Annotated in this window: 52 protein-coding genes (2 of these 52 running past the window's edge); 30 read left to right on the top strand and 22 right to left on the bottom strand. The window is 68.5% G+C overall.

What is annotated here, in order from left to right; translation table 11 throughout:
• A protein-coding gene (locus ACVCL9_RS00755) for a shikimate kinase (protein WP_447097052.1) crosses the window boundary here: on the bottom strand, positions 1-231 show its start. The gene continues 327 nt to the left of window position 1, outside the view; 231 of the gene's 558 nt are visible here — the first part of the coding sequence; the start codon lies at positions 229-231; the stop codon falls past the left edge of the window.
• A gap of 35 nt (positions 232-266) precedes the next feature.
• On the opposite strand from ACVCL9_RS00755, the gene ACVCL9_RS00760 reads away from it, so the two are divergent.
• The 3 genes from ACVCL9_RS00760 to ACVCL9_RS00770 all read left to right on the top strand — a co-directional run bounded on the left by ACVCL9_RS00760 (position 267) and on the right by ACVCL9_RS00770 (position 1,787).
• Complete coding sequence (locus ACVCL9_RS00760; RefSeq protein ID WP_447097051.1) at positions 267-1,100, top strand: NAD-dependent epimerase/dehydratase family protein; 834 nt, start codon at positions 267-269, stop codon at positions 1,098-1,100.
• 32 nt (positions 1,101-1,132) lie between these two features.
• A complete protein-coding gene (locus tag ACVCL9_RS00765; RefSeq protein WP_395116893.1) occupies positions 1,133-1,474 on the top strand; it encodes a YbjQ family protein in 342 nt (113 codons plus the stop codon).
• Between the two features lie 109 nt (positions 1,475-1,583).
• A complete protein-coding gene (locus ACVCL9_RS00770) occupies positions 1,584-1,787 on the top strand; it encodes a dodecin family protein (RefSeq protein ID WP_395116895.1) in 204 nt (67 codons plus the stop codon).
• 39 nt (positions 1,788-1,826) lie between these two features.
• On the opposite strand, the gene ACVCL9_RS00775 is transcribed toward ACVCL9_RS00770, so the two are convergent.
• Positions 1,827-2,657 carry a kinase gene (locus ACVCL9_RS00775; RefSeq protein WP_395116897.1) on the bottom strand — a complete coding sequence of 277 codons (831 nt, stop codon included), beginning with the start codon at positions 2,655-2,657 and terminating at the stop codon, positions 1,827-1,829.
• A 212-nt stretch (positions 2,658-2,869) separates the two neighbouring features.
• On the opposite strand from ACVCL9_RS00775, the gene pdxH reads away from it, so the two are divergent.
• Both pdxH and ACVCL9_RS00785 read left to right on the top strand, forming a co-directional pair.
• Positions 2,870-3,457 carry a pyridoxamine 5'-phosphate oxidase gene (gene pdxH / locus ACVCL9_RS00780; protein WP_395116899.1) on the top strand — a complete coding sequence of 196 codons (588 nt, stop codon included), beginning with the start codon at positions 2,870-2,872 and terminating at the stop codon, positions 3,455-3,457.
• Positions 3,454-3,897, top strand: a complete 444-nt coding sequence (locus ACVCL9_RS00785; RefSeq protein ID WP_447097050.1) for a secondary thiamine-phosphate synthase enzyme YjbQ — start codon at positions 3,454-3,456, stop codon at positions 3,895-3,897. The genes pdxH and ACVCL9_RS00785 overlap by 4 nt, the downstream gene beginning before the upstream one ends.
• A 6-nt stretch (positions 3,898-3,903) precedes the next feature.
• On the opposite strand, the gene ACVCL9_RS00790 is transcribed toward ACVCL9_RS00785, so the two are convergent.
• From ACVCL9_RS00790 to ACVCL9_RS00815, 6 genes are all read right to left on the bottom strand, one after another.
• Positions 3,904-6,171, bottom strand: coding sequence for a molybdopterin cofactor-binding domain-containing protein (locus ACVCL9_RS00790; RefSeq protein WP_447097049.1), 2,268 nt, complete (start codon positions 6,169-6,171; stop codon positions 3,904-3,906).
• Positions 6,168-6,698 carry a (2Fe-2S)-binding protein gene (locus tag ACVCL9_RS00795; protein WP_447097048.1) on the bottom strand — a complete coding sequence of 177 codons (531 nt, stop codon included), beginning with the start codon at positions 6,696-6,698 and terminating at the stop codon, positions 6,168-6,170. Before ACVCL9_RS00795 ends, ACVCL9_RS00790 begins: the two co-directional genes overlap by 4 nt.
• A gap of 113 nt (positions 6,699-6,811) precedes the next feature.
• Positions 6,812-8,140: an APC family permease gene (locus ACVCL9_RS00800; protein WP_447097047.1), complete on the bottom strand. Its 1,329-nt coding sequence runs from the start codon at positions 8,138-8,140 to the stop codon at positions 6,812-6,814.
• Positions 8,141-8,209: 69 nt separating this feature from the next.
• Positions 8,210-9,097 carry a PhzF family phenazine biosynthesis protein gene (locus ACVCL9_RS00805; RefSeq protein WP_447097046.1) on the bottom strand — a complete coding sequence of 296 codons (888 nt, stop codon included), beginning with the start codon at positions 9,095-9,097 and terminating at the stop codon, positions 8,210-8,212.
• Between the two features lie 102 nt (positions 9,098-9,199).
• A complete protein-coding gene (locus ACVCL9_RS00810) occupies positions 9,200-11,104 on the bottom strand; it encodes a S53 family peptidase (RefSeq protein WP_447097045.1) in 1,905 nt (634 codons plus the stop codon).
• 89 nt (positions 11,105-11,193) lie between these two features.
• Positions 11,194-11,424 carry a hypothetical protein gene (locus tag ACVCL9_RS00815; RefSeq protein WP_447097044.1) on the bottom strand — a complete coding sequence of 77 codons (231 nt, stop codon included), beginning with the start codon at positions 11,422-11,424 and terminating at the stop codon, positions 11,194-11,196.
• Between ACVCL9_RS00815 and ACVCL9_RS00820 the strand changes: the two genes are divergently transcribed.
• From ACVCL9_RS00820 to murD, 4 genes are all read left to right on the top strand, one after another.
• The gene (locus ACVCL9_RS00820) at positions 11,423-12,940 is read left to right on the top strand and encodes a fumarate hydratase (protein WP_447097043.1); all 1,518 of its coding nucleotides are present in this window, start codon (positions 11,423-11,425) and stop codon (positions 12,938-12,940) included. The two genes, ACVCL9_RS00815 and ACVCL9_RS00820, sit on opposite strands and share 2 nt — an antisense overlap.
• 283 nt (positions 12,941-13,223) lie before the next feature.
• Positions 13,224-15,839, top strand: coding sequence for a bifunctional aspartate kinase/diaminopimelate decarboxylase (locus ACVCL9_RS00825; protein WP_447097042.1), 2,616 nt, complete (start codon positions 13,224-13,226; stop codon positions 15,837-15,839).
• Between the two features lie 122 nt (positions 15,840-15,961).
• Positions 15,962-17,290: a UDP-N-acetyl-alpha-D-muramoyl-L-alanyl-L-glutamate epimerase gene (gene murL, locus ACVCL9_RS00830; RefSeq protein WP_447099482.1), complete on the top strand. Its 1,329-nt coding sequence runs from the start codon at positions 15,962-15,964 to the stop codon at positions 17,288-17,290.
• Positions 17,290-18,645: a UDP-N-acetylmuramoyl-L-alanine--D-glutamate ligase gene (gene murD, locus ACVCL9_RS00835; RefSeq protein WP_447097041.1), complete on the top strand. Its 1,356-nt coding sequence runs from the start codon at positions 17,290-17,292 to the stop codon at positions 18,643-18,645. Before murL ends, murD begins: the two co-directional genes overlap by 1 nt.
• A gap of 413 nt (positions 18,646-19,058) precedes the next feature.
• Here the strand turns inward: murD and ACVCL9_RS00840 are convergent, their stop codons facing one another.
• Positions 19,059-19,487, bottom strand: coding sequence for a type II toxin-antitoxin system death-on-curing family toxin (locus ACVCL9_RS00840; protein ID WP_447097040.1), 429 nt, complete (start codon positions 19,485-19,487; stop codon positions 19,059-19,061).
• Between the two features lie 9 nt (positions 19,488-19,496).
• Entirely contained in the window at positions 19,497-19,718 is a 222-nt protein-coding gene (locus tag ACVCL9_RS00845) for an AbrB/MazE/SpoVT family DNA-binding domain-containing protein (protein WP_447097039.1), read from the bottom strand.
• Between the two features lie 208 nt (positions 19,719-19,926).
• Here ACVCL9_RS00845 and ACVCL9_RS00850 point away from each other — a divergent pair, with 208 nt between their 5' ends.
• Together ACVCL9_RS00850 and hemP are read left to right on the top strand one after the other, a co-directional pair.
• Entirely contained in the window at positions 19,927-20,898 is a 972-nt protein-coding gene (locus tag ACVCL9_RS00850) for a potassium channel beta subunit family protein (RefSeq protein ID WP_447097038.1), read from the top strand.
• An 85-nt stretch (positions 20,899-20,983) separates the two neighbouring features.
• A complete protein-coding gene (gene hemP / locus ACVCL9_RS00855; protein ID WP_447097037.1) occupies positions 20,984-21,184 on the top strand; it encodes a hemin uptake protein HemP in 201 nt (66 codons plus the stop codon).
• Positions 21,185-21,263: 79 nt separating this feature from the next.
• On the opposite strand, the gene ACVCL9_RS00860 is transcribed toward hemP, so the two are convergent.
• Complete coding sequence (locus ACVCL9_RS00860) at positions 21,264-21,386, bottom strand: hypothetical protein (protein ID WP_447097036.1); 123 nt, start codon at positions 21,384-21,386, stop codon at positions 21,264-21,266.
• On the opposite strand from ACVCL9_RS00860, the gene ACVCL9_RS00865 reads away from it, so the two are divergent.
• The 15 genes from ACVCL9_RS00865 to ACVCL9_RS00935 all read left to right on the top strand — a co-directional run bounded on the left by ACVCL9_RS00865 (position 21,385) and on the right by ACVCL9_RS00935 (position 40,252).
• Positions 21,385-21,792 carry a hypothetical protein gene (locus ACVCL9_RS00865; protein ID WP_447097035.1) on the top strand — a complete coding sequence of 136 codons (408 nt, stop codon included), beginning with the start codon at positions 21,385-21,387 and terminating at the stop codon, positions 21,790-21,792. The genes ACVCL9_RS00860 and ACVCL9_RS00865 overlap by 2 nt on opposite strands.
• Before the next feature lie 182 nt (positions 21,793-21,974).
• Positions 21,975-23,246, top strand: a complete 1,272-nt coding sequence (locus ACVCL9_RS00870; RefSeq protein ID WP_447097034.1) for an efflux RND transporter periplasmic adaptor subunit — start codon at positions 21,975-21,977, stop codon at positions 23,244-23,246.
• 127 nt (positions 23,247-23,373) lie between these two features.
• Complete coding sequence (locus ACVCL9_RS00875; RefSeq protein WP_447097033.1) at positions 23,374-24,084, top strand: ABC transporter ATP-binding protein; 711 nt, start codon at positions 23,374-23,376, stop codon at positions 24,082-24,084.
• A gap of 71 nt (positions 24,085-24,155) precedes the next feature.
• On the top strand, positions 24,156-25,466 hold the full coding sequence (locus tag ACVCL9_RS00880; RefSeq protein ID WP_447097032.1) for an ABC transporter permease: 1,311 nt from the start codon (positions 24,156-24,158) through the stop codon (positions 25,464-25,466).
• Between the two features lie 10 nt (positions 25,467-25,476).
• Complete coding sequence (locus ACVCL9_RS00885) at positions 25,477-26,718, top strand: ABC transporter permease (RefSeq protein WP_447097031.1); 1,242 nt, start codon at positions 25,477-25,479, stop codon at positions 26,716-26,718.
• 49 nt (positions 26,719-26,767) lie between these two features.
• On the top strand, positions 26,768-28,084 hold the full coding sequence (locus ACVCL9_RS00890) for an ABC transporter permease (protein ID WP_447097030.1): 1,317 nt from the start codon (positions 26,768-26,770) through the stop codon (positions 28,082-28,084).
• Between the two features lie 90 nt (positions 28,085-28,174).
• On the top strand, positions 28,175-29,431 hold the full coding sequence (locus tag ACVCL9_RS00895) for an ABC transporter permease (RefSeq protein ID WP_447097029.1): 1,257 nt from the start codon (positions 28,175-28,177) through the stop codon (positions 29,429-29,431).
• Positions 29,432-29,547: 116 nt separating this feature from the next.
• Entirely contained in the window at positions 29,548-30,855 is a 1,308-nt protein-coding gene (locus ACVCL9_RS00900; protein WP_447097028.1) for an ABC transporter permease, read from the top strand.
• An 11-nt stretch (positions 30,856-30,866) separates the two neighbouring features.
• Positions 30,867-32,096 carry an ABC transporter permease gene (locus ACVCL9_RS00905; protein WP_447097027.1) on the top strand — a complete coding sequence of 410 codons (1,230 nt, stop codon included), beginning with the start codon at positions 30,867-30,869 and terminating at the stop codon, positions 32,094-32,096.
• 117 nt (positions 32,097-32,213) lie between these two features.
• Entirely contained in the window at positions 32,214-33,536 is a 1,323-nt protein-coding gene (locus ACVCL9_RS00910; protein ID WP_447097026.1) for an ABC transporter permease, read from the top strand.
• Between the two features lie 86 nt (positions 33,537-33,622).
• Entirely contained in the window at positions 33,623-34,834 is a 1,212-nt protein-coding gene (locus tag ACVCL9_RS00915) for an ABC transporter permease (protein WP_447097025.1), read from the top strand.
• 180 nt (positions 34,835-35,014) lie between these two features.
• Complete coding sequence (locus ACVCL9_RS00920) at positions 35,015-36,841, top strand: DUF885 domain-containing protein (RefSeq protein ID WP_447097024.1); 1,827 nt, start codon at positions 35,015-35,017, stop codon at positions 36,839-36,841.
• A gap of 184 nt (positions 36,842-37,025) precedes the next feature.
• The gene (locus ACVCL9_RS00925) at positions 37,026-38,369 is read left to right on the top strand and encodes a sigma-54-dependent transcriptional regulator (protein WP_395116947.1); all 1,344 of its coding nucleotides are present in this window, start codon (positions 37,026-37,028) and stop codon (positions 38,367-38,369) included.
• Positions 38,370-38,436: 67 nt separating this feature from the next.
• Positions 38,437-38,772, top strand: coding sequence for a hypothetical protein (locus ACVCL9_RS00930; protein ID WP_395116949.1), 336 nt, complete (start codon positions 38,437-38,439; stop codon positions 38,770-38,772).
• Positions 38,773-38,836: 64 nt separating this feature from the next.
• The gene (locus tag ACVCL9_RS00935) at positions 38,837-40,252 is read left to right on the top strand and encodes a sensor histidine kinase (protein WP_447097023.1); all 1,416 of its coding nucleotides are present in this window, start codon (positions 38,837-38,839) and stop codon (positions 40,250-40,252) included.
• On the opposite strand, the gene phoU is transcribed toward ACVCL9_RS00935, so the two are convergent.
• The 5 genes from phoU to pstS all read right to left on the bottom strand — a co-directional run bounded on the left by phoU (position 40,253) and on the right by pstS (position 44,984).
• Positions 40,253-40,999 (bottom strand): phosphate signaling complex protein PhoU, encoded by a 747-nt coding sequence (phoU, locus tag ACVCL9_RS00940; protein ID WP_447097022.1) that lies wholly within the window; start codon positions 40,997-40,999, stop codon positions 40,253-40,255.
• A 143-nt stretch (positions 41,000-41,142) separates the two neighbouring features.
• A complete protein-coding gene (pstB, locus tag ACVCL9_RS00945; RefSeq protein ID WP_395116955.1) occupies positions 41,143-41,937 on the bottom strand; it encodes a phosphate ABC transporter ATP-binding protein PstB in 795 nt (264 codons plus the stop codon).
• A complete protein-coding gene (gene pstA, locus ACVCL9_RS00950) occupies positions 41,930-42,796 on the bottom strand; it encodes a phosphate ABC transporter permease PstA (RefSeq protein ID WP_136256896.1) in 867 nt (288 codons plus the stop codon). The genes pstB and pstA overlap by 8 nt, the downstream gene beginning before the upstream one ends.
• Positions 42,796-43,803 (bottom strand): phosphate ABC transporter permease subunit PstC, encoded by a 1,008-nt coding sequence (gene pstC / locus ACVCL9_RS00955; protein ID WP_395116957.1) that lies wholly within the window; start codon positions 43,801-43,803, stop codon positions 42,796-42,798. The genes pstA and pstC overlap by 1 nt, the downstream gene beginning before the upstream one ends.
• Positions 43,804-43,949: 146 nt before the next feature.
• Positions 43,950-44,984, bottom strand: coding sequence for a phosphate ABC transporter substrate-binding protein PstS (gene pstS / locus ACVCL9_RS00960; protein WP_447097021.1), 1,035 nt, complete (start codon positions 44,982-44,984; stop codon positions 43,950-43,952).
• A 260-nt stretch (positions 44,985-45,244) separates the two neighbouring features.
• Here pstS and ACVCL9_RS00965 point away from each other — a divergent pair, with 260 nt between their 5' ends.
• Positions 45,245-46,498: a porin gene (locus ACVCL9_RS00965; RefSeq protein WP_395116961.1), complete on the top strand. Its 1,254-nt coding sequence runs from the start codon at positions 45,245-45,247 to the stop codon at positions 46,496-46,498.
• A gap of 159 nt (positions 46,499-46,657) precedes the next feature.
• On the opposite strand, the gene ppk1 is transcribed toward ACVCL9_RS00965, so the two are convergent.
• From ppk1 to phoB, 5 genes are all read right to left on the bottom strand, one after another.
• A complete protein-coding gene (ppk1, locus tag ACVCL9_RS00970) occupies positions 46,658-48,766 on the bottom strand; it encodes a polyphosphate kinase 1 (protein ID WP_447099436.1) in 2,109 nt (702 codons plus the stop codon).
• A 28-nt stretch (positions 48,767-48,794) separates the two neighbouring features.
• Entirely contained in the window at positions 48,795-49,358 is a 564-nt protein-coding gene (locus ACVCL9_RS00975) for a phosphatase PAP2 family protein (RefSeq protein ID WP_447099435.1), read from the bottom strand.
• A complete protein-coding gene (locus ACVCL9_RS00980) occupies positions 49,333-50,478 on the bottom strand; it encodes a glycosyltransferase family 4 protein (RefSeq protein ID WP_447099434.1) in 1,146 nt (381 codons plus the stop codon). Before ACVCL9_RS00980 ends, ACVCL9_RS00975 begins: the two co-directional genes overlap by 26 nt.
• 355 nt (positions 50,479-50,833) lie before the next feature.
• Positions 50,834-52,114 (bottom strand): phosphate regulon sensor histidine kinase PhoR, encoded by a 1,281-nt coding sequence (gene phoR, locus ACVCL9_RS00985; RefSeq protein WP_447099433.1) that lies wholly within the window; start codon positions 52,112-52,114, stop codon positions 50,834-50,836.
• A 17-nt stretch (positions 52,115-52,131) separates the two neighbouring features.
• A complete protein-coding gene (gene phoB / locus ACVCL9_RS00990) occupies positions 52,132-52,836 on the bottom strand; it encodes a phosphate regulon transcriptional regulator PhoB (protein ID WP_395116970.1) in 705 nt (234 codons plus the stop codon).
• A 173-nt stretch (positions 52,837-53,009) separates the two neighbouring features.
• Between phoB and ACVCL9_RS00995 the strand changes: the two genes are divergently transcribed.
• Genes ACVCL9_RS00995 through ACVCL9_RS01005 form a run of 3 tightly spaced genes read left to right on the top strand, consistent with a single transcriptional unit; the run spans position 53,010 to position 55,696 of the window.
• On the top strand, positions 53,010-53,963 hold the full coding sequence (locus tag ACVCL9_RS00995) for an SPFH domain-containing protein (RefSeq protein ID WP_210772072.1): 954 nt from the start codon (positions 53,010-53,012) through the stop codon (positions 53,961-53,963).
• Positions 53,964-53,978: 15 nt separating this feature from the next.
• Complete coding sequence (locus ACVCL9_RS01000; RefSeq protein WP_447099432.1) at positions 53,979-54,425, top strand: NfeD family protein; 447 nt, start codon at positions 53,979-53,981, stop codon at positions 54,423-54,425.
• Positions 54,422-55,696 carry a threonine/serine exporter family protein gene (locus ACVCL9_RS01005; protein WP_395116974.1) on the top strand — a complete coding sequence of 425 codons (1,275 nt, stop codon included), beginning with the start codon at positions 54,422-54,424 and terminating at the stop codon, positions 55,694-55,696. The genes ACVCL9_RS01000 and ACVCL9_RS01005 overlap by 4 nt, the downstream gene beginning before the upstream one ends.
• Positions 55,697-55,966: 270 nt before the next feature.
• Here ACVCL9_RS01005 and ACVCL9_RS01010 read toward each other — a convergent pair whose 3' ends face one another.
• Positions 55,967-56,250, bottom strand: the 3' portion of a protein-coding gene (locus ACVCL9_RS01010) for an H-NS histone family protein (RefSeq protein WP_395116976.1). It continues 37 nt past the right edge of the window; 284 of the gene's 321 nt are visible here — the last part of the coding sequence; the start codon falls outside the window, past its right edge; it ends in the stop codon at positions 55,967-55,969.

Genomic DNA, 56,250 nt, shown 5'->3' on the forward strand with positions numbered 1-56,250 from the left:
CAGCATGCCGCAGCGCCGGCTCAGCGCGTCCAGCTGCGCGCTCTCGCGCTGGCGGAAGCCGGCTTCGCCCTCGAGCTCGAACACCGTGCCCACGTCCACGCCGCAATGCTGCTCGACCTGCTGGTCGAGATCGACGAACGAGAGCCCATAATGCACGGCGAGCCGCCTGCCGACCGAGGTCTTGCCGGCACCGGTCGGACCGACGATGAACAGGTTGCACGACGGATTCATGGCGTGATGCTAACAGGCGCCGAAGGAGGGTTGCGGTGAGCGAGCGGGTACTGCTGGCCGGTTGCGGCGATCTCGGCCTGCGCGTGGCGCAGCAGCTGCGCGGGCGCGGTGACGAGGTATGGGCATTGCGCCGGCACCCGCCTGTGGCAGGGGGCCCGGACATCCGCTGGCTGCAGGCGGACCTCACCCGGCCGGACAGCCTCGCCGCCTTGCCGCGCGCATTCACGCAGCTGGTTTACCTGCCCACGCCGGACCACCGCGACGCGGCAGCCTATCGCGCGACTTTCGTCGACGGGCTGCGCCATCTGCTGGCCGCGCTCGACGATGGCAGGTTGCAGCGTGTGCTGCTGGTTTCCTCCAGCGCGGTGTACGGCGCGCACGACGGCGACTGGGTGGACGAGGACACGCCGCCCGCCCCACCCGGTTTCAACGGCGCCACCTTGCTCGAGGCGGAGCGCTGGCTGGCCGCGCAACCGGTGTGCTCGGTGGTGCTGCGCCTGGCCGGGCTGTACGGGCCGGGGCGAACCCAGCTGTTCGAGCGCCTGCGCGCCGGCACGGTGCAGGTGCCGCGGGCCGCGCCGCACTGGGCCAATCGCATCCATGTGGACGATGCGGCCGCGGCGATCGCGCACTTGCTGGCGCTGCCCGATCCGCAGGCGTGCTATCTCGGCGTGGACGACACGCCGCTGCCGCTCGACGTGCTACACGATCATCTGGCGCGACTGCTCGGCGTACCCCCGCCGGCCGCCGGCGCGCCGCCGCCGGGCATCGGCAGCAAGCGGCTGAGCAATGCGCGGCTGCGCGCCAGCGGCTTCGCGCCGCGCTGGCCGGATGCGCGCCTCGGCTACGCCGCGCTGCTCGACAGCTGATCTTCGTTCCACCCGCCATCCAGGAGAGCGCCATGACTGCATCCATCCCGCATCACCAGGTCAGCACCGGCAACGACATCCCCGGTTGCCGCATCGTGCGCTCGTTCGGCATCGTGCGCGGCATTACCGTGCGTTCGCGCAGCGTGGTCGGCAACCTCGGCGCCGCGCTGCAGACCATCGTCGGCGGCAATATCTCCATCTACACGGAACTGTGCGAGAAGGCGCGCGAGGAAGCCTTCGAACTGATGCTGCAGCATGCCGCCGCGATGGGCGCCAACGCCGTGGTGGCGATGCGCTACGACGCCAACGACGTGGCCCAGGGCGTCACCGAAGTGCTGGCCTATGGCACCGCCGTGCAGGTGCAGCCCGCCTGAACGCATGACGCGGTGCGGCTTGTGCCGCGTCGTGCGTGCGGGCCAGACTCGGGCTTCGGGACAGGGAGCGCCGCGTGCCGCTTGCACGCCCGGACGGGAGGTTCACGCCATGTCAGTAGCCAAGGTCATCGAGATCAACGCGTCGTCGAAGCAGGGCATCGAGGATGCCGTGCAGCACGGGTTGCGCAAGGCCGGGGAATCGGTGAAGAAGATCAAGGGAGCCTGGATCAACGAGATCAAGGTGGTCACCGCCGACGACGGCAGCGTCACCGAGTGGCGCGTCAACATGAAGGTCAACTTCGTCGTCGACTGAGGGCGCGCGGCGTCAGGGCGGCGCCTCGACGCTGCCCTGTCAGCCGTGCGTGAGTCCGGTCACGTGGCGGTCGTCGTCGTACTCCACCACCGTGTCGGCCAGCGCCGGCAGCGTCGCCAATGCGTGGCGGCTGAGGCGTTCGAAGTGCATCAGGAAGCGGCCCATGCTGGCCGCGTCCATCGCCAGCGGGGCGTGGCGTGCGACCAGTTCCTCCTCCTGCTCGCCGCGCCAGCGGCGCACGATGTCCCAGTTCGGTGCCTGCAGCACGATCAGCGCGTCGAACTTGCGCCATAGCGGCTGGTAGCCGCGCAACTGCTTGTTGACCCAGCGCCGCCAGGCGCCGTCCGGGTCCTCGTCGCGTTCCAGTGCATTGATCGGCCGGGCCAGCGCCGTCAGCGGCTGCGGCCGGATGCCCAGCGCCCAACCCTCCACGATCACCAGCGCGGGTCGCTTGGTGATCCGCGGCCAGCGCGAGGGCGGCAGGCGCGTGTCGCGGCCCTTGTCGAAGCGCGGATGGGTCACCGCCAGCCGGGCGGAGGCGTGCGGCACCGCCGCCAGCACCGACAGCAGCAGCTCGATCTCGTGGGTGCCCGGCACGCCGCGCGAACGCAGCAGCGGGTGCACGTCGCGCGCCAGCGCCTCGCGCTCGCTGCGGGCGTAGTAGAAATCGTCCAGCGAGAGCACCTCGGTGTCCCAGCCGCGCGCCTTGGCCTGCGCCTTCATGACTCGCGCCAGGGTGCTCTTGCCGCTGCCCTGCAGGCCCGACAGGCCCAGGATGTAGGGCCTGCGCGAGCGCGCAATGCGCCCGGCGTACTGGTCCAGAAGGTGTCCGGCCAGCGCCTCGTTCTGCTGCTGCGCCAGCGACATCATCGGCGGCGACTCCCGGCCTGGCCCGGGCCGGCACGACGGCAGGCTGGCGCATGGCCATTGCCGCCATTTTCACCTTGCGTGGAGAAGCATCGCGCCGTTGCCGCCGGGGGCGGGATGCGGGGTGCGGGGATCATTGCACTATCATCGGACAGTTTCATTCGCTCCATGATGGCGCGCTTTGGCCACGACGCAAAAGGGAAGTTTCACACATCATGCTCAAACCTGAAATCCTGGACACTTTCATCCGGCTGCTGGACGAGGCCAAGGCCAGCGGCGACCCCGAACCCACGGCGATGAACCTGGCCACCGCGGAAAGCGCCGGCCGGGTCGCCTCGCGCATCGTGCTCCTGAAGGGCGTCGACGAGCGCGGCTTTCGCTTTTTCAGCAACTACCAGAGCGACAAGGGCGGCCAATTGGAGGCGCACGCGCAGGTCGCGCTGTGCTTCCACTGGAAACACGTGCGCCAGGGCGTGCAGGTGCGCGTCGAGGGAGTCGCGCGGAAACTGCAGGAGGAGGAGTCCGACGCCTACTTCGCCAGCCGCCCGCGCGGCAGCCAGATCGGCGCCTGGGCCTCGCTGCAGTCGCAGACCCTGCCCGACCGCGAGACCTTCGAGCGGCGCGTGCAGCACTACGAGGAGGAGTTCGCCGGGCGCAACGTCAGCCGGCCGCCGCACTGGGGCGGTTACCTGGTGGAGCCGGACATGATCGAGTTCTGGTATGGCGCCGAGTTCCGCCTGCACGAGCGCGTGCGCTGGAGCCGCCACGGGCAGACCTGGACGTCCCGGATGCTGTACCCGTGAGCGCGTCGGCGGTGGTGGTGGCGCAGCGCGAGTTCGTGGTCGACACCCGCGGCCGCGGCTTCCACGACATCACCGCCGAAGTCGCCGATGCGGTCGCGGCCAGCGCGGTGCGCATCGGCACCGCGCTGGTGTTCACGCCGCACACCAGTTGCTCGCTGCTGCTCGGCGAGAATGCCGACCCCGCCGTGCGCGCCGACCTCGAGCGCTGGTTCGCCCGCGCGGTGCCGGACGGCGATCCGCTCTTCCGGCATGACGCCGAAGGCCCCGACGACATGCCCGCGCACGTGCGCTCGATCCTCACCGGGGTCAGCCTCGGCGTGCCGGTGCGCAACGCCGCGCCGACGCTCGGCACCTGGCAGGGCATCTACCTGTGGGAACACCGCCACGCCGCGCACCGGCGCCGGGTGGTGGTGACCGTGACGGGCATGCCGACGGACTGATCTCGCTCAGAGCAGCCGCATCAGTTCCTTCATCAGCGGCAACCGGCGCACGCGCACGGCGCTGGCGCGGAACACGGCATTGGCCAGCGCGGGCGCGACGCTGGGCATCGCCAGGAAGCTCGCGCCACTGGGGTCGCGGTCGCCGGGCACGGTGATCACTTCCACCTCGCGCGGCAGCTCGGTCATGGTGGCCAGCGGGTAATCCTTGTAGCCGTGCTGCTGGACCTGGCCATCCTTGAAGGTGATCGCCGGGTGCAGCGCGAGCGACAAGGCGTCCAGCGTGGCGCCGGCGATCTGTCCTTCCAGGCCCAGCGGATTCACCACGCGACCCACGTCGACGGCGCACGCCACACGGCGGACCACCAGCGTCTGGCCTTGCAGAGCGACCTCGATGGCATGCGCCACGTAGGCGCCGTCGACGTGCCAGCAGGCGAGGCCCAGGCCGTTGATGCTGTGCAGCCAGTTCTTCCACACGATGCGGTCGGCGACCAGTTGCAGCACGTTGCGAAGGCGGCCGACGTCGAGCACGGCGTCGCCGCCCAACGGCAGCTGGCGCGGTTCGCCGAGGATGCGCAGCCGCGTCTTCAGCGGATCTTCGCGCAGCTGGTGGGCGATCTCGTCGATGAAGCTTTCCACCGCGAACGCGTTGCTGAGATGCGGCATGCCGCGGAACGGTCCGCGCGGCATCGCGGAGGCCTGCGCGTACCAGTCGCTGCGGTAGTTCGGCACCAGGCCGGCGGGCAACTGGTCGGCGCGCAGCTCGGAGCGCCACAGTCGATCTTCCGGCACGCCGCGCAGGCTCGCCGCCGAGGCGCTGACCATGCGCTGGTTCCAGCCGATCAGCCGGCGCTTGCGGTCGACGACGGCGTTTAGCTGGTGCACGCAGCCGGAGCGGTAGAAGTCGTGGCTGAAATCCTCGTCGCGGGTCCACAGCAGGCGTATCGGCTTGCCGACCGCCTGCGCCAGGATCACCGCCTCGGCGACGAAATCGTGGTCCAGCCGGCGACCGTAACCGCCGCCCACGCGCGGCACGCGGATGTCGATCTGCGCCGGCTGCAGCCCGGTCAGGCGCTGCACCACCGCCCAGGCTTTCTGCGGCGCCTGGGTTGGCACCACCAGGCTGGCGCGATCCTTGTCCAGCCGCACCAGGCAGTTCATCGGCTCGGCGGTGGCGTGCGCCAGCCACGGCTGCACGTAGGTGGCCTGCAGGCGGCGCGCGGCTTTCTTGCCGGCGGCGTCGACGTCGCCGTCGTCGCGCACGCGCGTGGTCGGCGCATCGGTGCCGGCGAGCGTGGCCAGCGCCTGTTGCTCCAGCGCGCTGCTGCTCTCCCCGCCGCCTGCGCCGGGCTTCCATTCGAGCTTGAGCTTGGCGCGGCCCCGCAGCGCAGCCCAGGTGTCGGTGGCCAGCACGGCGACGGCCGGGGCGATCACCGTCATGCCGCGCGGCTGGCCCGGCTCGGGCTTGAGCTGGATCACCTTGACCACGCCGGGCTGCGCCAGCGCGTCGCCGGTGTCGATGCGCGCCAGCGTGCCGTCCGGCCACGGGCAGTGCACCAGCACGGCGACCAGTGCATCGCCGAGATGCTCGTCGATCGCGTAGCGCGCCTGGCCGGTGACGATGGCATGCGCGTCCACGTCGCCAGCGGGCCGGCCGATCAGCTGGTAGCTGCTGGCGGCCTTCACCGGCGGCGCCTGCGTGGGCAGCGCGACCTGGCTGGCGTCGGCGGCGAGACTGCCGTAGGTGGCCCGGCGCCCGTCGGGCGCGATCACGGTGCCCGCATCGCAGCGCAGCCGGCTGGCGGAAACGCCGAGCCGTCGCGCCGCCGCCTGCAACAGCAGCCAGCGCGCCAGCGCGCCGACCTGGCGCAGGTCGCGCCACGCGGCCGGGATGGAATTGCCGGTACCGCCCACCTGGTGGCCGTAGGTCCACTTCGGCCGGCCGTTGTCGTTGCTGACGCCCAGCCCCAACGCAACCACGCGGACCCGCTCCCAGTCGGCGTCGAGTTCGTCGGCGATGATCCGCGGCAAGGCCGTGGCCACGCCGGTGCCGGTATCCGGGTCGCGCGCACCGATCAGCACCAGGCCGTCGGCGTCGATGCGCACATAGGCGCCGAGGTCGTGGAAATCGTTGCCGAGCAGCGCTGGCGGCAACGGAGCGTCGGCGGCGTCGGCCAGGCGGATGCCGACCACCAGCGCACCGGCGGTGCCGGCCAGCACCTGCAGGAATCGACGGCGATCGAGGCGGATCGTGGAGTTGCCGCCCTCGCTGCTCACGACTGGCCCGCCTTGCCGGCCGCCGCCCGCTTGATCGCGCGGCGCACGCGGGTCTGGCAGCCGCAGCGGCACAGATTGGGCAACTGGTCGATGTCGTCGTCGCTCGGCTTGGGCTTGCGCCGCAGCAGCGCCACGCCGGCGATCAGCCAGCCCGGCGTGCAGTAGCCGCAGCCGATCGCGTCCTCGTCGATGAAGGCCTGCTGCAGCGGATGCAGGCTGTCGTCGCCGCCGGCCAGCCCCTCCACCGTGGTGATCGACTTGCCGGCCAGCGTCTGCATCGGCGCCGTGACCGCGGAAACCGCCGCGTCCGCCACCAGCACGAGGTCGGCGCCGTTCTCGCCGTGCGCGCCGCCGTACTTGGTGCCGGTCAGCCGCAACACGTCGCGCAGGTACCACAGCAGCGGCATCTGCGGGTCGCCGGTGTGCCGGTAATGCTCGCCGTTGATCTGCACATCGATGCCCTCGCGTGCCTTCTCCGGCACGATGGCGCTGGCCGGTTCGGCCGGCAGGATGTGGGATTGGAGCATCGGGACTTCTCCGCGGATCGTCTGCCTATTGTGGCATTGCCGTGTGGCCGCAGCAGCCCCGCAGCCACATGCCGTTCATCGTCGACGGCGGCGAGCGGTGCGCCGGGCCGGCGTCACGCGCCGCGGTGCTGCTTGCCCAGGCGGCGCCAGATGCCGTACACCGGGATGCCCGCGGCCATGATCAGCAGGCCCATGCCCGCGTTGCGCGGGTTGTCGAGCAGGGTGGCCACCACCACCGCGCCAACCGTCGCGATGAACAGCCACGGCAGCCACGGGTAGCCGGGCACGCGGAAGCCGGGGTTGGCCGGATCGTGCCGGCGATACCAGAACAGCGTGGCCACGCCCACCGCGCAGGCCAGCCAGTCGCCGAAGGTGGCGTAGTCCAGCAACTGGCCGTAGCCGCCCGAAAGGGCCAGCACGATGGCCCAGCCGGTCAGCAGCAGCAGCGCGGTGTTCGGCGTGCGCCAGCGCGGATGCAGCCGCGCCACCGCGCGGAAGAACAGCCCGTCCTCGCCCATCACCTGCAGCACCCGCGCACCGGCAACCAGGGTGATATTGCAGAAGCCGAGGGTGGAGATCGCCACGCCCAGCGCGATCACCTTCGCGCCGACCGGGCCGGCCACCTGCTGCATCACGTCCGCCGCCGGCGCACTGCTGGCGGCGAGCCCGGCGTGACCGAGCACGGCGAGGTAGGCCACGTTGACCAGCGCGTAGGCGCCGATCACCAGCAGCATGCCCAGGGTCAGCGCGCGCGGCAGCGTGCGCTGCGGGTCGCGCACTTCGCCGGCCAGGTTGTTGAGGTAGGTGAAGCCGGAGTACGCGAACAGCACCGGCAGCGCCGCGCCCATGAAGCCGACGCCGTGGCGCGCCGGATCGACGGCCAGCACCTGGCCGTGGCCGGCGCCGGCGAGGAACAGGCCACACACCACCAGCACCGCCACCGCCAGCAGCTTGAGCAGGGCGAACAGGTTCTGGATCTGCGCGCCGAGGCGGATGCCGAACAGGTTGATGCCGCCGACGAAGACCAGCGCGCCGACGGTCAGCGGCAGCGCCCAGGCCGGCGGCAGCCCGAACAGCGAAGCGGCGTAGCTGGCGAAGATCGTCGCCACCGCCGCGCTGGAGCCGGAGTAGATCACCAGCAGCATGGTCCAGCCGAACAGGAAGCCGGCCAGCGGCCCGAACGCCTCGCGCAGGTAGACGTAGGTGCCGCCCGCGTGCGGCCGGCGCGCGCCGAGCTCGGCGTAGCACAGCGCGCCGATCAGGGTGAGCACGCCGGCGGCCACCCACATCAGCAGCAGCGCCAGCCCCGACTCGGTGCGCTGCGCCACGATGCCGGGGTTGAGGAAGATCCCGCCGCCGATGATGCCGCCGACCACGATCAGCGCGGCGTCCCATGGGCGCAGGCTGCGCAGGTAGCTGCCGGAGGGATGGGCTGAGGGCATCGGTCGGGTCATGTGGATGGCGGCGCGACAGCATGGCGGCGCGCCGCGCGTTCGGCAAGGCGGCGGTGATCAGTCCGCGGCCGGAAACAGCAGTTCGCCGCGCACGCCGATGACGCAGGCTCCGCCGATGGTGACGGCGCCGGTGGCGTCGTCGCGCGCCACATCGACCAGGCCGTCGCGACCCACCTCGCGCCCCTGGCTGGCGCGATAGTTCAGGCCATGGCCGTCACGATCGCCGCGCGCGCCGAGCCAGGCCATGATCGCCGCATTGGCGCTGCCGGTGACCGGGTCCTCCGGGATGCCGTCGGCGGGACAGAAGGCGCGCACCGCCATGGCCGCGACATCGGAACGTTCATGCCCGAACACACTGACGCCGACCGCGTCGTGCCGGAGGCACAGCGCCGCCAGCGCCGCCATGTCCGGCAGCAGCGCGCGCACCGGTGCCGCCTCGCCCAGGTTGCACAGGATCCAGTGCGGTCCGTTGTCGACCAGGACGACGTCGTCGCGCGCAAGTTCCACCCGCAATGCAGATGCGAGCTGCGCGCGCAGGGCATCATCGATCTCGCCCAACCGGGCCGGCGGCGCCTGCACGTGGATGATCCGTGTCGGGCCGTCGCCGACCACCTGCACCGGCAGCAGGCCGGCCTCGCACTGCTGGGTCAGTCTGCGCTTGCCGGCATCGACCAGCCCTGCCTCGATCGCTGCATACGCGCTGCCCACACTGGGGTGGCCGGCGAACGGCAACTCCTGGCGCGGCGTGAAGATGCGCACGCGGTAGTCCGCCTGCGGCTCGGTAGGCGGCAGCAGGAAACTGGTTTCAGAGAGGTTGGTCCAGCGCGCGATGCGCTGCATCGCTGCGCCATCCAGCCCCTCGGCGTCCACCACGACGGCCAGCGGGTTGCCGTTTAGCAGGCGGTCGGCGAAAACGTCCAGTTGCAGGAAACGGCGTGCTGGCATGGCGGTTCCGGGGGGAGGGAGTCGCCGGAAGATCGCATTGATGGCGTTCGCCGACAAGCCGGCGAACCGGCCCGCGCATTCGGCGCGGGCCGGGGCGTTCGCTCAGAAGCCCACGCGCAGGAACGTGTCGAAATTGGCCACGTCCAGGGTGCCGATGCCGGCGCCCGGGTTGTAACGGCCATTGCCGGCGTAGAACCAGTTGTCGCCGGCACTGATGCGGTTGAACGCCGACCACTTGCCGTAGCCGAAGAGGTTCTGCAGCAGGTACATGTGCGGGTTCCACAGGCCGATGCGATGGCCCGTGCTCTGCCGCAACAGCGCGGTGATGCCGTTCAACTGCGGTGCGACGAAGCTGGTGCCGCCGGAGCTGTACAGGCCGCCCTGGAACACCAGCAGGTAGCCGGTTTCCGGATCCGCGTTGAGCGAGATGTCCGGCAGGTTGCGACCCTTGAAGTTGCCGGGCAGCTTCAGGTAGGTGTACGGGCCGGTGGCCGGATCGTTGTAGGTCAGCTCCTGGTTTTTCTCGCTGCGCTCCATGCCGCTGGTGAAGAGCTGGTACATCGGCTGGCGCCAGTAGACGCTGACGCCACCGCCGCCGCCGACCGAGAACACATAGTCACGGCTGGGCACGAACGGCAGCAGGTAATCCCAGCCCCACACGCTCTCCTGGTCGATCGACAGCACCACCTGGCCGGAGGAGTTGACGAACTTCACCGGCACCGTGGTGCCGCCGGCAGCGGTGATGTACGGATCAGACGCCGGGGCATCGACGGTGAGCGGTGCGCTGAACTCGCCCGGTCCGTCACCGGTGCCGAGGGCGCGTACCGTGTCGTAGGCGCCGGAGTCGCCGCTGGCGGCGAACATCGACTGCCCCTGCGCGGCCGCCTCCAGGAAAATCTGGTGATAGGCACGCAGGTCGCCGACGTCGGTGGTGTCGGTGTTGCGCGCGCCGTCCACGTTCAGCGCCGCGAAGTTGAAGATCTCGCCCAGACCCCAACTGGCCGAGATGCTGTCCGCCCGGTTGTCGGAGACCGCGCGGGCGAACGCGTCGACGAAGCCGGAGCCGGCGTTCGGCGCGTCGTAGACGATGATGTTGGCCTGCGGCGCCAGCCCGCCGGCCTGCTGCACGTCGAGCGTGGTCTCGTCCGCGCCGTTGGTGCCGCCGCCGCCATCGACATGCACCTGGGTGATGCGGTTCGGCTTGGTGTCCAGCCCGATCGCGGTCCAGTAATCCTCCGCGTCAGACGGGTCGAAGGTGGCCAGGGTGACGATCGCCAGGGTCGAACCCTTGCCGGTGATGCCGCGCCGGTACAGCGGGTTGATGTTGTACAGGTTGGCCACGTCGCCCACGGTGTACTGGCCAGGCACCCCGGTGGCGGTGGGGTTGCCGGTCGCTGCCGCACGCGCCTGCGCCGACAGCGTGGTCGGCGGGTTGGCCAGCCGCAGGTTGGTCACCGGCAGCTTCGACGTGTGGTGCGGCACGTAGTGCCACTCGTTGCTGAGGCCGCTGGCCAGGATCACGTTGTCGCCCAGGCCGACCGGCATCACCAGCGGACGCGCCGGGCGATGGAAGCGCTGGCCCGTCTTGCGCGACACGTAGTTGTGCACCGGCGTGCCGAACAGCTGGCTGAACTGGCCGATCGTGCCGCGCACACTGATTACCAGGTGGCTGTCCAGCAGCTCGCCCTGCAGCCCATGCTGGCTCAGGTAGCCCTGCACTTTGGCGATTTGCGCATCGGTGGCGCCGTAGCGCTCGGCGAACTGCGCCGTGGTGAGGAACTTCTGGAAGTTCGCGCTGCCGGGCGTGGCCGTCTGACGAACGTAGTTTTCAAGCTCGGCCTCGTGGCGCAATCGCAGCACGAGGCTGACGGTGACGCTCTGGTCGGTGGGTGCCAGGCCCTGGTCGGTGACGGCCTGCAAACCCGCGGCGGAGACCGAGGTGGCCACACCGGCCAGCATGGTCGCGAGGCTGATGGCGAGAACTTTCCTGCGCAATTTGAAGTGCATGAGTGCTTCTCCCTGGAGTGGACAGGGCTGGCTGGAAAGCGGATGCACTTTCGGCAGGCAACGAACGGAAGGTGGCGGCGCTTTGAAGCTCAGCCCTGCGTTTCACGTGCGAATTGCAACTTCCCCAGCGACGTCGTCAGTTCCCCCTGACGACCGGCGTTGCGCCGCTCGCGCGAGATTAGTACCAAGTGCCTGCCGAGATAAAGACGCCCGGGTGCCTTCGTCGGCAGGCCGGCCCGCACTGCACCCGGTCGGGTTTTGCCGCCGGTGGCCGGTGCGGCACAATGGCGGTTTTCCCGGTCTGCCCACAGCGAATCCATGGCCTCCATCAAGCAAGAAGACCTGATCCAGTCCGTCGCCGACGCGCTGCAGTACATCAGCTACTACCACCCGGTCGACTACATCAAGAGCCTGGCCGCCGCGTACGAGCGCGAGGAGTCGCCCGCCGCGAAGGACGCCATGGCGCAGATCCTGATCAACTCGCGCATGGCCGCCGAAGGCCACCGGCCGCTGTGCCAGGACACCGGCATCGTCACCGTGTTCCTCAAGGTGGGCATGAACGTGCGCTGGGACGACGCCACCATGTCGCTGGAGGACATGGCCAACGAGGGCGTGCGCCGCGCGTACCTGGACCCGGACAACAAGCTGCGCGCCAGCGTGCTGGCCGACCCGGCCGGCAAGCGCATCAACACGAAGGACAACACGCCGTCGGTGGTCAACATGTCGATCGTGCCCGGCGACACCGTCGAGGTGATCGTGGCGGCCAAGGGCGGCGGCTCCGAGGCGAAGTCGAAGTTCGCCATGCTCAATCCGTCCGACTCGATCGTCGACTGGGTGCTGAAGACCGTGCCCACGATGGGCGCCGGCTGGTGTCCGCCGGGCATGCTCGGCATCGGCATCGGCGGCACCGCCGAGAAGGCGATGCTGATGGCGAAGGAGGCGCTGATGGAGTCGATCGACATCCAGGAACTGATCGCGCGCGGCCCCGCCAATCGCGCCGAGGAGCTGCGCATCGAGCTGTTCGAGAAGGTCAACGCGCTGGGCATCGGCGCGCAGGGCCTGGGCGGCCTGACCACCGTGCTCGACGTCAAGGTGAAGGATTTCCCGACCCACGCGGCGAACCTGCCGGTGGCGCTGATCCCGAACTGCGCCGCCACCCGCCACGCGCACTTCGTGCTGGACGGCTCCGGCCCGGTGATGCTCGACCCGCCGTCGCTGGAAGACTGGCCGAAGCTCACCTACGACGCCTCCAAGGGCCGCCGGGTGAACCTCGACACGGTGACCCGCGACGAGGTCGCCAGCTGGAAGCCGGGCGAGACCCTGCTGCTCAACGGCAAGCTGCTCACCGGCCGCGACGCCGCGCACAAGCGCATGGTCGAGATGCTCAACCGGGGCGAGCCGCTGCCGGTGGATTTCAGCGGCCGCTTCATCTACTACGTCGGCCCGGTCGATCCGGTGCGCGAGGAAGTGGTCGGCCCGGCCGGCCCCACCACCGCCACGCGCATGGACAAGTTCACCGAACAGGTACTGGCGCAGACCGGCCTGCTCGGCATGGTCGGAAAGGCCGAGCGCGGCCCCGCCGCGATCGAGGCGATCAGGAAGCACCGGTCGGTGTACCTGATGGCGGTGGGTGGCGCCGCGTACCTGGTCTCCAAGGCGATCAAGGCCTCGCGCGTCGTCGGCTTCGCCGACCTGGGCATGGAAGCGATCTACGAATTCACCGTCGAGGACATGCCGGTCACCGTGGCCGTCGACTCGGGCGGCAGCTCGGTGCACCAGACCGGTCCGCGCGAGTGGCAGGCGAGGATCGGCAAGATCCCCGTCTTCATGCAGTAAAAGCAGTGCGCGAGCGCACGCGTTTGCCTCCTCCCCCTCCGGGGGAGGATTGAGGAGAGGGAGTTTCAGGATCACCTCAGCTCTCCATCGAAAACCCGAACACCCCGCAGGGCGGGCACTGCCCGCCGCCCCGCACAAGGCAAAGGAAGGGCCGGAGGGCACTGCCCGCATACGGCAAACAGCAGTCTAGACGTCCAAACGAGTCGTCCTCGAAAAACCATTTGCAATTCCAATGCCGCAGCGCAACACTGGTCGAATAACCATCCCCTGACAGCGAACTCCCGTGACCTCGCCAACCTCCGCGCCGCTGCCCGCCGACGCTCCCTGGATCGTGATGAAGTTCGGCGGCACCAGCGTCGCCACGCTTCCTCGCTGGCAGAACATCCGTGAGCTGGTCGCCAGCCGCCGCGCCGAAGGCGCGCGCGTGCTGGTCGTCGTTTCCGCGCTGACCGGCATCACCGACGCGCTGAAACAACTGTGCGGCGAGGGCGGGCAGGACAAGCGCAAGGCGGCGGCCGGCGCGATCGCGCAACGCCACTACGACCTGCTGGAGCATATGCAGCTGGCGTTGCCGGACACGCTCGGCGAGCGGCTGGGCGAGCTGGCGCGGCTGGCCGAGGACGGCCCCGCGGCGCGCGGCGAGCTGGCCTGGCAGGCGCAGGTGCAGGCGCACGGCGAGCTGATGTCCAGCGCGCTCGGCGCCGCCTTCCTCAGCCATAGCGGCCTGCCCACGCAGTGGCTGGACGCGCGCGACTGCCTGGCGGCGGTGGCGTTGCCGAACCAGAACGAGCGCACCCGGCTGCTGTCGGCCATGGTCGAGGCGAAGCCCGACCCGACCTTGAACGCGCGCCTGGCCGCGCTCGGCGAGGTGTTCATCACCCAGGGCTTCATCGCGCGCGAAACGCATGGCCGCACCGTGCTGCTCGGGCGGGGCGGTTCGGATACCTCGGCGGCGTACTTCGGCGCGCTGCTGAAGGCGGCGCGGGTGGAGATCTGGACCGACGTGGCCGGCATGTTCACCGCCAACCCGCGCCAGGTGCCGGGCGCGCGCCTGCTGCAGCGACTGGATTACGAGGAGGCGCAGGAAATCGCCTCCACCGGCGCCAAGGTGCTGCATCCGCGCTGCCTGTCGCCGCTGCGCGAGCCGCGTGTGCCGCTGCTGATCAAGGACACCAACCGGCCCGAACTCGACGGCACCGTGATCGGCCCGGAGGTGCGCGCGCATGCACCCAGCGTCAAGGCGATCAGCGCGCGCAAGGGCATCACCCTGGTCTCGATGGAGTCGGTCGGCATGTGGCAACAGGTCGGCTTCCTCGCCGACGTGTTCGCGCATTTCAAGCAGCACGGCCTGTCGGTGGACCTGATCGGTTCGGCCGAGACCAACGTCACCGTGTCGCTCGATCCCACCGAGAACCTGCTCGACTCCGACGCGATCGCCGCGCTGGCCAGCGACCTGGCCAAGGTGTGCCGGGTCAAGGTGATCGCGCCGTGCGCGGCGATCACCCTGGTCGGCCGCGGCATGCGCTCGCTGCTGCACACCTTGTCCGGCGTGCTGGCCGAGTTCGGCCAGCTGCGCGTGCACATGATTTCGCAGTCGTCGAACAACCTGAACCTGACGTTCGTGGTGGACGAGGAAGTGGTTGATGCGCTGCTGCCGCATCTGCACGACTTGCTGATTGGCGCCGGCGCCCTGCGCACGGACGACAGCGCGCTGTTCGGCCCCAGCTGGCAGATGCTGTATGGCGGCGGCGAAATCGTTCCCGCCGTGCCGGCATGGTGGCGCCAGGCGCAGCGTCCGCGCCTGCTGGAACTGGCCGCCGAAGCCACGCCGCGCTACGTCTACCACCTGCCCACGGTGCGCCAGCAGGCGCGCGAGCTGAAATCGCTGGCGGCGGTGGATCGGCTGCACTACGCGGTGAAGGCGAACACGCATCCGGCGATCCTGCGCGCGCTGGCGGCGGAGGGCTTCGCGTTCGAGTGCGTGTCGCCGGGTGAACTGAAAGCGGTCGCCGCGGTGGTGGCGGAATCGGTGCCGCTGCTGTTCACGCCGAACTTCGCGCCGCGCGAGGATTACGTCCATGCGCTGGGCACCCGCGCCAGCGTCACGCTGGACGCGTTGCATCCGCTGCAGCACTGGGGCGAGCTGTTCCGCGGTCGCGAGATCGTGTTGCGGGTCGACCTGGGCCGCGGCCTGGGCCACCACGAAAAAGTGCGTACCGGTGGCAGCGCCAGCAAGTTCGGCCTGCCGCTGGATCAGTTGCCGACATTCCTGCAGCTGGCCGATGCGCATGGCGTGGCCGTGCGCGGCCTGCACGCGCATCTTGGCTCGGGCGTGCTCGACGCCGCGCATTGGGGCGAGGTGTATGCGCAGTTGGCCAGCCTGGCCGAGCGCATCGCCAGCGTGGTGTTCCTCAACATCGGCGGTGGCCTCGGCGTGCCGGCGCACCCGGGCGAGGCGCCGCTGGACATCGCCGCGCTCGACCGTGCGCTGCGCGAGGTCAAGGCGGCCTATCCGCAATACCAGCTGTGGATGGAGCCGGGCCGTTACCTGGTCGCCGACGCCGGCGTGCTGCTGACGCGGGTGACCCAGCTGAAGGACAAGGGCGGCTTCCGCTACCTCGGCGTGGACACCGGCATGAACAGCCTGATCCGCCCCGCGCTGTACGACGCCTGGCACAAGATCGTCAACCTCACCCGGCTTGGCGAACCGGCCACCGCGCTTTACCAGGTGGTCGGCCCGATCTGCGAGTCGGGCGACGTGCTGGGCACCGACCGCCGACTGCAGGAGGCGGCCGAGGGCGACGTGATCCTGATCGCGCAGGCCGGTGCCTACGGCAAGGTGATGTCCTCGCATTACAACCTGCGCGACGAGGCCGACGAGGTGGTGATCGACGACTGATCCGGAGCGCGCCTGTCCCGCTCTTTGGCCGGCGAAAGCCATCGAACGGGCACCGCCTGAAGCTAGAATCAGCCTGTTCGCTCCCGACGATGCGGGCGATGGAGAAAGATGTGAGCAACACGATGCAACCGCGCCTCACCCGGGTCTTCCGCTTCGTGCGTGCGAGCTACGCCGATGGCGTGGCCGAGCTGGCGTATGCGTTCGACGACGGCGAGGAGTTGGTCGAGACGATCCGCTTTCCGCAGGCGCCGGCGGTTCCCGCCGAGCGGCGCGCGGCGTTCGATGCGGCGCTGAAACTGCTGCACCTGGTCGCCGGCGTCAGCTACTACAAGGCCGGCGTGCCGCCGAAGATCGAGCTGGCCGATGGTCCGCTCGACGATGCCACCGCCGAACTGCTGGAACAGCTGTACCTGCACGGGCTGGCCGAGTTCGCCTATCGCAACGGGCTGGACCTGCGCGGGCGGATCAACTTCCCGCGTGGCGGCAGCACGCCCACGGTCGGCGCGCTGGAGTTGCCCAAACGCACCCTGGTGCCGATCGGCGGCGGCAAGGATTCGCTGGTGGCGGTGGAGGCGATCAAGTCCATCGGCGGCGAGGCGACTGCGGTATGGGTCGGCAGCTCCGCGCTGATCGCCGGCTGCGCCGAGCGGACCGGCCTGCCCACCTTGAACATCCAGCGCGAACTGGCGCCGGGCCTGTTCGAGCTGAACCGGCTCGGCGCGTGGAACGGGCACATTCCGGTGACCGCGGTGAATTCGGCGATCCTCGCCGTCGCCGCGGTCCTGTACGGCTACGATTCGATCGCGTTCGCCAACGAGCGTTCCGCCTCGGCTGCCACCTTGGAATACGACGGCCAGCAGGTGAACCACCAGTGGAGCAAGAGCCTCGCGTTCGAGACGCTGCTGGGCGACTGGCTGCACACGCACGTGGCCAGCGACCTCGACTACTGCTCGCTGCTGCGGCCGTACTCTGAGCTGGCGATCACCCATGCGTTCGCGAAGCTGACGCCGTACTTCGACGTGTTCTCCAGCTGCAACCGCAACTTCAAGCTGCTCGGCCCGAAGCCGGTGGACCGCTGGTGCGGGCAGTGCCCGAAATGCCACTTCGTGTTCCTCGCGCTGGCGCCGTTCCTGCCCAAGCCGCGGCTGCTGGCGATCTTCGGCCGCAACCTGCTGGATGACGAAAACCAGGCCGCCGGCTTCGACGCGCTGCTGGAATACCAGGACCACAAGCCGTTCGAGTGCGTGGGCGAGGGCGCCGAGGCGCGCGCGGCGATGCATGCGCTGAGCCAGCGGCCGGAGTGGCAGGAAGATGCGCTGGTCGAACGCTTCCGCAGCGAAATCCTGCCGCAGCTCGACGCAACGCAGCTGGCGCTGGAGCCGTGGCTGCAGCCGTCGCCCGAACACCGCGTGCCGGCACGCCTGCAGGCGGCGCTGGCGGCGATCGGTTGATGCGCTTCGACGAGCTTCGCGATCGCCGCGTGGCGATCTGGGGTTTCGGCCGGGAGGGCCATGCGGTGATCAAGGCCTTGCGCACGCGCCTGCCGGAACAGGCGCTGACCTTGTTCTGCAGCGCCGCCGAAGTCGAGGCCGCGCGTGCGTTCGACGCGGCGCTGGACATCGTCGTCGGCGAGCCGGATGCGGTGGCGCTGGCCCGCTTCGACGTGGTGGTGAAGTCGCCCGGCATCTCCGCCTACAAGCCGGCGTTGCTGGCCGCGCAGGCGCAGGGCACGCGGTTCACTTCCGGTACCGCGCTTTGGTTTGGCGAGCATCCGGATGCGCGCGTGATCGCGGTCACCGGCACCAAGGGCAAGAGCACCACCAGCGCGCTGCTCGCGCACCTGGCGCGCGCACTCGGCGTGCGCACCGCACTGGCCGGCAACATCGGCCTGCCGTTGCCGGAGCTGCTCGACCAGCACGCGGACCTGTGGGTGATCGAACTGTCCAGCTTCCAGACCGGTGAAGCCGGTCCGCTGGAACTGGGCGTGGTCACCAGCCTGTACGAGGAACACCTGGACTGGCACGGCTCGCGCGAGCGCTACGTGGCCGACAAGCTGAAGCTGGCCGACGTGTCGCGCACGCTGCTGGTCAACGGCCTGCAGCCGAATCTGCTGCAGTACACCGCCGCGCATCCGCATCGCCTGGTGTTCGGCACGCCGGAAGGCTGGCACGTGCGCGATGGCATGGTCTGCCGCGGTGCGCAGCCGGTATTCGACAGCGTCGCGCTGGCGGCGCCCGGCCTGCACAACGCGCTCAACGCCTGCGCCGCGCTGGCCGCGCTGGAAACGATCGGCATGGACGCGCTCGCCGCCGCGCCGGCACTGGCCACCTTCCGCCCGCTGCCGCACCGCCTGCAGCCGCTGGGCGAACACGACGGCTGGCACTGGGTCAACGACTCGATCAGCACCACGCCGCTGGCCACGCTGGCCGCGCTGGAAAGCCTGCACGGCCGCACGGTGACCGTGCTGGTCGGCGGCCACGATCGCGGGCTGGACTGGACGCCGTTCGTCGAGGCGATGCGCAGCGCGCCCGCGCACGCGATCGTCTGCATGGGCGCCAACGGCGCGCGCATCGAGGCGGCGCTGCGCGAGGCGGAAGTACGTTGTCCGATCCTGCCTGTCGACGACCTCGCCGGCGCCGTCGCCGAGGCGAAGACGCACACCCCGCGTGGTGGCGTGATCCTGCTCTCTCCGGGCGCGCCGAGCTTCGACCAGTTCAAGGACTACGCCGAACGCGGCCGTCGCTTCGCCGCGCTCGCCGGGTTCGATGTGGCCATCACCGGCATCGAAGGCCTGGGCATCGACTGAGCCGGTCCACCAACCGCGTGGCATGTCGCGAAAGGCATCGGTCGACTTGTCGCGTCTGCAGGCGTCTGCCATTCGACCCGCTGCGCATGTTTCATGGATGACCTGCGCGGGGGAAACCGATGCAGAGGGGCGGGAGCCGGGAATTCACGATGGCCGTCCGTGGCACGGCGGATGTGTACAAGGGCTGGCCTTTCGGCCTGACTGGCCCGCGCCGATCGGCGAGCGGCGATTCGCCGAGTCGGTGTCGGGGCGTTCTGAAATACTGCCGAGGGCAGGTGACACCTGGGCGCAGTCATCCCCGCGAGTTGTTCGACAACGAGGCTGGACAAGCTGGGACAGTGTTTCGGTTCGACCTGAGAATGACCGAGGACATCGGATTCCCACTTTCGCGGGAATGACGGAAAAGCGGGGCTTCAGCGCGCGTAGCGCGTACGCGGCTCGTTCACGCGCTTCTTGCCGTCGAGCTTGATGTGCTGGCGCAGCCAGGCGGCGAACTCGGCTTCGGCCAGGCTGCCTTCGGCGAGGGCGATCATGGCGACGTACTTGTCTTCGTCACTGGCGACGAGATCGGCGTCGTTGAGTGCAAGGAAGACCCGGTAGCAGACATGCGCCGTGCGTTTGTTACCGTCGACGAAGGGATGGTTGTGTGCCAGCCCGTAGGCGAGGCTGGCGGCGAGGTCGGCAAGGTCCGGTGGCGGACCGACGTAGGCATGCAATTGTCGGGGGCGTGCAAGTGCTGAATCCAGCAGATGGTCGTCGCGCACGCCGGTGCCGCCGCCATGTTCGGCCAACTGGCGTTCGTGGATGGCGATGGCGAGCGGCCTTTCGATCCAGACGATCATGGCTGCCACCTATTGCGCCAGCTTGTGCAGGACGTTGCGGTCCTTGCGCATGACCTCCTCCGCCACCTCCATCTGCCTGGCCAAGGCGGGGTCGTAGGTAGTGAGGCGGATGCCGTCGGGGGTTTCCAGCGCAAACAGCTCGTCGCCTTTCTCCAGCCGCAGGCGGGCCAGCAGTTCGCGCGGCAGGATGACGCCGGCGGAGTTGCCGATGGTGGTGATCTTCAGTTTCATGGCGGCCTCCGGAATGGTTATAACGTATGTTATACGCTCGATTTCCCGGCTGCAACGCGTGGCACGTTGCGGCGCAGCCGCATTGCCGCCAGCGCGCGAGAATACGGACTTGGCATGACAGGCATCGTTGCCGACCTTGCCGTGACGTCCGCCATGCCATGCTCGGGTATTTCCCGCTCATTCCGTTCCTGATCTAAGGAGTCATCCCATGCAATACCGTCGCCTCGGCCGATCCGGCCTGCAGTTGTCCGCGTTGTCGTTCGGCGCCTGGGTCACCTTCGGCAGGCAGGTCGGGCGCAGCGAGGCGCGCGACATGCTGGCGCTGGCGCACGATCGCGGGGTGAACTACTTCGACAACGCCGAGACCTACAACAACGGCGTGGCCGAGCAGGTGATGGGCGACGTGCTGGCCGATCTGCGCTTTCCACGCGACAGCTACTGCGTATCCAGCAAGGTGTTCTTCGGGGCCGTGGACGAGCCGCTGCCGACCCAGCGCGGCTTGTCGCGCAAACACGTGATCGAGGCCTGCCACCAGGCCATGCAGCGCCTGCGCGTGGACTATCTGGACCTGTATTTCTGCCATCGTCCCGATCCGGACACGCCGGTCGACGAAACCGTGGCGGCGATGGATACGCTGATTCGCCAGGGCAAGGTGCTGTACTGGGGCACCAGCGAATGGCCGGCCGAGGCGATCGAAGAGGCCCATCGGGTGGCGCGCGAGAATCATTTCTACGCGCCGGTGATGGAGCAGCCCCAGTACAACCTGCTGCACCGCGAGCGGGTGGAGCGCGAATATGCGCCGCTGTACGAGAAGTACGGCATGGGCACCACGATCTGGTCGCCGCTGGCTTCGGGCCTGCTGAGCGGCAAGTACGACCGGGGCATCCCCGCCGACTCGCGGCTCGCGCAGCCGGGCTACGAATGGTTGCGCAAGAGCGTGCTGGGCGAGGGCGACGAGCGCCTGGTGCAGGTGCGCGCGCTGCATCCGATAGCCGACGAGTTGGGCACCAGCCTGGCGCAACTGGCGATCGCCTGGTGCCTGCTGAACCCGCACGTATCCACCGTGATGCTGGGTGCGAGCAAGCGCGAGCAGCTGGCGCAGAACCTGGACGCGCTGGAGCTGCTGCCGCGACTGGATGCGGCGCTCGCCGGGCGCATGCGGCAGGCGGTGGGCGGCTGACCCGTCGCGCGTGGAGTCCGCGAGGGTGGTTGACTCTCAAATGAGAATGATTATTATTTGAGTACCCGCCACCGCAGGAACTCCGATGCCCGTCCTCTCCTTGCGTCCGTCCCCGTTTCCCCCTTCTGCCGTGCACCACGGCGCGGCGCCGCGGCTCGCCACCGCCACGCGCCGGGTCGCCAGCGATCTGCTCCTGGCCGGCGGGCGCGAGCTGGTGATCCAGCATCAGGGCAGCGAGTACCACCTGCGCCTGACCCGCAACGACAAACTGATCCTGACCAAATAGCCATGGGCATGCGGCTGGATCGTGCCGCCCTGTTGCGGCGGATGACGGCGCAGTTCGCCACAGGCAGGCGAACCGGCATCTATGGATCGGAGGAGGCCGCCGCCACGTGCAGGTCGCGGTTGTGCTTGTCCACCGCGCGATGGCTGGCCGGACTGCCGGCGCTGGGCAACGTGTTGTATGCGCCGAGTGTGATGCCCTGCATGTTGCGCGGCAGGCCGTTGCCGGGCTTGCTGGTCGAATCCGCCGATCTCGCGCCGTTGCTGCATACGCGCACCCTGGCGTTCGCCAGCGCAGTCACTGCCGATGGCCCGCGCGAGTGGATGGAATGCCGCGATGCGCAAGAGTGCCTGCTCGCCCGGCTCTACCTGTTGCCGGATACCGACTATCTGGCCTGGGACGCCTTGTGCGCCGGTGCCGACATCGCGGCGGCCGGCGCTCGCGCGGACGCGTTCGCATCGCCGCCGGCCGCGGTGCGGGTGCTGCGTTTCCGATTGCGCCGCTTCGCCGCCGGCCTGAAATTGCTGGGCGCAGATGCCGTGGCGTCCGCCTCGCCGCTGGGGCGCGACGTGGCAGCGCGCATCGCCCGCGACGCGGCCACGCTCCGCTGAACCCGCCGGTCGTCGCCAGTGGCGGCGTCCGGCTGTCCGTGCACTGTCCGCGGACACTGCACAACCGCCACGGGTGCGTCGCAACACATTGAAAAAACGGTGTTTTCGCGGCATCGCCTCGATGGCATGCGGATTGCTCTGTCTCCTGCGTAGCCGCCCTGCACGCGGCCGGGAACGACACGATGATTCGCGACACATCGGCACAGGACAAACTGGTAGAGGTCAAACCCAATCGCAAGCGGCAGCTGATCCTCGCTGCCGTCGGCGTGCTCGTGATCGGCCTGCTGGCCTGGCTGGCGCCGGGGATCGGCCGGCTGTTCTCCGCCTCCGGTTCGGTGAGCGCCTCGCGGCTGTCGTTCGCCACCGTCGAGCGCGGCCCGTTCGTGCGCGACATCGCCGCCGAGGGCAAGGTGGTGGCCGCGGTCAGCCCCACCTTGTACGCGACCTCCGGCGGCGCGGTGACGCTGCAGGTGCACGCCGGCGACACGGTGAAGAAAGGCCAGGTGCTGGCCACCATCGACAGCCCCGAGCTGACCAACAAGCTGGCGCAGGAACAGAGCAACGCCGACGCGATGCAGGTCGACTACCTGCGTGCTCAGGTCGACGCGCGCAAGCAGCGCTCCGCCCTGCAGAAGGCGTACGACAACGCCAAGATCGACCTGCAGACCGCGCAGCGCGATCTCGCCCGCTACCAGAAGGCGTTCGCCCGCGGTGCCGTGCCCAGCATGGACGTCGACCGCGCCAAGGACACCCTGGACAAGGCCAACATCGCCCTGGAACACGCGCGCAGCGACCTGGGCATGGACAACGCCAGTCTCAACTTCGACATCCAGTCCAAGAAGCTGGCGCATGACCGCCAGCTGCTGCTGGTGGCCGACCTCAAGCGCCAGGTCGACGACCTCCATGTGAAGTCGCCGGTGGATGGCCAGGTCGGCCAGCTGTTCATCGCCGAAAAGGCCACCGTGGCCAAGGATGCGCAGCTGCTCAGCGTGGTCGACCTGTCCGCACTGCAGGTGGAGATGCAGGTGCCGGAGAGTTTCGCCCGCGACCTCGGCATCGGCATGACCGGCGAGATCAGCGGCAACGGCCACACCTGGAAGGGCATCGTCAGCGCGATCTCGCCCGAAGTGGTCAACGGCCAGGTCGCCGCGCGGCTGCGCTTCGACGGCACCACGCCGAACCAGCTGCGCCAGAACCAGCGCCTGTCGGTGCGCGTGCTGCTGGACAAGCGCGACAACGTGCTCACCGTGCAGCGCGGCTCCTTCGTCGACGAATCCGGCGGCAGCTACGCCTACCTGGTGCACGACGGCATCGCCACGAAAACCCCGATCCGCATCGGCGCCTCCAGCATCGACAAGGTGGAGATCCTCGAAGGCCTGAAGGAAGGCGACAAGATCGTGATCTCCGGCACCGACAGCTTCAAGGGCGCGGCGAAGGTTGCCATCTCGCAATAGCGAGATGGCAGCCGGGAATAGGGAATAGGGAATAGGGAATCGGAAAAACTCGCGATCCCACGCCGCTGCTCTCTATTCCCGATTCTCTATTCCCTATTCCCACTACACCAACCACCGAGGAACCAGCATGCTCAAGATGACCCACCTGTCCAAGGTCTACCGCACCGAAGTGGTGGAGACCTATGCGCTGCGCGATTTCAACATCGACGTGAAGGAGGGCGAGTTCGTGGCCGTGACCGGGCCGTCCGGTTCGGGCAAGACCACCTTCCTGACCATCGCCGGCCTGCTGGAGACGTTCACCGGCGGCGAGTACCACCTCGACGGCGTGGAGGTGAGCAACCTCAACGACAACGCCCGCTCGAAGATCCGCAACGAGAAGATCGGCTTCATTTTCCAGGCGTTCAACCTGATCCCCGACCTCAACGTGTTCGACAACATCGAGGTGCCGCTGCGCTATCGCGGCATGAAGTCGGCCGAGCGCAAGCAGCGGATCATGGACTCGCTGGAACGCGTGGGCCTGGCCTCGCGCGCCAAGCACTACCCCGCCGAACTCTCCGGCGGCCAGCAGCAGCGCGTGGCGATCGCCCGCGCGCTGGCCGGCTCGCCGCGTCTGCTGCTGGCGGACGAGCCCACCGGCAACCTCGACACCCAGATGGCCCGCGGCGTGATGGAGCTGCTGGAGGAGATCCACCGCGATGGCGCCACCATCGTGATGGTCACGCATGATCCGGAGCTGGCCGCCCGCGCCCAGCGCAACGTGCACATCATCGACGGCCAGGTGGTGGATCTGGCCGAGGAGCCGCGCTTCCATGCCGTGAAGGCAGGGAATAGGGAGTAGGGAATAGGGAATCGGAAGGGCATCGGCCTTTCCGAATCGCGAATTACGAATCCCGTATCCCGGAACCAGAGATGTTTGCCTACTACCTCCAGCTCGGACTGCGCAGCCTGCGCCGCAACCCCGCCCTCACCGCGCTGATGGTGATGGCGATCGGTTTCGGCGTGGCCGCGTCGATGATCACGTACTCCGTGTTCCGGGCCGTGTCCGGCAACCCGATACCTGGCAAGTCGGCGCAGCTGTTCACGCCGCAGGTGGACGGCTGGGGGCCGCAGCAGAACCTGAAGGGCGAGCCGGCCGAAGCACTGGCTTACATCGACGCGATGGCGCTGATGCGGGCGCACGAGGCGAAGCGCCAGACCCTGTTGTATCCGGTGCAACTCTCGGTGATGCCGGGCGGCAACCGCGACCTTCCCCTGAACGCCAGCGGCTATGCCGTCACCGCCGACTTCTTCACCATGTTCGAGGTGCCGTTCCGCTTCGGCAGCGGCTGGAGTGCGCAGGACGACGACGCGCGAGCCAGCGCCGTCGTCATCAGCGGCGAACTCAACCGGAAGCTGTTCGGCGGCGCCAACAGCGTGGGGCGCACGTTCAACCTTGGCGGGCATGACTACCACGTGGTGGGCGTCACCAGCCACTGGAATCCGCGCCCGCGTTTCTACGACCTGTTCAGCACCAGCGGGTTTGCCGACGAGCCGGACATCTACATGGTGTTCAACCGTGCACTGGACTTGCAGATGCGCTCGGGCGGCCGCAACAGTTGCCGCGGTTCGATCACCTACACGAGCTGGCAGGGTTATCTGCAGAGCAACTGCGTGTGGATCACGCCGTGGGTGGAACTGGACAGCGCCGCCGAAGTCGCCGCCTATCGCCGTTTCCTCACCAACTATGCCGCCGACCAGCAGCGCGCCGGTCGCTTCGGCTGGGCCGCCAACGTGCGTCTGCGCGACGTGATGCAGTGGCTCGAATACGAACACGTGGTGCCGCCGGAAAGCCGCATCTCGCTGGCGGTGGCGCTGGGCTTTTTCCTGATCTGCCTGGTCAACACCATCGGCCTGCTGCTGGCGAAGTTCATGCGCCGCGCCGGCGAGATCGGCGTGCGCCGCGCCCTGGGCGCGACCCGGCGCGAGATCTACGCGCAATACCTGATCGAGGCCGCCACGGTAGGCCTGGCCGGTGGCGTGCTGGGCTTGCTGCTCACGGCCGCGGGCGTGTCCGGCGTGGGCATCCTGTTCCAGCCGGAGATCGCCCGGCTGGCCCGGCTCGATCTCTCACTGGTGGGCCTGACGTTCGTCGTCGCCATCATCGCCACCGTGCTGGCGGCGTTCTACCCGGCGTGGCGCGCGGCACACGTGCAACCCGCCTGGCAACTGAAATCGAGCTGAGGAGAGCGCCATGAATTTTCAGGTCAGGCCCATCCTCACCGCGCTGCGCCAGCACAAGGCAGGCACCTTGCTGATCGCGCTGCAGATCGCGTTGACGCTGGCCATCGTGTGCAACGCGCTGTTCATCATCCACCAGCGACTGGGCAACCTCTCCGCGAGCAGCGGCGTGGACGAGGCCAACGTGTTCGTCATCACCAACATGTGGGCCGACATGGGCCAGTCGACGTCCCAGGTCGATGCGCAGGTGCGCGCGGACCTGATCGCGCTGCGGCAGTTGCCCGCCGTGCGCGACGCCACGCCGGCCAGCGGGTATCCGCTCAGGGGCGGCGGCTGGGACAACTTCGTCACCATGACGCCCGAGCAGGTCAAGCCGACCACGGATGCCGCGGTGTACACCGGCGACGACCACTTCATCGACACGCTGGGCCTGAATCTCGTCGCGGGCCGCAACTTCCGCCCCGATGAGGTGATGGTGATGGGCACCCAGGAAGCCGTCACCCCGCCGACGGTGATCGTGAGCAAGGTGCTGGCCGATCGCCTGTTTCCCGACGGCGACGCGCTGGGCAAGAGTTTCTATGCGATGGGCGCCACGCCGACCACCATTGTCGGCATCGTCGATCCGCTGCACCGGCAGGGCGTGGACTCGTGGAGCAACGGCTATGCCGGCCAGGCGCTGATCTGGCCGTTGCGGGCGGATGATTCGCGCGGCGTGTTCTACATCGTGCGCGCCAGGCCCGGCCAGCTTGCCGACGCCATGCGCGAGGCGCCCAAGGCGCTGTACGCGCAGAATCGCCTGCGCATCATCGATTCGAAGGACGGCATCCAGGACTACGCCACCATCCGTCACAAGGTCTACGACCGCGACCGTGGCATGGCGATCCTGATGGGCATCATCAGCGTGGTGCTGCTGGCGATCACCGCGGCCGGCATCGTGGGCCTGACCAGCTTCTGGGTCGGCCAGCGCCGCAAGCAGATCGGCGTGCGCCGCGCCCTGGGTGCCCGGCAGCGCGACATCCTCGCCTATTTCCTCACCGAGAACTTCCTGATCAGCGTGTCGGGCACGGTGCTGGGCATCGTGCTGGGCTTCGCCTTCAACTTGTGGACGGTGACCCGCTTCGCGATGGACCGGATGTCGCTGGCCTACGTGGGCGCGGGCGTGCTGGTGCTGGTGCTGCTCGGCCAGGCCGCCACGCTGGCGCCGGCGCTGCGCGCCTCGCGCGTGTCGCCGGTGGAGGCGACGCGGAGCGTGTGATTTTTCCCCTCTCCCGACGGGAGAGGGGCTCAAACGACGGAGAGACAGAATGTTTGCCTACTACCTCGAACTGGCGATGCGCAGCCTGAAACGCAGCCCTGGCCTCACCATACTGATGGTGCTGGCGATCGGCTTCGGCGTGGCTGCGTCGATGACCTCGTGGTCGGTGTTCCGTGCGGTGTCGGGCGACCCGATTCCGTGGAAGTCGTCCAAACTCTTCGTGCCGCAGATCGACATGTGGGGGCCGAACGGCCGCAGTCCCGACGGCGAGCCGCCGAACGCGATGGACTACACCGACGCGGTCGCCCTGATGCGCGATCACCGCGCCAAGCGGCAGTCGGCGATGTACCAGATCTCGCCCTCGATCGTGCCGACCGACGCCAGCAAACATCCGCTCAACGTCAGCGGGCATGCCGTGTATGGCGAGTTCTTTCCGATGCTGGACGTGCCGTTCCGGTATGGCCGCGGCTGGAGCGCCAGCGACGACAGCAACCGCGCGCAGGTCGTGGTGATCAGCAGCAAGCTCAACCAGAAGCTGTTCGGCGGTATCGACAGCGTCGGCCGCATCGTCAATGTCGAAGGCCGCGATTACCGGGTGGTTGGCGTGCTCGACCAGTGGAACCCGCAGCCGCGCTTCTACGACGTGGTCAACAGCGGTGGCTTCTCCACCACCGACGCCGACGTGTTCCTGCCGTTCCAGACCGCGATCCAGACGGGCATCACCAACGACGGCAATACCAACTGCAACGCGGTGCCGGACGAACCGGGCTTCGTCGGCCTGCAGCATTCGCCCTGCGCGTGGATCGCGTTCATGGCCGAACTGGACGATGCCGCGGCGGTGACGGCGTATCGCGCCTATCTCGACGGCTATGCCAAGGATCAGCAGTCCGCCGGGCGCTTCCGCTGGGCGCCGAACAACTGCCTGCGCGACGTGCCGGCGTGGCTGGAAAACCAGCACGTGGTGCCCAGCGACACCAGGGTGTCGTTGCTGGTGGCACTCGGCCTGCTGCTGGTGTGCCTGGTCAATACGGTGGGCCTGCTGCTGGCCAAGTTCCTGCGCCGCAGCAGCGAGATCGGCGTGCGTCGCGCACTCGGCGCGCCGCGTGCGGCGATCTACACGCAGTTCCTGGTCGAGGCGGGCATCGTGGGTGCGGCCGGCGGCGTGCTCGGCTTGCTGCTGACCGGCGCCGGCGTGGCCAGCGTGGGCTGGGTGTTGCCGCGCGACATCGCCTCGCTGGCGCGGATCGACGTGTCGCTGCTGGTGCTGACCCTGCTGGTGGCGGTGGTCGCCACGATGCTGGCCGGCCTGTATCCCACCTATCGGGCTTCGCGGGTGCAGCCCGCCTGGCAACTGAAGAGCAACTAATGCGCTCTCCCTGCGCGAGAAAGCGGCCATCCATGGCCGCACTCCTCAAGGAAACCCGTTCCATTTGACGGTGCGACAAGGAACTACATCATGAAACTGCATCCCATCCTCGCCGCCCTGCGCAAGCACAAGGCCGGCACCGTGCTCATCTCGCTGCAGATCGCGCTGACCCTGGCGATCGTGTGCAATGCGATCTTCATCATCGGCCAGCGCATCGAGCGGGTGAACCGGCCCACCGGGCTGGACGAGAGCAACCTGTTCCTGGTCACCCAGCAATGGGTGGGCGCGCCCAGCGCCGACACCGCCGACGGCGTGGAGAAGCTCGACGCGATGCAGCGCGAGGATCTCGCCGCGTTGCGCAACCTGCCCGGCGTGACGTCGGTGGCGCCGATCAATTCGCTGCCGCTGCTCAACTCGTCGTGGACGGGCTCGATGTCGCACGATCCGGGCGCCAAGCTCGGCGGCAAGGACAACACCCGCACGGCGTACTACTTCACCGACGACCAGGCGCTGGATACGTTGGGCCTGAAGCTGGTGGCCGGCCGCGCGTTCACCGCCGGCGACGTGCAGCACCAGGGCTTTCGCGACCAGCCGCCGCGTCCCATCGCGATCATCACCAAGGCGCTGGCCGACAAGCTGTTCCCGAACGGCGGCGCGGTGGGCAAGGTGATCTACAGCGACGGCAGCAATGCGCCGACCACCATCATCGGCGTGGTCGAGCGCATGCAGACGCCCGCCAGCGGCAGCTGGGGCAACGATTTCGCGTGGTACTCGACCCTGATCCCGACCCGGCTCGACGCCAACTTTGCCCGCTACGCCGTGCGTACGCGGCCGGGCCAGCTCGACACGGCGATGCGCGCGGTGACGCCGCTGCTGTACAAGGTCAACCCGCTGCGCGTGCTCGATGACGACAGCGTCAGGCCCTTCAGCGAGATCCGCGCCAAGGCGTATCGCGCCGACGTGGGCATGGCGATCCTGATGGGGGTGATCTGCCTGATCCTGGTCGCGGTCACTGCCGCCGGCATCGTGGGTCTGACCAGCTTCTGGGTCGGCCAGCGTCATCGCCAGATCGGCGTGCGCCGCGCGCTGGGCGCACGCAAGATCGACATCCTGCATTACTTCCAGATCGAGAACCTGCTGATTGCCGGCATCGGCGTACTGCTCGGCATCGCGCTGGCGATAGCCCTGAACCTGTGGCTGATGACGCGCTACGAGATGACCCGCCTGCCGGTGTCCTACGTGCTCGTCGGCGTGCTGGCCATGCTGGTGATCGGCCAGGCCGCCGTGTTCGTGCCCGCGCGGCGCGCGTCCAACGTGCCGCCGGTGTCGGCGACGCGGGCGGCTTGAAGCCGGGAATCGGGAATCGGGAACAGGGAATCGTCAAAGGCAAAAGCCGCGCGCTTTGGTGCTTCCTATTCCCCATTCTCCATTCCCTATTCCCTCCTCCGAAGGAGACACCGAACGTGCTTGCCTACTACCTCGACCTGGCCCTGCGCAGCCTCAAGAGCAACAAGGCGCTCACCGCGCTGATGGTGCTGGCGATCGCGCTGGGCATCGGTGCGTCGATGACCACGCTCACGGTGCTGCACGTGCTGTCGGGCGACCCGCTGCCGGGGCGCAGCGGCACGCTGTACTACCCGCAGATCGACCCGCGCGACAACAGTGGCCAGCTGCCCGGGGTCGAGCCGCCGGAGCAGGTCACCCTGATCGATGGCCTGAACCTGCTGCACGCCGGGCGCGCCGATCGCCAGGCGCTGATGACCGGCGGCTCCGTGCCGATCCAGCCCGACTCCTCGGCCGTGGACCCGTTCTACGTGGAGTCGCGTTACACCACTGCCGACTTCTTCCCGATGTTCGGCACGCGGTTTCGCTATGGCCGCGGCTGGAACGCCGCCGACGACGAGGCCAAGGCGCGCGAGGTGGTGATCAACGGCGAGCTCAACGAGCGCCTGTTCGGCGGCGCCGACAGCGTGGGCCGCAACCTGCGCATCGCCGACGCCAGCTTCCGCATCGTCGGCGTGCTCGACGACTGGGAGCCCAACCCGCACTTCTACGATCTCAACACCGGCTCCTACGGCCGCGCCGAGCAGGTATTCGTGCCGTTGCAGACGGCGCTGGATCTGAAGATGGAGCACAACGGCTCAAACGACTGCTGGGGCAGGGGCGCCGGTGGCGTAGGCCGGATCTACCCTTCGGAAAGCTGCGTGTGGCTGCAGTTCTGGGTGCAGCTGGACAGCTCGTCCAAGGCGGCCGACTACCAGCAGTTCCTGGTGCATTACTCGCAGGAGCAGAAGGCGCTGGGGCGTTTCGCGAAGGCGCCGAACGTGCGACTGCGCAACGTGATGCAGTGGCTGGCCCATGAACGGGTGGTGCCCGACGACGTGCGCCTGCAGACCGGTCTGGCGTTCGGCTTCCTGCTGGTGTGCCTGGTCAACACGGTCGGGCTGATGCTGGCCAAGTTCATGCGGCGCGCCGGCGACCTCGGCGTGCGGCGCGCGCTGGGCGCCTCCAAACGCTCGCTGTTCGGACAACTGCTGGTCGAGTCCGGCGTGATCGGCGTGGTGGGCGGCGTGGGCGGCCTGTTGCTGGCAGGACTGGGCTTGTGGGTGGTGCGCCAGCGTCCTTCCAGCTATGCCGCGTTGGCGCACCTGGACGGCACGATGCTGGCGACCACCTTCGCGCTGGCGCTGGGTTCGACCCTGCTGGCCGGCATGCTGCCGGCGTGGCGCGCCTGCCAGGTGCCGCCGGCCCTGCAGCTCAAGAGCAACTGAGGGTTACCGACATGGAACTGCGACCGATCCTCTCCACGCTGCGGCGGCACAAGACCACCGCCTGGCTGCTGATCCTGGAGATCGCGCTGACCTGCGCGATCGTGTGCAACGCGGTGTTCATGATCAACCACCGCCTGCAGCACATGGAGATGCCCACCGGCATCGACGAACATGCGCTGGTGCAGATCCAGCTGGCCGAGGTGACGCCATCGCCGGACATCTACGCGCGGGCAAGGGAGGATCTTGCCGTGATCCGGCAAGTGCCCGGCGTGCTGGACGTGGCGCTGGTCAACCAGTTGCCGCTGGGCGGCTCCTCGTCCAATGCCAGCATCAAGCTGGACCCGGAGCAACGCCAGCCGACCCTCAGCGCCGGCACCTATTTCGGCGGGAACCTGGCGCAGACGATGGGTCTGCGCCTGCTGGCGGGGCGCCACCTGCAGCCCGACGAGGTGCTCGACGCCGACGTGGTGCTCAAGGCGCTGGCCACCGGCGACACCAAGGTCATCGCACCGGTCACGGTCATCACGCAGGCCATGGCGCAACGGCTGTGGCCGGGCGCCGACGCGCTCGGCAAGACGATCTACGTCGGCCCGGTCGGCGTGCGCGTGGTCGGCGTGATCGCCGACCTGGCGCGCGCCAATGCCTACGATGACGCGACCGCGCACTACTCGATGATCCTGCCGATGTTCATGGGCGCCGGCAAGGACCAGAGCTACCTGATCCGCACGCGCCCGCAGGATCGCCAGGCCGTGCTGAAAGCCGCCGTGGCGGCGCTGAAGAAAGCCGACCCGCGGCGGGTGGTGACCGAGCAGCGCACCTACGACGAAGTGCGCGACAAGTTCTTCGAGAACGACCGCTCGATGGCCGGCATCCTGGTGGGCGCGATCGCCGCGCTGCTGATCGTCACCGCGCTGGGCATCGTCGGCCTGGCCAGCTTCTGGGTCGCGCAGCGGCGGCGCACGATCGGTGTGCGCCGTGCGCTGGGCGCCACGCGCCGCAACATCCTCAATTATTTCCAGACCGAGAACCTGCTGCTGGCCACGATCGGCATCGTGCTCGGCATGGTGCTGGCCTACGCCATCAACCTGTTCCTGATGCTGCACTACGAGCTGCCGCGATTGCCGGCGATCTATTTCCCGGTGGGCGCGATCGCGCTGTGGCTGATCGGCCAGCTCGCCGTGCTCGGTCCGGCGCTGCGCGCCGCGGCGGTGCCGCCTGTCGTGGCAACGAGGTCGGTGTGACGCAGGAGCCCGCTCGCGGGCGATGCCCTTGATTTGATCTGCGTCGCGCATTTGAGCAGGAGCATCGCCCGCGAGCGGGCTCCTGCGAAAGAACGAGTCAACAGGAGTAATTCGGACGTGTTCACCTATTACCTCGATCTCGCCCTGCGCAGCCTCAAGCGCAACAAGGTGCTCACCGCGCTGATGGTCATCGCCATCGCGGTGGGCATTGGCGCCAGCATGACCACGTTGACGGTGATGCATCTGCTCTCCGGCGACCCGGTGCCCACGCGCAGCGGCACGCTGTTCTATCCGCAGGTGGACGGCAACCCGACGCCCGGCGATTTCAAGCAGCCGCTGGACGTGATGGATTACCAGTCGGCAGTGGACCTGTGGGGCGCGCATCGGGCCGATGCCCAGACGCTGGTGGTGGACAGCCCGGTGCGGCTGAGCGCGCCGGGGGTCAACCTGCCGACCTTGATGCCGAGCATGCTGTCCACCACCAGCGACTTCTTTCCGATGTTCGACGTGCCGTTCCGCTACGGCAGCGGCTGGAGCGCGGATGACGATGCCCGGCACGCGCGGGTGGCGGTGATCTCCGACGATCTCAACCACAAGCTGTTCGGCGGCCGCGACAGTGTCGGCCAGGTGCTGCGCCTGCGCGACACGGACGTGCGCATCGTCGGCGTGCTGCGTCCATGGCGCCCGTCGCCGGTGTTCTACACCGTGGCCGGCGGCCGCTTTGCCAATGGCGACACCGCGGACTTCTACGGCAAGACGCAGGACGTGTTCACGCCGTTCTTCACCGGTCTCGAACTCAACGACGGCAACTTCCAGCAGTTCACCTGCTGGCACATGCCCGAGCGGCCGGGCCATCTGCAGAACTCGCCGTGTGCGTGGGTGCGCCTGTGGGTGCAGCTTGGCGACGCCGGCAAGGTCGCCGCGTACAAGCAGTTCCTGGATGGCTACGCGGCGCAGCAGGCCGCGCTGGGACGCATCGTGCGGCCGCAGAACACGCGCCTGCGCAGCCTGATGCAATGGCTGGACTACAACGGCGTGGTGCCCGGCGACGTGCGGCTGCAGACCTGGCTGGCGTTTGCGTTTCTCGCCATCTGCCTGTTCAACATGATCGGCCTGCTGCTGGCGAAGTTCCTGCGCCGCAGCGGCGAGATCGGCGTGCGTCGCGCGCTCGGCGCCAGCCGCGGCGCGGTGTTCGCGCAATGCCTGGTGGAGGCCGGGCTGGTCGGCCTGATCGGCGGCATCGGTGGCTTGGGCCTGACCCTGCTCGGCCTGTGGCTGGTTCGCCGGCAGCCGGTGGCGTACGCCGATCTTGCGCACCTGGACGTGTCGATGTTCGTCGCCACCTTCGTCACCGCGATCGCCGCCAGCCTGCTGGCCGGGGTCCTGCCGGCGCTCCGCGCCAGCCGGGTGGCGCCGGGACTTCAGCTAAAGACTTTGTAGTGCGCTGTTCCTGCGCAGGAGCCCGGCCATCCCTGGCCGGACATCTCAGACAGGCACCGTTTTCACCAGGCATCAGGTAACGAGACATGCAGATTCGACCCATCCTCGCCGCGTTGCGCCGCCATCGCATGGCCACCGTGCTGATCGCGCTGGAAATCGCGCTGGCCTGCGCGGTGCTGTGCAACGCCTGTTTCCTGATCGCCGGCCGGATCGACGCGATCCAGGTCGACAGCGGCGTCGACGAGGCCTCGCTGGCGACGGTGCAACTGGCCGGCTACGAGAACGCGCACGCGGTCGACCTCAACGCCCGGGTGCTGGCCGGGCTGGGCAGCATTGCGGGCGTGCAGTCGGTGAGCCTGCTCAACTCCATCCCGTTCGGCGCGCGCCGCGGCACCGCGGGCGTCACCACGGACATGGCCGGCAAGCACTTCGGCGGCGTGGTCGAGTTCTACGTCGGTGGCCCGGGCAGCCTTTCGGCATTGGGCACGCGGCTGGTTGCCGGGCGCAATCCGCAGCCCGACGATTTCCGTCCGTTCACCGCCTTGATGCCGGACGACGCCTCGGTGCAGGTGACGCGGGCACTGGCCGAGCACCTGTGGCCGGGCGCCGATCCGCTGGGCAAGGAGTTCTGGCTGGACAAGTCGCACTTTCGCGTGGTCGGCGTGATCGACCACCTGGTGCGACCCGACCCGGGCGGCTGGCCCGGCGACAGCCGCGACTGGTCGGTGTTCGTGCCGGCGCAGTCGAGCGTCTATCTCTCCGGCAGCTACCTGCTGCGCGCCGCGCCGACGGACCTGCCGCGGGTGTTGCGCGATGCCCGCGCCGCGATCGCGAAGATCGCCCCGGATGCCGTGCTCGACCAGGACGGCACGCAGACCCTCGGCGACCTGCGCACCCGCAGTTTCCAGAAGGACCGCGCGATGATCGGCATGCTGGTGGGCGTGATCGTGGCGCTGCTGCTGGTCACCGCCCTGGGCATCGTCGGCCTGGCCAGTTTCTGGGTGGCGCAGCGGCGCCGGCAGATCGGCATCCGCCGCGCCATCGGCGCCACCCGCCGCGACATCCTGCACTACTTCCAGACCGAGAACTTCCTGATCGTCAGCTTCGGCATCGTGCTGGGCATGGTGCTGGCCTATGCACTCAATCTGTTGCTGATGACGCACTACGAACTGCCGCGCCTGCCGCTGGCCTACCTGCCGATCGGCGCCGTCGCACTGTGGCTGCTCGGCCAGCTCGCCGTGCTCGGCCCCGCGTTGCGCGCCGCGGCCGTGCCGCCGGTGGTGGCGACGAGGGGATAGCGGTGCCGGGAATGGAGGGTCGGCAATGGGAAACGGGAAAGACCAGAGCGTGAAGCGTCACGGCCTTGCGATTCCCCAATTCCCCCTTCCAGGCTCCGTGCATTCCGGCACGGGCTGACCGCCCCTCGACGCGATCACAATCCACCGTATCGATTCACCACGACCCAAAGGACGCTGCCGATGAAAACCCTGCCGTTGTTGATCTGTCTGGCCCTCGCGGGCTCGGTGACCCTGGCCGCTCCGCTGCAGGCGGCGCCCGCGGCGCAGTCCGTCGCCAAGGGCGACGTGGCCAGTCGCGTGCAGGCGCTCAACGCGCTGCTGGCGGAGCAATGGGAGTACACGCTGAAGAACAGCCCCGAGTTCGCCACCATCCTGGGCGACTTGCGCTACAACGATCATTGGAGCGATGTCTCGCTGGCGCACATGCGCGCGGACCATCAGGCGACGGCCGATTTCCTCAAGCGCTTCGAGGCGATCGACACCAGCGGTTTCCCCGACAGCGACAAGCTCAACCAGCAGTTGATGGTGCGCCAGCTGAAGGATTCGCTGCGTTCCTACGACCTCAAGCTCTACGAGATGCCGCTGGACCAGATGAGCGGCGTGCACATCGCGCTGGCCGGCTTCGTCAGCTCGATCCCGTTCAACAGCACCAGGGAATACGACGACTACCTGGCGCGCCTGAAGGCAGTGCCGAAGCTGTTCGACCAGGTCACCGCGGTGGCGCGGCAGGGCATGGCCGACAAGATGATGCCGCCGAAGTACCTGCTGGAAAAAGTGGTCAAGCAGATCGCCAGCATCGAGCAGCCGGCCGGCATGGACAGCGTGTTCGCCGAGCCGCTGAAGCATTTTCCCAAGTCGGTCTCGGCGGCCGACCAGAAGCGCCTGCATGACTCCATCGTCGCCGCGATCGACCACGACGTGCGCCCGGCCTACGCAAAGCTGGGCAAGTTCGTGGCCGACGACTACGCCCCGCACGGGCGCAGCCAGCCCGGCGTGTGGGATCTGCCCAACGGCGAGGCGATCTACCGCTTCCAGGTCGAGCAGATGACCACTACCAGGGAAACCCCGCAGCAGATCCACGAGATCGGCCTGGCCGAGGTCAAGCGCATCGAGGGCGAAATGACGAAGATCGCCCACGCGCAGGGCTTCAAGGACCTGGCCAGTTTCCGCGCCTCGCTGAAGACCAACCCGAAGACGCACGCCACCTCGCGCGAGGACATCCTCAATCGCTATCGCGGCTACATCGCCGGCATGGAGCCGGAGCTGCCCAAACTGTTCGGGCGCCTGCCCAAGACCGAGGTGGTGGTCAAGCCGGTGGAGAAGTTCCGCGAGAAGGAGGCCGCGGCGGCCGAATACCATCAGGGCACGCCGGACGGCTCGCGGCCCGGGCAGATCTTCGTCAACACCGGCGATTTCGCCAACCGCAGCGTGCTGACCATCGAATCCACCGCCTACCACGAGGGCATCCCGGGCCATCACCTGCAGATCTCGATCGCGCAGAGCCTGCCCAAGCTGCCGCCGTTCCGCCAGCAGGCCGGCTACACCGCCTATGTCGAGGGCTGGGCGCTGTACGCCGAGCAGCTGGGCAAGGAGGTGGGCTTCTACAAGGACCCGCTGTCCGACTACGGCCGCCTGTCCGATGAGCTGCTGCGCGCCGATCGCCTGGTGCTCGACACCGGTGTGCACTACAAGCACTGGACGCGCCAGCAGATGGTCGATTTCTTCCACGCCCATTCCAGCGAGGACGAGCCGGACGTGCAGGCCGAGACCGACCGCTACATCACCTGGCCCGGGCAGGCGCTGGCGTACAAGACCGGCGAGCTGAAGATCCTGGCGTTGCGCGCGCGAGCCAAGCAGGCGTTGGGCGACCAGTTCGACATCCGCGCCTTCCACGACGAGATCCTCGGCGGCGGCGCGCTGCCGCTGGACGTGCTGGAGGACCGCGTCAACGACTGGATCGCCGCGGTGAAGGCCGGCAAGGCGCCGGCGCATCCGGCGGCGATCTAGCCGGTTGGCCCCTTGTAGGGCGGGCACCGCCCGCCATCGTCCCGCTGTGGAATAGCCGGCGGGCGGTGCCCGCCCTACACGCTAGCCGGGCCGGTCGATGACGCCATCGGGGCTTGCATAGCCCGATGGTCATGGCAACCTTGCGGACACGAGCGGCATCCATGTCCGCATGTGCAGAAAACGAATGACCCGAACCGTACTCATCATCGACGACAATCCCGCCGTGGGCGAGGCGCTCTCGCTGGCGCTGTCGCTGCACGAGATCCTCCCGCTGACCGCGCTGACCCCGGAAGACGGCCTGGCCATGCTGGAGCGCGACACCGTCGACGTGGTGATCCAGGACATGAACTTCACCGCCGACACCACCTCGGGCGAGGAGGGCGTGGAGCTGTTCCGCGCCATCCGCGAGCGCCATCCCGACCTGCCGGTGATCCTGCTCACCGCCTGGACGCACCTGGAAACCGCGGTGGAGCTGGTCAAGGCCGGCGCGGCCGATTACCTGGCCAAGCCCTGGGACGACCACAAGCTGCTGGCCACGGTGGAGAACCTGCTGGAGTTGTCCGAATCCAGCCGCGAGCTGACCCGCAGCCGGCGCGAGCGGCGCCAGCGGCGCGAGCACCTGCGCAGCAAGTACGACCTCGACGGGCTGGTATTCGCTTCCGAGGCAATGGGGCGCACGCTCAACCTGGCCTGCCAGGTCGCCCGCTCCGACGTGCCGGTGCTGATCACCGGCCCCAACGGCACCGGCAAGGAGCGCATCGCGGCGATCGTGCACGCGAACTCCGCGGTGAAGCGCGGGCCGTTCGTGGCGGTCAATTGCGGCGCACTGCCGGGCGAGCTGATCGAAGCCGAGCTGTTCGGTGCCGAGGCCGGCGCCTATACCGGCGCCAACAAGGCGCGCGAGGGCCGCTTCGAGCTGGCCGACGGCGGGACCCTGTTCCTCGACGAGATCGGCAACCTGCCGCTGCCCGGCCAGATGAAGCTGCTGCGCGTGCTGGAAACCGGCCAGTTCGAGCGGCTCGGTTCGGGCAAGACGCGCCACGCCAAGGTGCGCGTGCTCAGCGCCACCAACGCCGACCTCAAGGCGATGATCCAGGCCGGTACCTTTCGCGAGGACCTGTACTACCGGCTCAACGTGATCGAAGTGAACCTGCCGCCGCTCACCGAGCGCACCGACGACATCCTGCCGCTGGCGGAATTCTTCCTCGACGGCCGCGCGGAACTGGGCGACGCCGCGCGCGAGGCGATGCAGAGCTATCCGTGGCCGGGCAACGTGCGCGAGCTGAAGAACGCGATCGAGCGCGCCGCCCTGCTGGCGGGCGGCAACCCGATCACGCCGGAGCTGCTCAACCTGCCGCAACATGCGGCAGCGAGCAACCGCAACCTGGACGAACCCAGCCGCGACGCCGTGGAGGACGCCTTGCAGCATGCCGGCGGCGTGGTCAGTCGCGCCGCGCAGCAGCTTGGCCTGTCGCGCCAGGCGCTGTATCGGCGGATGGAGCGCTACGGGCTGGCCACCTCGGGCTGACCGGAGCGGGCTTGCCGCCGCGCGTGCGGCGGACAAAGATGCGCGATCGAGAAGGCGGAGGTGTGCGATGAAGTTTCGAGGTCTGTTGATCCCTTGCGCGATGTTGCTGGCCGGCGCCGTGGCCGCGCAGTCGGCCGCGCCGCAGAGCGACTCCCGCGACGATCGCTGGGATGCCGCACCGCCGGCGGCCGGCTCGACGAATTACCGCAGCGTACCGGTGCTGCCCGGCAACGACGCCCATGGCGTGTTCCAGTTCAGGCAGGCGAAGCATCAGGGCCCCGCCTATGAGCCGCCGCCGCAGGCCAACGACAAGGCCGCCGTGATGGGCAAGTCGCGGCCGTGGCAGAACGGCCGGCCGCCACTCGATTGCGCGATGCATCCGAGGGCGCCGGGATGCCGCTGATGCGGTGGACGCGCGGGCCGGGGTCGGTGCCTGCCGCCGTGCGCAGCGGCCGGAGCGGCGCCCCATGTGGCAACTGCTGAACTCGCTGCGCGCGCGGCTGAGTCTGCTGCTGGTCGCCGCCGGCGTGGTCGGCGCACTGATCCTCGTCGGCGTCACCCGCTGGCCACTGCCGCAACTGCTCGCGTGGTTGCATGGCGGCGCGGCCGGCGCCGGCGAGGCGGCATCGGCCGCGGTCACCGCGACGCCGCCGCAGGATGTCTACATCGCACTGGCCGTGGGGCTGGTGTTGCTGATGCTGGCCGCGATCTGGCTGGCCGGGCGCGCGCTGGACCCGGTGAGCCGCCTGCTGCGGGCGCTGGAAGGCGCGGTGGCCAGTTATCGCGACGGTGATTTCAGCTTCTCCATCGCAGCCAACCGCCGCGACGAACTGGGCAAGCTGATCCGCATGCACAACGAGCTGGGCCACACCTTGCGTGAGCAGCGCCAGCACCTGGCGCAACGCGAGCTGCTGCTGGACACGGTGGTGCAGAACACGCCGGTGGCGCTGGTGCTCACCGATGCCGCGGGCCGCGTGGCCTACGCCAACATCGCCTCAAGGCACCTGTTCAATGAGGGGCGCAGCCTGGCCGGGCTGGATTTCGCCGAACTGCTGGCAGAGGCGCCGCAGGTGCTGCGCCAGGCGGTGGAGAGCGGCGAGGATGCGCTGCTCACGGTGGACATGGACGGCAGCGACGAAACCTTCCACCTGTCGCAGCGTGCGTTCCGCCTGCAGGGGCGGCCGCATCGCCTGCATTCGTTCCGGCGCATGACGCGCGAGCTCTCGCGGCAGGAGGTGGCGACCTGGAAGCGGGTGATCCGGGTGATCAGCCACGAGCTCAACAACTCGCTGGCGCCGATCTCCTCGCTGGCGCACTCTGGCGCGGAGCTGGCGCGGCGCGGCGACGTCGATCGCCTGCCCAGCGTGTTCGCCACCATCGGCGAACGTGCCCGCCACCTGCACGGCTTCATCGCCGGCTATGCCAGCTTCGCCAAGCTGCCGACACCGCGACCGGTCGCGGTGGAGTGGGCGGCCTTTCTGGAAGGCCTGTCGCTGCACTGCCGCTATCGTCTGGCCTCGGCCGTTCCGGAGCGGCCGGGCTGGTTCGACGCCGCGCAGGTCGAGCAGGTGTTGATCAACCTCATCAAGAACGCGCACGAAGCCGGCGGCCCGGACGACGAGGTCACGCTGTCGATCCACGATGTCGGCGCCGAGATGCGCGTGGAGGTGGCCGACCGTGGCCCGGGCATGAGCGAAACGGTGCTGGCGCAGGCGCTGCTGCCGTTCTATTCGACCAAGCGCTCCGGCACCGGCCTGGGCCTGGCGCTGGCGCGCGAGATCGCCGAGGCGCACGGCGGGCGCGTGTTGCTGGCCAACCGCGAGGGCGGCGGCCTGCGCGTGACCTTGCTGTTGCCGACCGCCAAGGCGCCGCCGCGCGGCTGATCAAGGGCGCGCGGGCTTGTCTCCAGGTCCGGCCAGCCCGGAGAAGTCCGCGCTGGAGGTCTGGTCGAGTTTCCTGCGCTGCGATTGCAGCGGTTCGCCGGTGACCTGGAACCACACGTTCTCGGCGATGTTGGTGGCATGGTCGCCGATGCGCTCGATGTTCTTGGCCATGAACAGCAGGTGCGTGCATGGGGTGATGTTGCGCGGGTCTTCCATCATGTAGGTCAGCAGCTGGCGGAAGTAGCCGGTATAGGCCTCGTCCAGCACGGTGTCGTTCTTCCACACCGCGTGCGCGCGCTCGGCATCGCGCTCCTGGTAGGCCGCGAGCACCTCGCGCACGCCGGTGGCCGCCAGCCGCGCCAGGTGTTCCAGGCCCCTGGCCGGCTGCACCGGGGCCACCATCGACAGGGGGATCGAGCGTTTGGCCACGTTGGCGGCGTAATCGCCGATGCGCTCGATGTCGGCCGCCGTGCGCAGCGCCGCGAACACGTTGCGCAGGTCGCCGGCCATCGGCGCGCGCAATGCCAGCAGACGCACCACGTCGTGGCTGATGTCGTGCTCCATCTGGTCGATCGTGTCGTCGTTGTCGACCACGCGCTGGGCGGCGCGCTCGTCGCGCCGCTCGACCACGTCGATCGCCGCCTCCAGCTGTTTCACCGACAACTCGCCCATGCGCACGATCTCGGCGGTGAGCCGGCTCAGTTCGGTGTCGTAGCTCTTGATGATGTGGTCTGTGCCAGTGCTCATGATGTGCCTCTGCTTGTTCCTTCTGCCTTTGGGAGAAGGTGCCCCGAAGGGGCGGATGAGGGTGCGGGGCGGAGCGAAGCATCGCGCTTCGCCCGGACCCTCACCCCAACCCCTCTCCCATGGGGAGAGGGGCTTTCAGTCGATCAGCCGAATCGCCCGGTGATGTAATCCTCGGTCTGCTTCTTGTCCGGCTTGGTGAAGATTTTCTCGGTCTTGTCGAACTCGATCAGCTCGCCCAGGTACATGAAGGCGGTGAGGTCGGAGACGCGGGCTGCCTGCTGCATGTTGTGGGTGACGATGACGATGGTGAACTGGCTTTTCAGTTCCTCCACCAATTGCTCGATGCGGCCGGTGGCGATCGGGTCGAGCGCCGAGGTGGGTTCGTCCAGCAACAGCACTTCGGGTTTCAGCGCGATCGCGCGGGCGATGCACAGGCGCTGCTGCTGGCCGCCGGAGAGGCCGAGCGCGTTGTGCTTGAGCTTGTCCTTCACCTCGTCCCACAGCGCCGAGCTTCGCAGTGCCTGCTCGACGCGGCCTTCCATGTCGGACCTGGACAGCTTCTCGTGGTGGCGGATGCCGTAGGCGACGTTCTCGAAGATCGTCATCGGGAACGGCACCGGCTTCTGGAACACCATGCCGATCTTGCTGCGCAGGCGGTTCATCGAATAGCGCGGGTCGAGGATGTTCTCGCCGTCGAGCAGGATCGAGCCGGTGGCCCGCAGCTTCGGATAGATGGCGTAGATGCGGTTGAAGATGCGCAGCAAGGTGGACTTGCCGCAACCGGACGGCCCGATGATCGCAGTGACCTGCTTCTCGGGGATATCCATGTCGATGCCTTTCAGCGCATGGAAATCGCCGTAGTGGAAGTGCAGGTCGCGCACGGTGAACTTGGGCGACGCCACCGGCAACGGCCGGGCGGCGAGGGCGGGATCAGTCATGGGACACCTTGGTGCGGGAAAGGATCAGGCGCGAGGCCAGGCTCAGCAGCAGCACGAACATGGTGATCACGAACGCGCCGGCCCACGCCAGCGCGTGCATCGATTCGCCCGGGTCGTTGGCGTACTGGTAGATGATCTGCGGCAGGCTGGACATCTTCTCCATCGGGTTGATGGCCATGTAGTTGTTGCCGAACGCGGTGAACAGCAGCGGCGCGGTCTCGCCGCTGATCCGCGCCAGCGCCAGCAGCACGCCGGTGATGATGCCCGAGCGCGCCGCGCGGATCAGGATCTGCACGGTCAGCTTCCACTGCGGCACGCCCAGCGACAGCGCGGCTTCGCGCAAGGTGGAGGGCACCAGCCGCAACATCTCGTCGGTGGTGCGCACGATCACCGGCAACGCGATCAGCGCCAGCGCCACGCCGCCGGCGAAGCCGGAGAAGGTGGTGTTGCCGTGGGTCAGCGCCGTGCTGGGCAGCACGATGATGGTGTAGACGAACAGGCCCATCACGATCGACGGCGCCGACAGCAGGATGTCGTTGAGGAAGCGGATCGACTCCCCCAGCTTCGTGCGGTTGGCGTACTCGGCCAGCCAGGTGCCGGCCAGCACGCCGATCGGCGTGGCGATGCCGATGCCGATGAAGTTGATCACCAGGCTGCCGACCATCGAGTTCAGCAGGCCGCCGTCCTCGCCGTAGGCGGTGATTTTCGTGAACAGCTTCAGGTCCAGCGCGCTGATGCCCTGGCGCAGCGTTTCCCAGAGAATCCAGGCGAGGAAGGCCAGCCCCACCAGCGTGGCCAGCATGCTCATGGTCATGGCCAGCGCATTGGTGATCCGCCGGCGCAGGTAGAGCGCGTTCATCAACGACCCTCCTTGCTCGCCAGGCGGCGCAGCATCAGGCGGGCGATCAGCAGCACGATGAAGGTGACCACGAACAACAGGAAGGCCAGCGCCATCAGTGCGGACTTCTGCAGGCCGGCGGCTTCGCTGAACTGGTTGGCGATGGTCGAGGCAATCGAGGTGCCGGGGTCGAGCAGCGAGGCCGACAGCTGCATCGCGTTGCCCAGCACGAAGGTCACCGCCATCGTCTCGCCCAGCGCGCGGCCGAGGCCGAGGAAGATGCCGCCGATCACCGCCGAGCGGGTGTACGGCAGCACGATGTCCCACGATACCTCCCAGGTGCTGGAACCCAGCGCATAGGCCGATTCCTTCAGCCGCGTCGGCACGGTCTGGAACACCTCGCGCATCACCGAGGAGATGAACGGGATGATCATGATCGCCAGCACGATGCCGGCGACCAGGATGCTGGCGCCGAACGGATAGCTGCTGCCGAACAGCTTGCCCACGAAGGGCACGTGCTCGGCCACCCACGACAGCTGGCCGTCGTCGGGCTGGTTGCCGAGGTTGTTGGTCAGCCACGGCTTGACGTGTTCGGCGAAGAACGGGGCGAAGATGAAAAGCCCCCACATGCCGTAGATGATCGAGGGGATGCCGGCCAGCAGTTCGATGGCCGAGGCCACCGGCGTGCGCAGCCAGGCCGGCGCCACTTCGGAGAGATAGACCGCGATGCCGAAACTCACCGGCACGGCGATCAGCAAGGCGATGAAGGAGGTGGCCAGGGTGCCGTACACCGGCACCAGGGCACCGTAGACCTCGTTGCCCGGGTCCCATTCGGAGCTGACCAGGAAGTGCCAGCCGAAGGTGGCGAACGCGTCGCGCCCGCCCCACAGGGTGGCCGCGGCGGCGCCGAGCAGGGATGCCAGCACCAGCAGCGCGCAGGCCTTCAACAGCCAGCGGAACAGCCGCTCGTGACGGGCGTCACGGCGGCTGCGCTGTTCCAGGATGTCGGTGGTGATGGCTGTCGTCATGCGGGACTCGGTGACCGGCTTGTGATTGAACAAACCCCGTTCGCCCCGAGCGTAGCGCAGCGGAGCCGAAGGGCAGTCTCCTTCGGCTCCGACCCTGCGCCACGCGCTCGGGGCGAACGGGGCGGGCGGCGGCTTCGATCAAGCCATCAATGCTTGAACTCGGACGTCCAGTACGCCTCGATCTGGCTGACAAGCGACGCCGGCAGCGGCACGTAGTCGAGTTCGCTGGCGGCTTGCTGGCCATGCTCCAGCGCGTACTTGAAGAAGTCGAAGGCGACCTTGCTGTTGCCCGCGTTCTTCGGCGACTTGTACATGATGATCCAGGTGGTGGCGGTGATCGGCCACGCCTTGGCGCCCGGCGCGTTGGTCATGATCAGGTTGAAGTCCTTGGCGCTGGCCCAGTCGGCGGTAGCTGCGGCGGCCGCGAAGCTCTCCGCTTCCGGCGCAATCACGTTGCCGGCGGCGTTCTTCATGTTCACCCAGCTGATCTTGTTCTTCACCGCGTAGGCGTATTCGACGTAGCCGATCGAGCCCTTGATCTGGCGCACGTACTGCGACACGCCCTCGTTGCCCTTGCCGCCCACGCCGGTCGGCCATTCCACGGCGGTGCCGAACTTGACCTTGCCGGCCCACTCCGGGCTGACCTTGGACAGGTAGTTGGTGAAGTTGAACGAGGTGCCCGAACCGTCCGAGCGATGCACCACGGTGATCTTGCCGGCCGGCAGGGCCAGGCCCGCGTTCAGCGCGGCGATCTTCGGATCGTTCCAGTTCCTGATCTTGCCCAGGAAGATGTCGGCCAGGGTGGCGCCGTCCAGCTTGATCTGGCCGGTCTGCACGCCGGCGATGTTGACCACCGGCACGATGCCGCCGACCACGATCGGGAACTGGCCCAGGCCGTACTTCTTCAGGTCCTCGGCCTTCATCGGCGCGTCGGAGGCGCCGAAGTCGATGGTGCCTTCCTTGATCTGCGCGATGCCGGCGCCGGAACCGATCGACTGGTAGTTGAGGCGGTTGCCGGTCTTCTCGGCATACGCGGCCGACCACTTGGACATGACCGGGTAGACGAAGCTGGAACCGGCGCCGGTGATGTCGGTGGCGTGGGCGGCCACGCCGAAGGTCGAGGTCACGGCGAACGTGGCGACGGCGGCGAGCCGGACTGGCAGTTTGCGGAGGGTCAACATGGAAGCTCCTTTCGAGTAGGGTCGGATGCGACCCCGCCATTTCAGGCTTTTCGTGTTGCCATTGAATGAAATGAATGTTGCAGCAAGATGACAGCCCCTGCGACAGTGCCGGCGGGCCGCGCGCGGGAGTGTCTCGAATCTGTCATGTCAGTGGCATCCAGCCGTAAAAGTCCGTCTGCAAACTTTTAACCAATCGCCGGCCAGGCCCCTCCGGTTCGGGCGGCGACCCAGCGATTTCCCACCCACTTGCGGAGAAAGACATGCGTTCCAAACTGATTGCGGTGGCGATTGCCGCCGGCCTCGGGGTTGCCAGCTTCACGGCCGCGGCCGCGCCGCAGAACCGGACGTCGGCGACCACCAGCGCCGAGGTCGAGTCGCTGAAGGCCCAGCTCGCCGCACTGCAGGCCAAGGTGAACGAACTGGAACAGCGCACCGATGCGCAGTCCGACATCAACGTCAGCACCGGCCAGGCGGTGGAGAAGGCGACGGCGGTGACCACCGCCAGCGACAAGAAACTCGAGTCGCTGGAGAAGCTGGTCAACAACACCAAGTTGTCCGGCCGCATGTACTTCGACTTCACCAACATCGACCAGAAGGACAGCGACAGCGGCAAGACCGACAAGTCCGGCATCGGCATGGACGTCAAGCGCTTCTACCTCGGCGTCGACCACAAGTTCAACGACATCTGGTCGATGAACCTGACCACCGATTTCAACTATTCCAGCAGCGACGGCCAGACCAGCCTGTTCGTCAAGAAGGCCTACGTGCAGGGCAAGTTCGACGACGCGGCGGTGCTGCGCATCGGTTCGACCGACATGCCGTGGATTCCGTTCGCCGAGCAGTACTACGGTTTCCGCTACGTCGAGAACACCATCACCGACCGCCTGAAGTACGGCAACTCGGCGGACTGGGGCCTGCACCTGGGTGGCGAGCTGGGCGCCGGCAAGTCGTTCAACTACGCGGTGTCGGTGGTCAACGGCAACGGCTACAAGAATCCGGGCCGCAGCAAGGGCGTGGATGTCGAGGGCCGCCTCGGCTTCGTGCCGTTCGAGAACATGGTGGTGGCGATCGGCGGCTACCGCGGCCATCGCGGCCAGGAGACCGAGAACGTCAACGCCGTGAACACGGCCGAGCGCGGCGACATCATGGTCGCCTATGCCAGCGACGCGTTCCGTCTCGGCGCCGAGTACTTCACGGCGAAGAACTGGAACAACGTGCTCACCACGGCCACCGACAAGGCCGACGGTTACTCGCTGTGGGGCAGCGTGGCGGTGGCCGACGACGTGAGCCTGTTCGCCCGCTACGACAACGCCAAGCTCAGCAAGACGCTGGATGGCGCCAACAAGAACGTCTACTACAACGCCGGCGTCGAGTACCAGGTGACCAAGGGCTTCAAGCTGGCCGGCGTGTGGAAGCACGAGAAGGCCGACAAGTCCGTCAGCACGCCGGTACCGCCGCACGTGCGCAACGTGAAGACCAACGAGATCGGCGTGTTCGGCGAAGTGCGCTTCTGAACCCCGTGCCGCCGCGGCAGTCCGCGGCGGCGCGGCGGGGCAAACGGTTATCGTGAGGGAGTTCCACCCAGGGATGGAGAGCGGCGGGCCAGGATGCCCGCCGTTTCTTTTTTTTGCGCGGATGATGGCGATGACGCTGCGCGCGCGTCCGCCGAGGCGTCAGGTCTTGTACCGGTCCAGCAGCCAGCCCTGCGCCGCATGCGCCGGTGCGTCGCCCGGCGTGGCGCGGCGATAGTGCCCATCGGCGTCCAGCAGCCAGGCCTGCACGTTGTCGTCCAGGTAGTTCTGCAGCGTCTCGCGGAAGACACGCGCCGCGATGCGCGGGTCGCGTATCGGGAAGCATGCCTCGACCCGGCGCAGCAGATTGCGCTCCATCCAGTCGGCCGAGGAGCCGTAGATCTCGGCGCAGCCGTCGTTGGCGAACCAGTACACGCGGCTGTGCTCGAGAAAGCGGCCCAGCACCGACCGCACGCGGATGCGCTCGGAGACCCCGGGCAGGCCCGGGCGCAGGATGCATGCGCCGCGCACGATCAAGTCGATCTCGACGCCGGCGCAGGAGGCGCGGTAGAGCGCGGCGACCATGGAAGGTTCGTTCAGCGCGTTCATGCGCGCGATGATCCGCGCCGGCTTGCCGGCGCATGCGTGCGTGATCTCGCGCTCGACCAGGGCGAGCAGGCCGCGGTGCAGGCTGAAGGGCGACTGCAGCACGTGCTCCAGCTCGACTGCCGGTCCGAGGCTGCACAGCTGCTGGAAGATCCGGCCCACGTCGGCGCAGATGCCCGGGTCGCGGGTCATCAGGCCGATGTCGGTGTAGAGCCGGCTGGTGGCCAGGTGGTAGTTGCCGGTGGACAGGTGCGCGTAGCGGCACAGCACGCCCCGTTCGCGGCGCACGATCAGCAGCATCTTGGCGTGGGTCTTGTAGCCGACGACGCCGTACACGACCTGCACGCCGGCCTCCTGCAGACGGTCGGCCAGGCGGATGTTCGCCTCCTCGTCGAAGCGGGCGCGCAACTCGATGACCGCCGTCACCTCCTTGCCGGAGCGGGCCGCATCGGCAAGGTAGCCGACCAGCGGCGAGTCCTCGCCGACCCGGTACAGCGTCTGCCGGATCGCCAGTACGTCGGCGTCCGTGCTGGCCTGGCGCAGCAGTTCGAGCACGGGCGTGAACGAATCGAACGGGTGATGCAGCAGCAGGTCGCCCTGGCTGATGGTATCGAACATGCCGGCGTCCGCCGTGAAGGCGCGAGGCACGGCCGGCACGAACGGCGGATATTTCAGATCCGGGCGATCGACCATGTCATAGACCGCCGACGCGCGATGCAGGTTGACCGGGCCGCTGCACAGGTACACGTCGGCATCGGTCAGGCCGAAGTTCACCAGCAGCATCTGCCGCACCTCGGGCGTGCAGCCCTCGCCGAGTTCCAGCCGCACCGCGTCGGCGTAAGCCCGCTCGCGCAGTTCCATGCTCAGCACGCGCGCCAGGTTCTCGGTGTCGCCTTCTTCCAGCTCCAGTTCGGAATCGCGCGTCACGCGGAACTGGCAGGCGCCGCGGATCGTCATGCCGGGGAACATCGCGTCGGCGAAGCGCTCCAGCAGCGTGGAGAGGAACACGAACTGGTGTGGCGCGCCGGCGACCTCCGGCGGCAGGCGGATCACGCGCGGCAGCGAGCGCGGCGCGCGCACGACCGCGACATGGCCCTCGCGACCGAAGGCGTCCTCGCCGTCCAGCACCACCGCGACATTGAGGCTCTTGTTGAGTATCCGCGGGAACGGGTGGGCCGAGTTCAAGCCCAGCGGCGAGAGCACCGGCAGGATCTCGCGCTCGAAGTGCGTGCGCGCCCAGCGCGTCTGTGCGGGCGACCAGGGCGTGCCGTCGATGAACACGATGCCCTCGCGCGCCAGCGCCGGGCGCAGCTCGTCATGCCACGTTTCGTACTGGGTGTGCATCAGCCGGGTGGCGTTGTCGCGCACCTGCGCGAGCACCTCGGCCAGGGGCATGCCGTCCGGGCCTGGGCGCGCGTCGCCGTAGGCGATCCAGTGCCTGAGGCTGGCCACGCGCACCTCGAAAAACTCGTCGAGGTTGCGCACCGAGATGCACAGGAAGTGCAGCCGTTCCAGCAGCGGTACCGTGGCGTCGCGCGCCTGGGCCAGCACGCGGGCATTGAATTGGAGCGCCGAAAGTTCGTGGTTGAGGCAGAGGTTCGCCGCGCGGAAACCGACGCTGGCCGGCTCCGGCTCGACGTGCTGCGGCGCGCTTGCGATGGTCATGGGCGGAGGGTCGGCGGGTGAGGGCGGTTCAACCCGCCAGGGTGCCGACGAGTGCGGCGTCGAGCCCGCGCGAGCCGAGGCCGAGCAGCGCGCCGAGTGCGGCACCGGCGAGCACGTCGCTGGGGTAGTGCAGGCCCAGCACCACTCGCGACATCGCCACCAGCACGGCGAACAGCGCCAGCGGAAGGGCCAGCACGGGAAACCAGCCGGCGGCGACGATGCCGAAGCTCACCGCGTGCAGCGTATGTCCCGACGGGAAGCTGAACTCGTCCAGCGGCGGTGCGCGCGCGATCACTTCGCGGTGCACGCGGAACGGCCGCGGGCGACGCGTGCGGCGCTTCAGCGTGCGGTAGAGCAACCACGCCACGATGCCGGTGCCGGCCATCTGCAGTGCGGCGTGCCGACCGCGGTCACTGCCGCCGATGGCCAACGCGGCGATCAGGCCGTACCAGAGCCAGCCATCGCCGAGGCGGCTGGCCGCGCCGAAGATCCGTTGCACCGCGCGACGCGCGCCCCAGCGGCTGGCCGCGCGACACAGCAGCGCGTCCAGCGACAGAGTTGCCGGTTCAGGCGACGGCGCGGAGACGGTCATCGGGATGGCCATGCAGCAGCGAGACCAGCAAAGTCTCGAATTCCGCGATCACCATGTCCGGCGGGCACCGCAGCGCGGCGCGCCGCGCATGGGCGCCGAGCCTGCGGCGGGTCGTCGGGTCGACGCCGAGCTGATAGGCCGAGGTGATGAAACTGCGCGCGTCCGAGGGCGGCACAATGCGCCCGGAGATGCCGTCGACGACGTGCTCCTGCGCCGCGGCATGGTCGAACGCGACCAGCGCCAGCCCCGAGGCCATCGCTTCCAGTACCACGTTGCCGAAGGTTTCCGACAGGCTCGGGAACAGGAACACGTCCGCGCTGGCGTAGTGCGCGGCCAGATCCGCGCCGTGCCTGGTGCCGACGAACAGGGCCTCGGGGCAGGCGCTGGCGAGCGCCGCGCGTTGCGGACCGTCGCCGACCATCACCAGGCGCGCGGCGGGCGTGCGTGCCTGCAACGCGCGGAAAGCCTGCACGGCGAGGCCCAGGTTTTTCTCCGCAGCGATCCGTCCGACGCACAGCAGCACCGGCGTCTCGTCATCCACGCCCCAGCTGCGGCGCAGCGCCGGATCGCGCCGCTCCGGCGAGAACAGCCGGACATCGACGCCGCGGCGCAGCTTGCGCACGTGGTCGACACCGGCATCCGTCAGCTCGGCGTGCAGCGCGTTGGTCGGCACCAGGGTCATCTGCGCGCGACGGTGGAAGCCGAGCAGGTGGTTGCGTACCAGCGGCGCCAGCAGGCCGACGCCATAGTGGGCGGCGTAGTCGTGGAAGCGCGTGTGGAACCCGCTCACCACCGGGACCTGCAGCGCGTTGGCCACGCGCAGCGCCGACGCGCCCAGCGGACCTTCCGTGGCGATGTACACCGCATCGGGCCGCTTCGCATGCCAGCGCCGGCGCAGCGCACTGCCGGCGGGCAGGCCGAACTGCATGCCCGGGTAGCGCGGCAGCGCCACGCCGCGTGCGCCCACCAGCTCGACCTTGCCGTCGCGGCCCCCATGACCGGGGCGTATCACGTCGACGCCGAGCCCGCGTGCCGCCAGGCCGGTGGCAAGCGAACGCACGGTGAGGGCGACACCATTGACCTGGGGCGGCCAGGTTTCCGTGACGAAGCTGACGCGCATCGCTGCTCTCCGATCGGAACTGGCAACGATCGTGGCGCGGCCCTGTTGCACGCGGGCGACGGCTGCATGACGCTTGTGCGCTGGTGTCCTGCGCGCCGGGAGGCAGCGCGCACGGCCGTCGTCGACGGCTTTCGGCAGTGCAACGCGCGGTGCGCTCCGTCGCCAGACGAGAAGACCGGACCCGCCTCGCGTGTCATCGGCCTGTCACGCGGCGTCGCGATAATGCCTGCGCCTGCCAGGCACTCCCCTCCATGGCAGGCATCTTCGAGATGCCGCTCTCCTCCTGAATCGGCTCCCGGCGCGGACTTTCTCCGTGCCGTTTTTTTTGCGACAAGGAGTTGCGCGCAGGCGCCGCTCAGTTCGTCGGCGTCTCGGCGCGGAAGATGCCGCCGCGGTCCGGCGGCAACACGCGCGAGGCTTCCATCACGCAGGAGAAGGTCGAGCCGCGGCCGGGCTCGCTCTCGATCACCAGGCGCCCCTGGTGCAGGTTCAGCACGTGCTTGACGATGGACAGGCCCAGGCCGGTGCCGCCGGACTCGCGCGAGCGGCTGGACGACACGCGGTAGAAGCGCTCGGTGAGTCGCACCAGGTGTTCGGCGGAGATGCCCAGCCCGCTGTCGCGCACGGAGAAGATCGCGCCGCCATCGGCGGTCTGCCGCCAGCCGATCACGATCTCGCCGCCGCTGGGCGTATAGCGCACGGCGTTGCTGGTCAGGTTGGAGAACGCGCTGTGCAGGTGATGGATCGAGCCGCGCAGGCGCACCGCAGTGGTCGCCTCCACGCTGATGCGGTGCCGGCCCTGGCTGAGCGCCACCGCCTCGCGGCGCAGCGTCTCCAGCAGCGGAATCATGGCCACTTCCTCGTCCGGCAGGGCCTCGCGCGTTTCCAGCCGTGACAGGGTCAGCAGATCCTCGACGATCTGCTGCATCCGCTGCGACTGCATGCGCATCTCGCCGAGCACCGGCGCCAGCTCGGGCACGTCCACGGGGTCCAGCAGTTCCAGATAGCCGTGGATCACTGTCAGCGGCGTGCGCAGCTCATGCGAGACGTTGGCCACGAAATCGCGGCGCACCTGCTCCAGCCGGATCAGCGTGCTGATGTCACGCGCCAGCAGCACCTTCAGCTGCTGGCCGAAGGGGATGATCGTCGCGGCCAGGCGCAGCGACGCATCCGCCGGCGCCGGCAGGTCGGCGGCCGGCTGCGTGGCATTCGTGCGCAGCCACGTGCCCAGCTCGCTGCCGTCGAGCCATTGCGCGAGCGGCTGCCCGACGTGTTCGCGCCGCACGCCGAGCAGACGGGTAGCGGCCGCGTTGAACCAGCGCACGCGCCCCTGATCGTCGAACAGCACCACGGCATCGGCCAGTGCGCCCACCGCGTCGCGCACGTCGTGCAACTGCGCGCGCAGGCGCGACTGGCGCAAGGCGCGTGCGGCGCGGAGTTGGCCAGGTGTATCGGGTCGCGTCCGGCGTGCACGGCGTGCGCGCAGCCACCACCCCAGCGCGACGGCTTCACCGCCCAGGGCGACGCCGAGCGCCCACCATGGCGACGCCCACAGCGCGGCGACGATCGCGCCGGTCATCGAGCCGATCACGATGACGAGGAAGCCGGTGTCGAAGGAGGTGCGGATGCTGCGCATGCGCCGGCCGGAGCTGCTCAGGGCCGCACGGGTGCGGGCTGGGCGGAGAAGCGGTAACCGGTGCCGCGCACTGTCTGGATCAGGGCATCCAGGCCCCATGCTTCCAGGGTCTTGCGCAGGCGCCGGATGTGCACGTCGACGGTGCGCTCCTCCACGTAGACGCTGCCGCCCCAGACATGATCGAGCAGTTGCGCGCGGGAATACACGCGCTCGCTGTGGCTCATGAAGAAGTGCAACAGGCGGTATTCGGTGGGGCCCAGGTGCACCGGCTCGTCGCCGGCGAACACCCGGTGCGCCTGGCCGTCCAGACGCAGCCCGCCCAGCTCGATCATGCCGGCGCCGTCCTCGCCCTGGCTGCGGCGCAGCACCGCCTTGATCCGCGCCACCAGCTCGCGGGTGGAAAACGGCTTGACCACGTAGTCGTCCACGCCGGCATCCAGGCCGGCCACGCGGTCGGTCTCCTCGCCGCGGGCGGTCAGCATGATGATCGGCAGGTCGCGGGTCAGCTCCTCGCGGCGCAGGCGCCGGGCCAGGTCCATGCCGCTGATGCCCGGCAGCATCCAGTCGAGCAGGATCAGGTCGGGCACCGCCTCGGCGATGGCCAGCTGCGCTTCACCGGCATCGGCGGCGCAGACCGGCAGCATCTCTGCGCGGCGCAGCGCGAACGCCACCATGTCGCGGATCGGCGCCTCGTCTTCGATGATCAGGATGCGTTTTTGCATGCATATGCCCAGTGGCAGCCGGCGCCATGGAATCACGGCCATGTTACGCGACGATGACAGCGCCGGGCTGCCCGGCCGCGGTCGTGATGATCGTTCCATGACGCCATGGTCCGGCCCGCTCGACGGCGCTGCGCTCGCCTATACTGACATCTTCACGGAAAGGGGAGAGCTTCATGGGTATCGCACAACTGCTGGCGCTGGTCATCCTGGTCGTGGTCGTCATCGGCATCGTCAAGCTGGTGCGCATCGTGCCGCAGGGTTACGAATGGACGGTGGAGACGTTCGGCAAGTACACCGGCACGTTGAGCCCGGGGCTGCATTTCCTGATCCCGATCTACCAGGCGATCGGGCACAAGATGAACATGATGGAGCAGGTGCTGGACGTGCCCTCGCAGGACGTCATCACCAAGGACAACGCGGTGGTGCGTGTCGACGGCGTGGTGTTCTACCAGGTGCTGGATGCGGCCAAGGCGGCCTATGAAGTGGCCAATCTGGAGCAGGCCTCGCTGGCGCTGGTGATGACCAACATCCGCACCGTGCTCGGCTCGATGGACCTGGACGAAAGCCTGAGCAAGCGCGACGAGATCAACGCCCGCCTGCTGCGCGTGGTGGACGAGGCGACCCACCCGTGGGGCGTCAAGGTCAACCGCATCGAGATCAAGGACATCTCGCCGCCGCGCGACCTGATCGACGCGATGGCACGGCAGATGAAGGCCGAGCGCGAGAAGCGCGCCAACATCCTCGACGCCGAGGGCTTCCGCCAGGCGGCGATTCTCAAGGCCGAGGGCGAGAAGCAATCGGCGATCCTCTCTGCCGAGGGTGAGAAGGAGGCCGCGTTCCGCGCCGCCGAGGCGCGTGAGCGCACCGCCGAGGCCGAGGCCAAGGCCACCACGATGGTCTCCGACGCGATCGCCGGCGGCAACATCAATGCGCTGAACTATTTCGTCGCCAACAACTACATCGGCGCGCTGAAGGAAATGGCCAATTCGCCCAACCAGAAGATGCTGCTGCTGCCGATCGAGGCCACCGGCGTGATCGGCGCGATGGCCGGCATCGCCGAACTGGCCAAGGAATCCCTCACCCAGCAGCAGCGCCCGGCGGCCGCGCCGGTGCCGCCGCTGCGCTGAGTGGAGTCCTCGACCATGTGGCAACTTGCCGTGCATTACCTGTGGTGGATCCTGGCGCTGCTGCTGATTGCCGGCGAGCTGCTGCTGCCGGGCTATTTCCTGCTGTGGATCGGCCTGGCCGCGGCGGCGATGGGCGTGCTGCTGTGGGCCGTGCCGACGCTGGGCCTGCTGGCGCAGGCGATCGTGTTCGGCCTGCTCGCATTCGCCTTCTGCGTGGCCTACGCGCGCTGGCTGCGGCCGAAGCTGGAGCGTCGCGTGCCGGGCAGCGAACGCCTCAACCGTCGCGCCGAGCAGATGATCGGCCAGCGTTATGAGCTGATCGAGGCGATCGTCAATGGTCGCGGCAAGGCCCGCGTGGGCGACGGCCAGTGGCTGGTCAACGGGCCGGACCTGCCGTTGGGCGCCATCGTGGAAGTGGTTGCCGTCGATGGTTCCACCCTGCAGGTGCGCGCGGTGGCATGAGCGGCACCATCAGCCAGCAGCAATTCGCCACCACCGCGCTGAACACGCGCATGGCGTTCGTGCTGGAGCTGGCGCGGCGCCTGCACCAGTACGGCACCACCGCGCCGCGACTGGAGATGGCCGTGGCCGGCGTGGCGCAGCGGCTGGGCTTGTCCGCCGACGTGTGGTCCAGCCCTACCGCGGTCATCATTTCCTTCGCCGACCTCGCCCAGGGCGAGGAGCGCGTGGCGACGACCACCCAGGTGGTGCGGCTGCCGCCGGGCGAGGTGAACCTGGAACGGCTGTGCCAGGCCGACGACATCGCCGACCGCGCGATCGCCGGCGAGCTGGGCCTGCGCGAAGGCTTTCGCCTGCTGCGCGAGCTGGGTCGGCCGGACAGCCGACGCGAGAAAATCGGCCTGATCGCCAGCTACGGCTTGTCCGCGGCTTCGATTGCGGCGCTGTTCCTGCACAGCTCGTGGGTGGACCTGGTGGTCGCGGCGGTGATCGGCACGATCATCGGCTGCATCACCCTGGCGGCTGCCGTGCGGCCGCAGCTGGCGGCGGCCAGCGATGCAATCAGTGCGCTGGTGGCGACCATGGTGGCGATCCTGGTCAGCGCCTTCATCGTGCCGCTGGCGATCAAGTCGGTGGTGCTGGCCAGCCTGATCATCCTGATCCCCGGCATGTCGCTGACCACCGCCGTGCGCGAGATCTCCAGCCAGCACCTGGTTTCCGGCATGGCGCGCATGGGCGGCGCGATGGCGACCCTGCTCAAGCTCACTTTCGGGGTCATCGCCGCGACCGAGTTGTGCAGCGCACTCGGCATCACTGCGCGCGATTTCGCCTTGCCGCCGCTGCCATCATGGACCGATTACCCGGTGCTGCTGGTCGCCGCGATCGCCTTCGCGATCCTGTTCCGCGCCGCCCGGCGCGACTGGCCGGCAGTGATCGCGGCGGTGGTGGTGGGTTATCTGGCCACGCGCTGGGGTGGCGAGATCTCCACCTCGTTGCCGGGCGCGCCGGTAGGCGTGTTCCTGGGCGGCTTGCTGCTGGGCGCGCTGGCCAACGTCTACGCGCGCTATGCGCATCGGCCCGGCGCGGTAATCCGCGAACCGGGCATCCTGTTGCTGGTGCCGGGCAGCGTGGGCTTCCGCAGCATGTCGTTCCTGCTCGAACGCGACACCTCGCTCGGCCTGGACGCCGGCTTGCTGCTGGTCACCCTGCTGGTGTCGCTGGTGGCGGGGCTGATGTTCGGCGACTTGCTGATTTCGCCGCGGCGCTCTCTGTAAAACAAAAGCGACCGGGCTAGCCGGACTTCACGCCACCCGGTTCATCACGGGAGACGAACCCGCGCGGCACCTTCGCCTCCTCCCCTTTGAAGCAGGGGAGGATTGAGGAGGGTGCTCCTGGCCCCGGCAAGATCAAGAGCCGCGCCTTCCTGACCTACCTTTGCGTTGCGTCCGCATGAGCCTTGCGCGGCGAATGGACGTCGCATAGTTCAAGCCAAAAAAAAGCGCCGGCGCGAGGCCGGCGCTGTTTCCATGGCGTGGGGACGGCGATCAGATCGTCAGGTCCTTTTCCTTCTTGCCCGCCTTCAGCGCGTCGTTGAACCAGTGCGGACGCTTGCCGCGGCCGGACCAGGTCTGCGCCGGGTTGGCCGGGTTGCGATACTTCGGGGCAACCTTGGCGCCGGCGCGCTTGCTCTTGCGGGCACCGCCGAAAATGTCCTCGAACGAATAACCCTCGGCCTTGATCAGCGCGTGGACCTTCTCGCGCAGCTTGACGACCTTCTCCTTGCGCAATTCGTCCTGACGGATTTGTGCCTTGCTGATGAGATCGTTGA

The organism is Rhodanobacter sp. UC4438_H5 (assembly GCF_052978405.1).

Bases quoted from the DNA above. Each gene is read 5' to 3' on its own strand.
- ACVCL9_RS00765 (WP_395116893.1), top strand. From the start codon at position 1,133: ATGACTGCATCCATCCCGCATCACCAGGTCAGCACCGGCAACGACATC.
- ACVCL9_RS00770 (WP_395116895.1), top strand. From the start codon at position 1,584: ATGTCAGTAGCCAAGGTCATCGAGATCAACGCGTCGTCGAAGCAGGGC.
- ACVCL9_RS00775 (WP_395116897.1), bottom strand. From the start codon at position 2,657: ATGATGTCGCTGGCGCAGCAGCAGAACGAGGCGCTGGCCGGACACCTT.
- pdxH (WP_395116899.1), top strand. From the start codon at position 2,870: ATGCTCAAACCTGAAATCCTGGACACTTTCATCCGGCTGCTGGACGAG.
- ACVCL9_RS00795 (WP_447097048.1), bottom strand. From the start codon at position 6,698: ATGCTCCAATCCCACATCCTGCCGGCCGAACCGGCCAGCGCCATCGTG.
- ACVCL9_RS00800 (WP_447097047.1), bottom strand. From the start codon at position 8,140: ATGCCCTCAGCCCATCCCTCCGGCAGCTACCTGCGCAGCCTGCGCCCA.
- ACVCL9_RS00805 (WP_447097046.1), bottom strand. From the start codon at position 9,097: ATGCCAGCACGCCGTTTCCTGCAACTGGACGTTTTCGCCGACCGCCTG.
- ACVCL9_RS00810 (WP_447097045.1), bottom strand. From the start codon at position 11,104: ATGCACTTCAAATTGCGCAGGAAAGTTCTCGCCATCAGCCTCGCGACC.
- ACVCL9_RS00820 (WP_447097043.1), top strand. From the start codon at position 11,423: ATGGCCTCCATCAAGCAAGAAGACCTGATCCAGTCCGTCGCCGACGCG.
- ACVCL9_RS00815 (WP_447097044.1), bottom strand. From the start codon at position 11,424: ATGGATTCGCTGTGGGCAGACCGGGAAAACCGCCATTGTGCCGCACCG.
- murL (WP_447099482.1), top strand. From the start codon at position 15,962: ATGCAACCGCGCCTCACCCGGGTCTTCCGCTTCGTGCGTGCGAGCTAC.
- murD (WP_447097041.1), top strand. From the start codon at position 17,290: ATGCGCTTCGACGAGCTTCGCGATCGCCGCGTGGCGATCTGGGGTTTC.
- ACVCL9_RS00840 (WP_447097040.1), bottom strand. From the start codon at position 19,487: ATGATCGTCTGGATCGAAAGGCCGCTCGCCATCGCCATCCACGAACGC.
- ACVCL9_RS00845 (WP_447097039.1), bottom strand. From the start codon at position 19,718: ATGAAACTGAAGATCACCACCATCGGCAACTCCGCCGGCGTCATCCTG.
- ACVCL9_RS00850 (WP_447097038.1), top strand. From the start codon at position 19,927: ATGCAATACCGTCGCCTCGGCCGATCCGGCCTGCAGTTGTCCGCGTTG.
- hemP (WP_447097037.1), top strand. From the start codon at position 20,984: ATGCCCGTCCTCTCCTTGCGTCCGTCCCCGTTTCCCCCTTCTGCCGTG.
- ACVCL9_RS00865 (WP_447097035.1), top strand. From the start codon at position 21,385: ATGTTGCGCGGCAGGCCGTTGCCGGGCTTGCTGGTCGAATCCGCCGAT.
- ACVCL9_RS00860 (WP_447097036.1), bottom strand. From the start codon at position 21,386: ATGCAGGGCATCACACTCGGCGCATACAACACGTTGCCCAGCGCCGGC.
- ACVCL9_RS00870 (WP_447097034.1), top strand. From the start codon at position 21,975: ATGATTCGCGACACATCGGCACAGGACAAACTGGTAGAGGTCAAACCC.
- ACVCL9_RS00875 (WP_447097033.1), top strand. From the start codon at position 23,374: ATGCTCAAGATGACCCACCTGTCCAAGGTCTACCGCACCGAAGTGGTG.
- ACVCL9_RS00880 (WP_447097032.1), top strand. From the start codon at position 24,156: ATGTTTGCCTACTACCTCCAGCTCGGACTGCGCAGCCTGCGCCGCAAC.
- ACVCL9_RS00885 (WP_447097031.1), top strand. From the start codon at position 25,477: ATGAATTTTCAGGTCAGGCCCATCCTCACCGCGCTGCGCCAGCACAAG.
- ACVCL9_RS00890 (WP_447097030.1), top strand. From the start codon at position 26,768: ATGTTTGCCTACTACCTCGAACTGGCGATGCGCAGCCTGAAACGCAGC.
- ACVCL9_RS00895 (WP_447097029.1), top strand. From the start codon at position 28,175: ATGAAACTGCATCCCATCCTCGCCGCCCTGCGCAAGCACAAGGCCGGC.
- ACVCL9_RS00905 (WP_447097027.1), top strand. From the start codon at position 30,867: ATGGAACTGCGACCGATCCTCTCCACGCTGCGGCGGCACAAGACCACC.
- ACVCL9_RS00915 (WP_447097025.1), top strand. From the start codon at position 33,623: ATGCAGATTCGACCCATCCTCGCCGCGTTGCGCCGCCATCGCATGGCC.
- ACVCL9_RS00920 (WP_447097024.1), top strand. From the start codon at position 35,015: ATGAAAACCCTGCCGTTGTTGATCTGTCTGGCCCTCGCGGGCTCGGTG.
- ACVCL9_RS00925 (WP_395116947.1), top strand. From the start codon at position 37,026: ATGACCCGAACCGTACTCATCATCGACGACAATCCCGCCGTGGGCGAG.
- ACVCL9_RS00930 (WP_395116949.1), top strand. From the start codon at position 38,437: ATGAAGTTTCGAGGTCTGTTGATCCCTTGCGCGATGTTGCTGGCCGGC.
- ACVCL9_RS00935 (WP_447097023.1), top strand. From the start codon at position 38,837: ATGTGGCAACTGCTGAACTCGCTGCGCGCGCGGCTGAGTCTGCTGCTG.
- phoU (WP_447097022.1), bottom strand. From the start codon at position 40,999: ATGAGCACTGGCACAGACCACATCATCAAGAGCTACGACACCGAACTG.
- pstB (WP_395116955.1), bottom strand. From the start codon at position 41,937: ATGACTGATCCCGCCCTCGCCGCCCGGCCGTTGCCGGTGGCGTCGCCC.
- pstA (WP_136256896.1), bottom strand. From the start codon at position 42,796: ATGAACGCGCTCTACCTGCGCCGGCGGATCACCAATGCGCTGGCCATG.
- pstC (WP_395116957.1), bottom strand. From the start codon at position 43,803: ATGACGACAGCCATCACCACCGACATCCTGGAACAGCGCAGCCGCCGT.
- pstS (WP_447097021.1), bottom strand. From the start codon at position 44,984: ATGTTGACCCTCCGCAAACTGCCAGTCCGGCTCGCCGCCGTCGCCACG.
- ACVCL9_RS00965 (WP_395116961.1), top strand. From the start codon at position 45,245: ATGCGTTCCAAACTGATTGCGGTGGCGATTGCCGCCGGCCTCGGGGTT.
- ppk1 (WP_447099436.1), bottom strand. From the start codon at position 48,766: ATGACCATCGCAAGCGCGCCGCAGCACGTCGAGCCGGAGCCGGCCAGC.
- ACVCL9_RS00975 (WP_447099435.1), bottom strand. From the start codon at position 49,358: ATGACCGTCTCCGCGCCGTCGCCTGAACCGGCAACTCTGTCGCTGGAC.
- ACVCL9_RS00980 (WP_447099434.1), bottom strand. From the start codon at position 50,478: ATGCGCGTCAGCTTCGTCACGGAAACCTGGCCGCCCCAGGTCAATGGT.
- phoR (WP_447099433.1), bottom strand. From the start codon at position 52,114: ATGCGCAGCATCCGCACCTCCTTCGACACCGGCTTCCTCGTCATCGTG.
- phoB (WP_395116970.1), bottom strand. From the start codon at position 52,836: ATGCAAAAACGCATCCTGATCATCGAAGACGAGGCGCCGATCCGCGAC.
- ACVCL9_RS00995 (WP_210772072.1), top strand. From the start codon at position 53,010: ATGGGTATCGCACAACTGCTGGCGCTGGTCATCCTGGTCGTGGTCGTC.
- ACVCL9_RS01000 (WP_447099432.1), top strand. From the start codon at position 53,979: ATGTGGCAACTTGCCGTGCATTACCTGTGGTGGATCCTGGCGCTGCTG.
- ACVCL9_RS01005 (WP_395116974.1), top strand. From the start codon at position 54,422: ATGAGCGGCACCATCAGCCAGCAGCAATTCGCCACCACCGCGCTGAAC.